The sequence below is a fragment of the Haloarcula hispanica ATCC 33960 genome, from assembly GCF_000223905.1.
GTDB lineage: Archaea > Halobacteriota > Halobacteria > Halobacteriales > Haloarculaceae > Haloarcula > Haloarcula hispanica.
Genome location: NC_015944.1, coordinates 285,675 through 343,345, shown reverse-complemented (window position 1 = coordinate 343,345; position 57,671 = coordinate 285,675). Strand labels below are relative to the sequence as shown.

The window sequence follows — 57,671 nt, the reverse complement described above, 5'->3', positions numbered from 1 at the left end:
TGTCCCGCCGTCCATCCGCTCGGCGGCGTCCAGCACCGCTTCGACGATTTTCTTGTAGCCGGTGCATCGACAGAGATTGTCCGACAGCGCTTCCCGGACCTCCTGCTCTGTCGGGTCCGTGTTCGCCTCTAGCAGCGCCGTCGAGCGCATTATCATCCCCGGAATGCAAAAGCCACACTGCAACGCGGTGTTGTCGACGAAGGCCTGCTGGACCGGATGCAGCTCGTCCTGCTCGCCCAGCCCTTCGATTGTCTCGACAGATGCGTCCTCTACGTTCATCACCGGCTCGACGCAGGATTTCACCGGCTCGCCGTCGACGTGTACCGTACAGAAGCCACACGCGCCGGTGTCACACCCCCGTTTCGCGCCGGTGTATCCGTTCCGCCGAAGGACATCGAGGAGCGAGTCGGACTTCGCTGCGTCGACCGTCCATTCCACATCGTTAATCTCCAGTTCGATTTCCATATGGCTCATCAGCTCGCTGGCTATGTCAGATACGTGACGAACAGAACGATAAATAGCTGTCGCGGGTGAGTGCCGTCACAAACCGCGACAAACCGCGTGTGTCGTTTATTTGCCCCTTCAGCTGACTGGGTCGGTCAGGCTGACTCGCGGTCGGTGTCGCCGGTAATGTACTCGGCACTTTGTCTCGTTACCGTGGCTGTGAACTCCGGGACCACCCGCCCCTGTGGATTCGATACCGCATCGTGTTTGACCGTGGCGAGCACCCAGGGCGAACAGTACGATTCTCTGTCCGGGTTGCCACCGGCTAACCAGTTGTCTCCAATCGCGATGTTATCCTGGAGGTCACTGAGTGTCAGTCCAGCACAGATGTACTCCTCCCCGCTGAATGGCAGTGCGTCTGCAGTAAGGACCAGCCACGGGCGGGGATTGTTGCCCCGGTTGTACGGGTCCGGGGCCCAGAACACGTCGCCGGAACTGTACCGACCGTTACCCATCGATGTCACGCGGGTCAACCGCGTGCTCCTGCCAGTCTTCGTAGGACGGTGTCTCACCGTCGGCCTCGTGTGCGGCGATGGCGGCAGCGGCGTGGGCCGTGGCGGTATCGACGCTTGCCTCGTGATCACTGATGCGCCAGTAGTTCCCACGGTGGTCGACTCGTCCCCGTTCACGCAGTCGGACGAGCGTTGGGCCGACAGAGCCTTTCTTGACACCAGTTTCAGCAGCGATTTCGCTCCGGGTAAACGCCTTCTCGGGGTTGTCACGGAGAAACGCGAGAATCGCTCCCGCGTTCGTCTCCGGCGAGGGCGTGTCGACGTCGTCCGGGATATCTTCGAACCGGTCCGCGCTGATTGGCATACCCAGGTGTTACGTACTGAGTATATTAAATATACTGCTGTACTGGACATACTGATTATACCGACAGCTACTATAGTTCATAGTTTTAAACAAATAAACCAACAGGTAGCTTCGGTAGCCTCAACTGCGGACAGAATAGGACCGAACTGGGGGACTTCCTCAGTCCTTGCGCTCGTCAAGCCTCGCCTTGATTTTCTCGGCGGTAATGGGCATCTCACGGACCCGGACGCCGATGGCGTCCCGGACGGCGTTGGACAGCGCCGGCGGGACCGTATTGGTCGGGACTTCGGCGACCGATTTCGCACCGAAGGGACCGGTCGGCTCGTGTGTCTCGACCAGAATCGACTCGATGGGCGGCGTCTCGGTCGCCGACGGCAGTCCGTACTCGTCGAAGTCAGCCACTTCCGCCCGTCCCTCGTCGTCGAGGGTGATCCCCTCGCTGACGGCCATCTCGTAGCTCATGTGGTTTGCGCCTTCGATCTGGCCCTCGGCCATGCCGGGGTTGATGGCGACGCCGCAGTCGACCGCGACGACCAGTTCGTGCACCTCGAACTCGCCGGTGGTCTCGTCGACGGTCACGTCGGCGAACTGCGCGGCGAAGGGCGGGGGACTCTCTTCGGTGCAGTGCGTCCCCTTCCCCAGGATGTGTTCGCGCTCGTCGTCGCCATAGACAGCCTCGTAGCCGATATCTTCGAGCGTGACGGAATCGCCGCTAGTCTCGCTGTACACCGTCCCGTCGCCGGTTTTCAGGTTCTCGGTCGGCTCGTCGAGCAGTTTCGATCCCCAGTCGAGAATCCGCTCTTTCGCGTCCTCTGCGGCCTTCTTCACGGCCATACCGCTGATGTAGGTTGTCGAGGAGGCGTACGCGCCGTAGTCGAAGGGCGTCACGTCAGTATCGGCGGACTTGACGACTATGTCAGCCTCATCACAGCCCAGCACTTCGGCGGCGATCTGGAGGAACGCCGTGTCAGCGCCGGTACCGATATCGACGCCGCCGACCTGCAGGTGGAAGCTCCCGTCCTCGTTCATCATTATCTGGGCGGCCCCGAGTTCGTCGCCGGCGACGCCGGTCCCCTGCGCGGACAGCGCCATCCCGATGCCGCGGTGCAGATGGTCTGCGGCGGGCTGTTCGAGGTCGTCGTAGCCGATAGCGTCCTTCCCGCGTTCGATGCACTCGTCGAGGCCACACGACCGGATACGGCGCTCCGCGCCTTCGCCGCCCATCATCCCCGCGATCTCGTCAAGGTCGCCGACTTCCATGTGGTGTCGGCGTCGGAACTCGACGGGATCGAGACCGAGGTCGCGGGCGACCTCGTCGAGATGGCCTTCCAGCGCAAGCGTGCCCTGTGGCGCGCCGTACCCCCGCATCGCCCCGGTCTGGGGCGTGTTCGTGTGAACGATATCGGCCTCGAAGTGGACGTTCGGGACCTTCGAGTACAGCGGCAGCGGCTTGCTCCCGACGTTGCCCGCGACGGTCATGCCGTGGCTGCCGTACGCGCCGGTGTTCGAAAGCGCGTAGATGTCGATGGCTTCGATGTCGCCGTCGTCGGTGACGGCCGTCTTCGCTTTGACCTTCATTGGGTGCCGCGAGCGCATCGCGTAGAACTCCTCCTCACGGCTGGCTTCGTACAGGACCGGGCGATCGGTGGCAAGCGACAGCGCGAGTGGAATCGGCTCGACGACCATCGCCTGTTTCCCGCCGAACCCGCCGCCGACCCGCGGCTTCGTCACGCGGATATCACGGATCGGGATGTCGAACAGGTGGGCGAGCTGGCGGCGCGTGTGGTTCGGCACCTGCGTGCTGGTGATGAGGACGTGGCGGTCGTCCTCGTTCGTGTAGGCCAAGGAGGTGTGTTTCTCGACGTTCGCGTGAGACTGTCGGATCGTCTCCCATTCGGTCTCGTGGACGTGGGTCTCGCCGTCGAGCGCCGCGTCCACGTCTCCGAGTTCGCCCTCGATGTGGGCCATCCGGTTGCGGTCGTAGTCGTGGCCGACAATCTCGTTCTCGACCTCGCCGCCCTCGAACAACTGCGGCGCGTCCTCGCCGAAGGCGTCCTCCGGGTCGGTGACGTAGTCGTACTCCTCGTACGACACCTCGATAGCCTCGACGGCGGCGCTCGCGGTTGTCCGGTCGTCGGCTGCGACGGCGGCAATCGGGTCGCCGATGTAGCGGACGTGCTCGTTCAGCACGCGCATGTCCCACGGGCTCGGTTCGGGATAGGACTGCCCGGCGCTGGTGTATTTCGCGTCCGGCACCGCGTCGGATTCCGGTGTCAGGACCGCTTCGACGCCGTCCATCGCCTCGGCCGCGCTCGTGTCGATATCGGTCACGCGGCCGTGTGGGATTTCGCTTCGGACGACCGCTGCGTATGCGAGGTCCGGATACCGCTCCTCGTAGTCGGCGGTGTACTTCGCCTGCCCGGTGACGAGCTTTCGGTCGTCGTACTTCTCCGTCCGGTGGGAGACACTGTCGCGCTCGTCCGGAGCCTTGTCGTTGTTCTCGGGTTCGTCCCATTCGAGAGGGTGCTCCTCGAACCGTTCGTCTTCGACAGTCTCTGACTGTGAGGCCGTGCCGCCGTCGGCCCTGGCTGTCTCGTCGTCGTCACTCATCGCAGCCACCTCCACAGCAGCCGGTCGACTCGGCTCTGCGCGGGGGCCCATCGACCGACCGGCCGCCGTCCGCGGCAACCGACTGCTCCCCCTGCATTCGTTCTGCTGCGTCCAGAACGGCTTCGACCGGCTTCTGATAGCCGGTACAGCGACAGATGTTGTCGTCCAGCGCCTCCCGGACTTCCCGCTCGGTTGGGTCTGGGTTCGAATCCAGCAGTGCCACCGCCTGAATTATCATCCCTGGGATACAGAACCCGCACTGGACGGCGAAGTTGTCGACGAACGCCTGCTGCACCGGGTGCAGGTCGTCCTGTGTTCCGAGCGCTGCGACGGTCTGTATCTCACTCCCGTCGGCGTCCGCCGCGGCCATTCCGCAGGCCATGCGCACCTCGCCGTCGACGAACACCTTCGATGCGCCGCAGGCTCCGCCGTCGCAGCCACATTTCACGCCGATGTAGCCGTGTTGTCTCAAAACCGTCGCCAGGTCCTCCGCCGACCCGGCTTCGACTCTCGTTCGCTCGCCGTTGATTGTGAGTTCAATATCCACAGCGTACCCTCCGGTTTTCGGTATGTGCTACGTACACACGCCTGTCAGTGAACAGGTGTGCAACACTCTCTCATATATGTATGCTTCACAGGTGTCTGAACGCAATGTTGCCAGACGATTTCACGGGCACGGCCCACTACACGACACTAGGTTGACACAGTCGCGGCAGATGCGCTAGTCAATGTGTGACGTGTGGCAAATCTGTGACACGTATTCTCCGAGAACGGAACTAATCACTCGGCGGCCTTCGCCTGCACGGCGTTCAGCAGTACCTCTGTCCCGGTGACGATGTCGTCCCACTCGGTGAACTCGCTCTCGCGGTGGCTGATCCCGTCGACGCTCGGGACGAAAATCATGCTCGTCGGGGTTATCTTGTTGAGGTAGTTCGCGTCGTGGCCCGCGCCGCTAACCAGTCGCATGTACTCACAGCCGACCGTTTCGGCGGCCTCGACGACCGTGTCGATGCAGTCCTGGTCGAACGGGTCCGCGTCGACTCGCATTATCTCCTCGATCTCGTATTCGAGCCCTTCGCGCTCGGCCGCGTGGGCGACTTCCTCCCTGATCTGGTTGACGGCCGCGTCGACCACGGCATCGTCGTACGAGCGGAAATCGAGCGTGAACTCTACGCGTTCGGGGATGACGTTGATGGCGTTCGGCCAGACGTCGACGCTGCCGACCGTGCCGACGAGGTCCGTCCCCTCAGTTGCCGTGATCCGCCGGACTGCGCGGGTTACGTCCGCCGTCGCCACGAACGCGTCGTGGCGCATATCCATCGGTGTCGGCCCGGCGTGGTTCGCTTGGCCCTCGAAAGTGACGTTCAGCCATGAAAAGCCGAACACGCCTTCGACAGCGGCGACTGGGATGTCCTGCTGCTCGAGAAACGGCCCCTGCTCGACGTGCATCTCGAAGTAGCAGTGGATGTCATCCGCTTCACAGGGTGTTTCGCCCTTGTAGCCGATGCGTTCGAGTTCATCGCCGAACCGCCTGCTCTCCTTGTCCTCGCGCTCGTACGCGTAGTCGAGGTCGAAGATATCACAGTAGACACCGCTGCCGAGCATGTCCGGCTGGAAGCGCACGCCCTCCTCGTTGCTCCAGGCAACGACCTCCAGTGGACGTTCGGTCGTCACGCCGGCGTCGTTGAACGCCTCGATGACTTCCAATCCACCGAGGACGCCCACGACGCCGTCGTAGCGCCCACCGTTGTACTGGCTGTCGATGTGTGACCCGATCAGGACCGGCGCGGCGTCGCTGTCAGTTCCCGCCCGCCGGCCGAAGATGTTGCCCATCGTGTCGATACGGACTTCCAGCCCGGCCTCGCGGAACCACTCGACGAGCGTGTCGCGGGCCGCCTTGTTCTCGTCGGACAGGCTCGGTCTGTTCACGCCGCCCCGTTCTGTCGCGCCGATCTTGTTGAACGTATCGAAGCGCCGTCTGAACCGCTCGCTGTCGAGACTGACCGATGGCATTGGGTAGCTGTTCCGTGGTGTCGTCTTGAAGATTGTGTCGGGGTGGCCCCACACAGATCGACAGACACGGTGTGGCACGCGCTCGCCCGCTGTCACACACGGTTGAGACCACCGAAAGAGCCAAACGACCGTTCCGCGAGTCAGCAGACATGACCGAGCTGAGTGCCGCGTCCATCGCGTTCAGAGACGCGCGGGTGCTGGACGGGAGCGGTCGCCCTCCGTTCACTGCGAGCGTGCGTGTCGCCGACGGTCGAATCGACGCTATCAGCGAAGCCCCGCTTGCGGCCGACCGCGTTGTCGACCTCGACGGGTCGTATCTCGCACCGGGGTTCATCGATATGCACGCACATTCGGAGCTGCGGCTTTTCGAGAATCCCGGTGCCAGGGAGAAACTGACGCAGGGTATCACGACGGAAGTCCTCGGACAGGACGGGGTCAGCGTCGCTCCGGTGCCGCCGAACCTCACCGACGAGTGGGCGGAACGGGTCAAATCACTCGACGGGACGCTCGGCGAAACGTGGCCCTGGCACACCGTTTCCGGCTATCTCGAGGCGCTTGAATCTGCCGAGCCCGCTGTCAACTGTGCGTACTACGCCCCACACGGCAACATCAGGTCGATGCTGGCCGGATTCGAGGACCGCCCGCTCGGCGGTGAACACGTTGTCGCCGCCGGGCCAGTCACCGGTCACCGGCTGGACAGACCGAAGTCAGACCACGACACAGCCCCCGGTGAGCTCGATGCGATTCGACAGGAACTCGAAGTGGCGCTGGAACAGGGCGCGTTCGGCATGTCCAAAGGGATGATATACCCCCCGAGTTCGTACGCCCGCGACGACGAACTGGTGGCGCTTGCGGATACCCTCGCCAAGCGTGACTCGTTTATGATCTCTCACGTCTGGAACGAGACGGATCGCGTGGTCGAATCTATCGACCGGTATCTGGATATCTGTCGCCGCGGCGGCTGTCACGCCCACGTCTCGCATCTCAAGGTCGGCGGCCAGCAGAACTGGGGGGATTCCGAGGCCGTGCTCGACCTGTTCGACGATGCCGCCGACCGGGGCCAGCGGGTCACCTTCGACCAGTACCCCTACACGGCCGGATCGACGATGCTCACCGCACTGTTGCCGCCATGGGCACGTCAGGGTGACTCGGAGGCCATCCGTCACCGTCTCAACTCCGTGGCAGTTCGGGACCGCATCGCCGCCGACATCTCCCAACCGGGCGACTGGGAGAACCTCGCGTACGCTGCCGGGTCGTGGGACAACATCCTCGTGACGCGGACGGGAAGCGGTCGCCACCAGGGTGACACCATCGAGGATATCGCTACCGAGATGGGCAGCGAGCCAGTCGACGCGATGTGTGAGCTCCTGGTTTCGGAGGAACTGGACGTGACGATGGCCGACTTCGTGATGGCCGAAGCGGACATCGAGCGGTTCCTCGCGGACGACCGCGGCACGTTCTGTACGGACGGTATCTTCGGCGGGAAGCCTCATCCCCGGGCCATCGGGGCCTTCAGTCGCATCCTCGAACGGTACGTCCGGGAGCGGGACGTGCTCTCGCCGGAACTGATGGCATACAAGGCCGCAGGACATCCGGCAGATATCCTGGGCCTCAGGGACCGCGGGTACGTCCGCGAGGGGTACGTCGCGGACCTCGTGGCCTTCGACCTCGACTCGGTGTCGGCGAACGCGACCTACGAGGACCCGTTTCAGTTCTCCGACGGGATGGAGTACGTCCTCGTCGGCGGCGAAGTCGCTGTCCGGGACGGCGAACTGACCGGCGCTCGGAACGGCGCAGTGCTTCGCTCCTACGAGGAGTGGGGCGGTGCGACCCGTCCGGCACTCGACCGTGCTGCTGATGACTAGATGGCCGTCCTGTCGGCACCCGATTGATTGGCTTGCCTGCTAGCCACCGCTGTGGCAATCCGTGGCTGAAATACGACCGCTGAGGTCGGACTGTCTTACTCCGGCACGTCGGCGTCGACGGCGTCGACGAAACTGTTCATCTCCTGGAACAGGAATTCGTCGCTCTCACCCTCGAACTCGGAGCCGGCCCAGACGTCGAGTTCGCCGTTGACGATTTGCTCTTCCGTTTCCGCGACGGTGTCTTTGACTTCCTGTGGGACCTCCGGTCCCCACTCGTCGAGTGCAGGGAGGTTCGTCTCCATGCCGCCCCAGAAGGCATCGGCTTCCCAGGTTCCGTCCCTGACTGCGGAGATGGTCGGGTCGTACACCTCTTCCCAGTTCCACACCGGGGAGACGAGGTAGTTGTCGCCGCCGAACTCGCCCATCGGCGCGTTGTAGCCGGAGGCCCACACGTCCGCCTCGTTTGCGGCCCTGACCGGAGCAGGGGAGTCCTGCTCTTGCGAGATGACGTCACACCCTTCATCGATAAGCGAGTTGGCCGCCTGCTTTGAGGTCTGGGGGTCGAACCACGCGTTGACCCACCGGATTTTGAATGTCGCGTCCGGGTTCACCGATCGCGCGCCGAGCGCCATCGCGTTGATGGAGCGAATGACTTCGGGGATCGGGAAGGCGGCGACGTAGCCGATAGTGTTGTTCTCGGTCACCATTCCGGCTGCCTGACCGGCCAGATACCGGGGCTGGTAAATCCGGCCCATGTACCGTCCCATGTTCTCCCGGGTGCGATAGCCGGTCGCGTGTTCGAAGTACGTGTCGGGGTACTGTTCCGCAATGTTGAACATCGGGTCCTGGTAGCCAAACGTCGTCCCGAAGACGATGTCGGCGTCACCCTGCGCGTACTGCTCGAAAACGCGCTCCGAGTCTTCAGGCGCGACAGCCTCCGTGTACTCGGTTTCCAGCCAGTCGTATTTCTCGTCGACCGCCTTCCGCCCCTCGTCGTGTGCATGGGACCAGCCGAGGTCGCCGACCTCCGAGATGTACACCCAGGCAGCAGTCACCGAGTCTGACCCGGAGCCTTCGTCGCTACCGGTCGTAGTGCCATCAGTCGAATCACCGTCGTCGCTCCCGCTGTCGCCACCACTACAGCCGGCTAGCGCGGTTACCCCTGACGCCCCGATGGCACCCAGCATCTCCCGCCGCGATATCGTTCGGTTGGTATTCACCATTACTGAACTGAGTAGACGTAGCGAAAACTCCTACTTAAGAGATACCATCTTTGATCTTACAGCGAACAAATATATTTGCGTGAACGTGACCGAAAATCGTCTTCGTGGCTCGATACTACTACGACCGTGGTCACAGCCGTCTGAAAGGCCCCAGCAACTGCAGATGAGTACGTCAGCTGTGTGCCGGTGGCAGAATCAGTTCGGGACCTCCCCCTCGACAGTGTCGACGTAACTGCTCATCTGCTGGAAGAGGAACTCGTCGCTCTCGCCTTCGAACGCCGAGTCGGCCCAGACGTCTCGCTCGCCGTTGAGTATCGCCGACCGCGACTCCGAGACGGTGTCTTTCGCTTCTTGGGGCACGTCCGGTCCCCAGTCGTCCAGGCTACAGATGCCCGAGTCGATACCCTCCCAGTACGCGTCGGACTCCCAGGTGCCGTCCCTGACAGACTCGATAGTCGGGCCGTAGAACTCTTCCCAGTGCCAGATCGGGGACGTGAGGTAGTTTTCGCCGGCGATATCGCCCATGGGAGCGTCGTAGCCGGTCGCCCAGATACCCGCATCGGAGGCCGCACGGAGTGCAGCGGGGGAGTCCTGATGCTGGGCCATCACGTCGACGTCTTCGTCCAGCAGGGCGTTCGCCGCCTCGCTTTCGGTTGGCGGGTCGAACCAGGAGTTCGTCCATCTGACCTTCAGCGTCGCGCTGTCGTTGACTGACGCAGCCCCGAGCGCGTAGGCGTTGATGCCACGGATGACCTCGGGAATCGGGAATGCCGCCACGTATCCCAGCGTATCTGTCTCCGTGACGGTACCGGCGGCCTGTCCGGCGAGATATCGAGGCTGATAGATCCGGCCCATGTACCGGCCCATGTTCTCCATCGTCAGGTAGCCGGTGTTGTGTTCGAAGTACGTGTCGGGGTACTGCTCCGCCACGGCCGCCATCGGGTCCTGGTACTCGAACGTACAGCCGAAGATGATGTCGGCGTCACCCTGTGCGTACTGTTCGAACACCCGCTCGGAATCAGCGGGGGCGACAGCCTCGGTGTACTCCGTCTTCAGCCAGTCGTATTCTTCTGTAACCGCCTCCCGTCCCTCGTTGTGGGCCCAGGACCAGCCGAGGTCCCCGACCTCCGAGTTGTACACCCAGGCCGCCGTGACCGAATCCGTTCCGGACCCGCCGTCACTACCGGTTGTGGTCCCGTCAGCAGCCCCGCCATCGGCGGTGTCGGTGGCTGCTTCGCCATCGCCTCCGTCATCACCACCGCTACAACCGGCGAGTCCGGTGATTCCTGCTGCCCCAAGTGCTGTCAGTAGTTCCCGTCTCGATTTGGTGTGTTTCTTGTCAACCATTCACTATCCGGATTCCCATTGCAGAAACAATCACTTAAATTGTCCCGTTCGTGCAGCTTTTTCTACCCTATTATCAATATATGTGCCACAAAACCAAATCTATCATACGTATATGGTGATTATCTGCAGCATATGTCTATCCTACTGGCTGTCACGACAGACTGGATGGACGTCGACAACGGACGCTAACACATAACAACTGATACTTGGCAAATGTCCGGCATTTCCCGTTCTGGACGGCGAATATGGCTACCTTTGGAAACAATTATGCCACTACATTGTTGATACCCGGCCAAGATCAGAGAGCATGTCCGAACACACCACGCTCAGGATGGAGGGGATTCTGAAGGAGTTCCCTGGGGTCGTCGCCAACGACCACGTCAACCTCTCCGTCGAGCGCGGGGAAATCCACGGCCTCCTCGGTGAAAACGGCGCGGGAAAAAGCACGCTGATGAAGATTCTGTACGGGCTCTACTCTCAGGACCACGGCGATATCTATCTCGACGGCGAGCGGCTCGACCTGGAGTCGCCACAGGACGCTATCGACGCCGGGATCGGGATGGTCCACCAGCACTTCATGCTGATACCACGCCTGACCGTCGCCGAGAACGTCGTGCTCGGTGAACGTGAACCGGCCACAGCGTTTCGCAGCGATGCCGAGGACAGCTGGCTCCCGGCGGCGGTCCGGAACAACAGTCTCGTCCAGTCGCTCGCCGGCCAGTTCTCGCTCGGTCTCGACGTCCCCGAGCAGCGGATTCAGGACCTGGCGGATCAGTACGGGTTCGACATCGACGTGAGCGCAAAGATCTGGGAACTCGATGTCGGCCAGCAACAGCGCGTCGAGATACTCAAGGCGCTGTACCGGGATGTCGACCTCCTGATTCTCGATGAACCCACAGCAGTCCTTACGCCGACCGAGGCCGAGCGGCTCTTCGACTCGCTCGAACGGCTGACTGACGAGGGACTCTCGATAATCTTCATTACGCACAAGCTCACCGAGGTCGACGCCATCGTCGACCGCGTAACGGTTCTCCGGGAGGGAGAAAACGTCGGCACCGCCGAGGTGTCGTCAGTCTCCCGGGCAGACCTCGCGGAGATGATGGTCGGCCGCGAAGTGCTGTTCGAAATCGACAGGGACGCTGTCGACCTCGGTGAGCCGGTTCTGCGCGCACGCGGGGTTGAGGCCACCGATAACCGAGATATCGAAGCTCTCTCCGGTATCGACCTGACGGTTCGGCAGGGCGAAATCGTCGGTATTGCGGGCGTAAGCGGTAACGGCCAGAAGGAACTGGCCGAGGTCCTGGCCGGCATCCGTGACGTGACAGCCGGCGAGTTAGTGGTCAACGGCGAGGACATCACTGGCGCGAAACCGAAGACGTTCGTCGACAGCGGCGTCTCGTTCGTCCCCGAGGACCGACTCCAGTACGGCTGTGCCGAGGACCTCTCGGTGATGCACAACGCCACGATGAAAGACTTCAGGGACGGCCGGTTCGGCGACCGGCCGTTTTTGGACTACGGGGAACTCCGGAAGTACGCCGAGACGCTGGTCGAGGAGTTCGATGTCCGCGGTGTCAGCGACGTCACCGAGACCAACGCCGGCGACCTCTCCGGTGGGAACCTCCAGAAGCTCATCCTGGCCAGGGAAATCTACCGCGACCCCGATCTGCTCATCGCGAACCAACCGACCCGTGGCGTCGACGTCGGGGCAATCGAGTTCATCAGGGAGACACTGCTCGAACAGCGCAAGGCGGGCACGGGTATTATCCTGCTCTCTGAAGACCTGGACGAGATTTTCGACTTGAGCGACAGAATTCTCGTCGTGTACGAGGGCGAGTTCGTCTACGAAACGACACCGGCCGAGGCCGACCGGGAACGGATCGGTCTGGAGATGACCGGCGGAGGTGGGGACGACGCCAGTGAGACGGCTTCGTCGCCGCCTCAGTCCGTGGCCACACAGGAGAGTGAGAGCTGATGAATGTCGCAGTCAACGTCGACGCACGCGAGGAGATTCCCGCCTGGCTTGCCTACGGGACGCCCGTGTTCACCGTACTGGCCGCGCTGGCGGTGAGCGCCGTCGCGCTGGTCGTCCTCGATGTAAATCCCGTCGCGGCGTACGCGACGATGTTCGTCGACACGCTCTTTACCGAGTTCGGCCTCACCGAGACGCTGACGAAAGCGGTGCCGCTGATTCTCACGGGACTGGCGGTGTATCTCCCGCTGAAAGCGGGACTGTTCAACATCGGTGCCGAGGGACAGCTCGTCGCCGGTGCACTCGCCGGGACCTGGATCGGGCTGAACGTCTCGCTTCCGGGGCTCGCACTGGTCCCGCTGATGTTCGTCGCCGCAGCCGTGGCCGGCGGTATCTGGGCGGGCATCCCGGCGTACCTGCGTGCGAAGTGGGACGTCAACGAGATCATCACCTCGCTACTGCTGACGTTCGTCGCCCTCGAAATCCAGAGCTACTTGCTCCGGGGACCGATGCAGGGCGGGACCGGGAACTTCCCGCAGTCCGAGCGGTTCTCCGAGGCCGCGACGATTCCGGAACTGGTCAGCGGGGTCCACGCCGGCTTACTGGTCGCCGTCTGTATGGTCGTGGTGACCTACGTCCTGATGACGCGAACGCGACTCGGGTTCGAAATCACGTTCGTCGGCTCGAACGATGCGGCCGCACAGCAGGCGGGGATGAGCAAGTTCTACGTCTACCTCCTGGTGTTCGTCGTTGGCGGTGCGTTCGCGGCCATGGGCGGCATCAGTGAAATCGCCGGCGCACAGGGGCGATACCGCGCCGGGTTCGAACCCGGATACGGCTTCACCGCCATTCCGATCGCGTTGCTCGGCCGCAACAGCGCGCTCAAAGTGCTGCTCGCGGGGCTCTTCTTCGCCGTGCTGTTCGTCGGCGGGTCGAGCATGGAAGTGGCCTTTGGCGTGCCCGCGGCGCTGGTCGAGATCATCCAGGCGCTGGTAATCCTCTTCCTGATCACTGCGGAGTTCTTCAAGAGCTACCGTGTCGGTATCGACGTAAAACGCGGGCCAGCGGAGACGCCGGCCCAGCCACAGCGGGGTGACGACTGATGGTGAGCTTCATCGCCGGGCTGCTCGATGCCACCGTTCAGGCGGCGACCGTGCTCCTGCTGGCCGGGATGGGGGAACTCCTCAGCGAGCGGGCGGGCGTCCTCAACCTCGGCGTCGAGGGCATGATGCTCGTCGGCGCGCTCGGCGGGTTCATCACTACCGTCGTGACGGGGAGCCACTGGCTCGGATTCGGCGTCGGCATCCTCCTCGGGATGGTGCTTGCGCTGGTCCACGCGTTCCTCTGTATCACGCTGAAGTCGAACCAGGTCATCAGCGGCGTCATGCTGACGCTGCTGGGGGGCGGTCTGACGACGTTCTTCGGCTCTGGCTGGGTCGAGGAATCAATCGACGGCTTCCCACAAATGACGCTCCCGCTCGTCGGACAGTACCTCGTCGATATCCCGGTCATCGGTGAGGCCTTTTTCCGGAGCACGGCGACTGACTACCTCGCACTCGGCCTGCTGGTCGTGGTTTGGTACTTCCTGCACCATTCGAATCTCGGGCTGGAAATGATAGCCGTCGGCGAAGACCCCGAGATGGCGGACACGATGGGCGTGTCCGTGTTCAGACTGCGGTATCTCGCGGTACTCATCGGCGGCGGGTTCGCCGGCGCGGCTGGGGCACACCTCTCGCTGGCGTTCTCACAGCTCTGGGTGCCCGGCATGACCGCGGGCCGGGGCTGGATCGCCGTCGCGCTGGTTATCTTCGCACAGTGGCGGCCCCGCCGGATGCTCGTGGGAGCGTATCTGTTCGGCCTGCTCGACGCGCTCCGCATTCGCTCGCAGTCCATCTCGCTGACGGTGGGTCCTGACGCGCCGCTCGCCGGGGTCATCAACCCCGTCGTCGAGTTCCTCATGAACCCACAGATCATGGGGACGTACCCGTATCTGGCGACGATTCTCGTACTGGCGTACGCCGTCATCCGGACCAAGAGCGACCAGCTCGCGGTTCCCTCGGCGCTGTTGCAGTCCTACAGCCGCGAGACGGATTAACGGATAGTCGGGTACGGGCCGAAACGAGCGGCCACACCTGCCACAGACCGTGTGTGTTGCCAAATCTATTTATCGGCATTCGAAGAATTCAGGATGTCTCATGAGCGCCAATCAGGTCTTCGAGAGAGGCGACCGTGTCGGGATCTACTTGCAGGACAAACACTCGCTGGAAGAGAACGTGGAACTCGTGCAGTACGCGGAGGAACAGGGGATCGACGAGATCTGGCAGGCCGAATCGCGGCTGGCACGCGACGCCGTGTCCCCGCTCGGCGCGTACGCCGCGGTCACCGACGATATCAAACTCGGGACGGGTGTCATCAACAACTGGACGCGCAACGCGGCGCTGATCGCGCAGTCGATGAGCACGCTCGAAGAACTCGCCGGTCCGGACCGGATCATGTGTGGCATCGGGGCGTGGTGGGACCCGCTGGCCGAGAAAGTCGGCATCGACCGCAGCGGCGCACTGCGGGCGATGCGGGAGTGCGTCGAGGTGACACAGGACCTGCTGGACATGGAGAACGTCACCTACGACGGGGAGTTCGTCCAGATGCGGGACGTGGAACTGGACGTGGTCCACGGCGACGACGGGCCGCGGACCGTCCCGGTCTACGTCGGCGGAACCGGGTTCAAAATGCTGGAACTCACCGGCCACTTCGCCGACGGCGCGCTGCTGAACTACCTCGTCAGCCCGGAGTACAACGAGAAGGCCCTCGACGCACTGAAGACCGGGGCGGAACGTGGCGACCGTTCGCTCGACGACATCGACCGGCCCCAGTTAGTCGTCTGTTCGATGGACCATGACCAGGAGAAGGCCCTGGACAACGCCCGCGAACTCATCACGCAGTACCTCGGGCAACAGCCTCATATCATGAAGGCCAGCGGCGTCAGTCAGGACCTCATCGACGAGGTGGGCGAGACAATCGGTGGGTGGCCGGCCGACAAGGACGACATCGAGGAGGGGATGCACCTCATTCCGGACGACGTGGTGCACAAACTCACCGCCAGCGGCACGCCCGAACAGTGCCGAGAAAAAGTCCGGGAGTACGCGGAAACTGGCTGCCAGTGCCCGATTCTCTATCCGCTTGGCGAGGACCGGCGGTTGATGATCGACGAGTTCGCGGACGGCTACCTGTAGGTCGCTGGCCGCCGACTCGATAGGTGACGATATCCCTTTTCGGCCTGCTCAATCGTCGGCCGCGGCTTCCTCGGCCGTGCCGTACAGGCCTTCGACTTCCGCGATGTCGGGGTCGATTCGGTCGACCCCGCCGGTTGCCTTCTCGGCGCTTTTCGTGTCCTTCAGGCCGAAGCCGGTAGATACCACGACGACGGTTTCGTCCTGCTCGATGATCCCACGGTCGAGCGCGGTCTGGACGCCGGCGATAGGTGCCGCGCCAGCCGGTTCGGAGTAGATTCCCTCGGTGCTGCCAAGCAGTTTCTCTGCCGCCAGAATCTCGTCGTCGGAGACCAGCACGCTCGTTCCGCCGCTCTGTTCCAGCGCGCGGCAGGCCTTGAGCGTGTTCCGCGGCCGCCCGACCGCGATTGAGTCGGCCAGCGTTTCGGCGATATCGTCGATATCGTCGTGGTCGTGGAAGGCGTCGTGGATGGCCGACGCACCGTCGGCCTGGACGCCCAGCATCTGGGGGTGGTCGTCGACGTAGCCGAGGTCGTAGAACTCCTTGAACCCCTTCCAGGCCCCGGCGATCGTACAGCCGTCGCCCATCGAGAACACGACCCAGTCCGGGACGTGTCCGCGAGCAATCGACTGGTCGGCGAGTTCGTGACCAACCGTCCGCTTGCCCTCGACCTGGAACGGATTGATGGCCGCGTTGCGGTTGTACCAGCCGTACTTCTCGGTGACTTCGACGCTGAGGTCGTAGGCTTCGTCGTAGCTGCCGTTGACAGCGAGGACGTCCGCACCGTAGACGAGCGGCTGTGCGAGCTTGCCTGTCGGAGCGTCACCGGGGACGAAGATTCGACAGTCCATCCCCCCGCGGGCGGCATAGCCCGACAGCGACGCGGCGGCGTTCCCGGTCGAGGCGCAGGTGATGATGTCTCGACCGGCGTGTTTGGCCTTCGTGACAGCGATAGCGCTGGCGCGGTCCTTGAAACACCCCGTCGGGTTCCGTCCGTCGTCTTTGACAAGCGTTTCGACCCCCAGGGCATCGCTGAGGTTCGGTGCGTCGAAGAGGTCGGTCCCGCCCTCGTTGAGCGTCACGACATCGGCGTCCGCTGCGACTGGCAGAAACGCCTCGTACTTCCACTGGCTCGATATCGGCCCGCCGAGGTCGCCATCGAACGCGTCGTCGATAGCATCGTAGTCGTATGTCACTTCGAGAATTCCCTTTACGCCCTCGTGTTCGGGACAGGTGTAGATGATCTGGTTCGGGTCGTACTCCACCCCGCAGAGTGTACACTCGAGGGTTGTGACTTGCGTCATGCCCATACTACTCCCTGAGTACAACTGGGTATAAAACCGTACTGCGGCTTTAGCTCGATTGTGAGGTGAACCTCCTCTGTCGTGGCTGACACATGTTCACACACGGCCAGCACACGCCACACATCCATTTGTGAACCATATATCAGGTCAATGGAGACCAAAACCGCTACAGCGGGCGGTCCAAGAACTGGCCACGGCCCGCCGTTGACTGGACTTCGTGGTCCTTCGCGACGACCTCACCGCCGGCGACGACCGTATCTACGCGCGCGCTCCACTGCTGTCCCTCGTACGGCGTCCAGCCACCGACGAACGTGAGGCCGTCGGCGGTGACCTCGTACTCCTCGGTCCGGACGAGCATCACGTCCGCGTCCGTTCCGACTTGCAGTGAGCCTTTCTTGGGATAGATGCCAGCGTTCTGGGCCGGTGCCGCACACACGAGTTCACGTAGTCGCGGCCACGAAATCCGATCCTCGTGGACGCCCTCGCTGACGAGGAACTCGACCATCGTCTCGACGCCCGGGAGGCCGGCGTATGGCTCCCAGATGTCATCCCAGCCGACATCCCGAGTTTCGCGGTACGTCGGGAAGTGGTCCGTGCCGATGAGGTCGATCGTCCCGTCCTGAACCGCATCCCAGAGCCGCTCCCGCTCGGCGTCGGATTTGAGGCTAGGGTTGACTTTCAGGAACGGCCCGTGTTCAGCAACGTCTCCCTTCGAGAAGGCGAGATACTGCGGACAGGTTTCGAGCGTGACCGGAACGTTCGCTCGCGATTTGAAGCGGTCGCCCTCCCGCGCGCCGCTCCCGCTGGAGATGTGGACGACGTGCAGTGGACAATCGGCGTACTCCGCGAAGTAGCCCGCCCGAGAAATCGCGTCTAGCTCGGCTTCGAGCGGCCGTGAGTCCATGTACACCTCGGGCTCGTCGCCGTCGATAGCCGACCGCGCGTCGTCGAGCAGTCCCTGCGTCTCACAGTGGACGCGAACTGTTCCCCCGGCATCGCCGACGCGCCGCATGAGCCGGGCGATGGACGCGTCGCTCGCCAGATACGGGTCGGCGGTGAACGTCTTGAAATCCGCCGTTCCGGCGTCCACGATGCCGGCCACGTCGATATCGGGGTCCTGAACATTGCCCGCGACAAGGCCGAAATCGACGTGTGCGAGCGCCGAGCACGCCGCTGCTTTCTCCTGCATTGCTTCGGGAGTCGTGACGGGTGTCTGCGTCGGCAACTCGATGACCGTCGTCACTCCGCCGGCGACCGCACTCGCAGTCTGAGACGCGAAGTCGATTCCATCCGGAAACAGTTCGTCGTCGTGCATGTGGGTGTGCACGTCGATAGCGCCCGGGAGCGCGACCATGCCGTCCGCGTCGATGACGGTATCCGGGTCACTGGGAGTCGGGACCGACGACGCCGGACCAGCGGCGTCTATCGTTCCGTCGGAAATCGCAATCTCACCGTGCTGGATGCCCGACGCCGTCACCACCTGTGCGTCTTTGATGTGAATATCTGTCATGCCAGTACGGGCAAGGGCGAACGACGAAAACAGTTAGTGTGTGAGACGCCACATCCGGCCCACACACGGCTTGTGAGAGAATGGCCGCTAAGGCCGTTCTGGGGCGGAGTAGCTTTTAGTCGGTTGCCGGTATCGCCCAACCTGTGATACTGAACGCAGGGACGCTCATCACGATGGACGGTGGGCGCACGGTCCGGTCGGAGGTACACGTCGTTGTCGAGGACGGTGAGATCGTCGCTATCGAGGACGGCTACGCGTCCGGTGCTGACGTGATCGACGCCACTGACGAGGTCGTCATCCCGGGACTGGTGAACTGCCACACTCACATGTACGCGCTCCCGATTCGCGGTGCGCCGCTCGCTGCCTCACCAGAGAGTTTCTACGAAGCGCTCGTCGATATCTGGTGGAACGTCGACGAGGCGTTTACCGAGCGTGACGCTCGCCTGTCCGCACTGGGGTCCTGTGCCGAGATGCTTCAGAGCGGCGTCACAACCTTCTGTGACAACTACTCCGGGCCGAACACACTGCCGGGCGGCCTCGACGCCGTCGCAGCGGGCGTCGCACAGACGCCGATCCGCGGGATGATCGCCTTCGAGACGACGGCCCGAAACTCCGAGTCCCAGGCCAGAGACGGCATCGCGGAGAATCAGCGATTCATCGACGAAACCGAGGAGCGGTACGACACCGTCTCCGGTCACTACTGCCTCCACACGCTGTTTACCAACACCGAGGACATCGTCGAGGAGTGTGTCGACCGGGCTACCGACCACGACCGCCCGATCCAGATACACCTCGAAGAGGGGCTGGTCGACGTTCACGAATCCATCGCCGACTACGGGAAACGACCGGTGCCAGCGCTCGAAGACATGGGCTTTTTCGACGCCGAAGTCATCGCCGCCCACTGCGTCCATTCCACCGAGTCCGAAATCGAAATCCTCGCCGAAAACGACGTCAACGTCGCACACAACCCATATTCCAACATCAACAACGCCGTCGGTATCGCTGACGTCGAAACGATGCAAGCCAACGAGATGACAATCGGACTCGGTGACGACGGGTGGGACCCGGATATGTTCGAGACCATGCGTTCGGCCGTCGGTATCCACAAACTCAAGCAGCGCAACCCGAGCGGCTTCGACATGGCGACTGCCCTCGAATGGGCGACAATCGGCAGCGCGGCAGTGCTGGGGATGGACGACGCTGTCGGTAGTATCGAGGTCGGCAAGCGTGGTGATTTCGTGACACTTGACCTGGGGCCGAACCCGGTGTTAGACGGGAGTGCACCCTACTACGTCGTCAGCGCTGCAAGCCGTGCGGACGTTACCCGGACGATTATCGATGGGGAGACTGTGTACGACCAGCAATCCGGCGTCACTGGAGTCGATGATTCGGACATGACCGCCGTCGGCGATGCGAGTGCAGAACTCTGGGAACGGTTGTAGGAGTTACCGGCTGTGAATGACACCTGTTCGACTGCCGCAAATATATACACTCTAAGGGTATATATCCACTTCTTCTGCGAATTGCGGAGAGCCACCTTTTCGGGCACGAAAGAATAACACTCTCAGGGTGTAAAAAACGGACGATATCTCGATTTCACCGTAGATGTGCACATTCTGTACACACGGTATTTTGACTGTAGCATCGTTGATGGGCCGAATCTGTCTATTTCGTGTGCCATCGCAATTTTTTCCGGTTCCCGTATGTAATAGTGGGTCTGTGAGCGTGAATGTCACATGGTAGTTAGTGACGCCTTTGAGACTTTCACGCAGGTACTCGAATGCCTAGATTCGTCTGATACTGAGGTCAAATCGGTCTCAGTCAGGGGCCAGACGACAGCGGATAACGACGAAATCAGTGCTGACCTGACACTCGCGACGCCGGTATTCGGTGGTGTTTCGATACACGACGACGTATCTGTCGAGGCTGAGGGCTTCGATTTGACCGATAAGCGGGTTGAGATTGACGTGACGGTTACCGTCCCTGTCGGAACTGACATACCAGTACCATCAGACGATCAAGGGGGCACGTCCAATGAACTGGCAGAGACCCTCTCGCAGTCGGATTCCGTGCCAGCATACAAGGACCCCGAGGCACTTCAGGCGGCTTACGAGGCCTGCGATACGTTCCCGGAGATGACCGAAGCGCTTGACGCCGACGTGACTTCCGAAACTGTGCGCCGATATATGGTGGAGTATGATATCCACGACCCGACCGACACGACGCCACAGGCAGGCGGACTCAGCCTTGCGGACATGCAGACAGATTCGGATACCGACACCGACGCCAGCTCCCCGGTCGAGTCGGACCCTTCTGAGGACAGGGTGGCCGACAACAGCCAACCCGAAGAACCGGACGGACTGGGGGCCAGATCTGTCGCCGACCTGCTCGCTGAGGCGGACTCACAGGACAGCGACGACAATCTCGTCGCGGATGGAATCGGTATCTCTCAGGACGTGACTGTGGCCGACCTCGCACAGACTGTTACCCAGTCCACCTCACTGGACGAGGTGACCCAGCGTCTCGATTTGAGCCAGACACACGCCCGGAGATTATTGTCGGAACTGGACCTCCTCGACCTCGTCACCCATCGGCTGGCAGCTACCCAGATACGTGTCTCGAACGCCGAAATCAAGCGGCGTATCACTGCTGCCAGTCGGTAACTGATCTCTACGTGGTGGTTGTGCGCGAAGATTAACCTTCATTATAAAAGGAAAATGTTTTTGTAGCCCGGTTTGAATGTGTGATAAATGGCAACTATACGCGTACGAGATTGGACGAAAGAACAGATAGAGAAGATACGTGATACGGAGTCTCACTCCTCGCACGATTCGGTTATCAAGTCGCTGCTGAAAGACCGAAAGCTGGCCAAATACGCGGACGATGCCGCAGAGGCCGTTCCGGAGTCGGAGTCCGACTCCCTGACGAACGATCCCGACACCGCGTTTGATGACCTGACTGTGCTCGGCGAGTTGTCCGGTGCAGACAACGGGGTGTTGTTTCTCTGGTGTCCCAGTTGCGGGAACGAACTGGCGCACTTGACTGCGGATAACCCACTCGGCCTGTCCGTGTTCGAGATCGAATGCCAGCGCTGTCTCACCCATCTCGACCGACACGCCATCGTTGCCATCGAAATCGGCTATCCCATCGAGCAGAAGCTGGTCGAGGACTGTCTGCAAGACGATCTCAAGGACTGCGTCGTCGACTACTGGGACCGGACACTCGACTCGGCCGCCGTGGGAGCGCTCGACGACGATCTCGACCCGGCGCACCTCGTCTGGCAGTTCGACCAGTATCTCCGGCAGTTCTCGTGGGAGTGGCCTGTGGATGTCCCTGTTGTCGGTTTTGCCACGGGAGAGACCTATCGTAACACCACCACCGACGAGTACCTCGAAGTTATCGAACCAGTCTCGGAGAACCGGAACGCGATGGACTCGTTCAAGATACGGCGGTACGCCGGCGACCCGGATACCCACGACGGTGAGACGGAAATTCTCGACAGCACTGCTGTCGTCGATCACATCGTTAATCGGCGACTACTGCTCGAAGCACGCACCGACTCGGCGTCACTGCCCGAGTCGACCGAACCGACAACGTGACCAGTTGGCTCAGCCTGTCTGGACCTCTTCTCTCTAATCCTCTATTCTTACTGGACTGAGTAACTCCGGATCTGCCTGTAATAGAGGTGCTGCTGTCAAATCGGATAACGCAGACTTCAGATGGCTTTTTATAGGACACTTTTAATATTGAAAAGTCGAAATACGGATACACAATACCGACATTTTGACCTATTCTGGAAACAGATGCTGTGTATTAGTTTGTCTCGGCCGTCGGACGGGAACACCGTAGACAGACGACACTCTCTGCGACCCAGTTCACATCTGTCGAGCCACAGTGCGGGCAGCGGTGGTGGTCAGTGTCGTACTCTGTCGTCCCGCGAGGGGCGGCAAGGAATCCGTCGGTAATCACTTGCTGGACGAGGCTGGGGAACCGTTGCCGTTTGACGACGGCCCGCTGTGCGAGGAACCTGCCGGGCTCGTCCGGGTCCGTGCCGTGGAGGTCTTCCCAGGGAAGAGCGATTTCGCCGTTGGCAGGGCCACGAGCGACTTGCTGGATGAGGGTCGCAGCGGCCTCGAACAGCGGCGTCGTCCCCCACGCTTGCGGGTTGTCGACAGCACTGCCAGCGTCCTTGTAGGCCGATTCAGCTTCGCGGTACGCCGCCTCGACATCGTCGAGTCCTGCGACTGTTCGGAAGTCTCCGACGAACTCCTTGAGGCAGGCGTGCTGAACGGGGTGTTCGAGCCCGTTGGTCAATTCCTTGACCACGGCGACTCCCTCAACGCCGCGGCGGGTGGCGCGCGTGTCCGCTCCGGCGACGCGGTAGCAGACCGCGCTCGTCGCGAGGTACTGGAGACCGTCACCGACCCATCCCTTCTCGTCGGCACTGAACGGCTCGATGCCTTCCCGCGGGTCCGAAAGAACACGCCACCCGGCCCGCGTGTACTCGTCACCAGCGCGACGGTAATCCCGGTCAGCGATGGCGGCGACTGCTGCCGCTCGGTGTCCCGCGTCCTGTGTGCGCATAGCGTCACTACGGCGTACGGCCTCACAGGCTTTCGCACCCAACAAATCGGTATCACATCGCTGGCTGGCTGACTGGTCCGCTGTTCGTCTGGATGCTTCTCACCAGCGAAGGGCTCGTGGGCGGGCAGTCGATACTGGCAACAGTGGTCGCCGCTGCTGTCCTCTATATCCTGATGGTCGGCTTCTTCGTTTTCGTCGTGCTCCCGCGGTCCCGACTGCCGTCGGCTCGAATAGCGGCTATCCGACGCGACTGGGCGATTTCGGCGGCCGCGTACCTAGTCGTTCTCGTGCCACTCGTCGCACTCGGGTCTCGGCTCGTCTGACCCGACTCGAACTACGACCTCGATCGACTGTACGGTAAACAGGGCTGTTCACCGCTCACCCGATATGCTCACTCGGCGAGCGACAGTTCCCCGTCTGGCCCCACCTCACCGACTTCGCCGGTGTGATACCAGTCGTCCCGGAGCGTCTGTGCGCCAGTCTGGTCGCCGTCGAGGAACCCACCGAGGACAGTCGGGCCACGGACCAGTATCTCCCTGCTTTCCGAGACAGCGATTTCCACGCCCGGCATTGGGTCGCCGATTGACTCCTCAACGAAGGACGCAGCCGGATTCAGCGCGCCGACACCGGTTGTTCCGACGGAGCCGTATAGTTCGCATATCGGAACGCCCAGCCCCCGGAAGAAGTACAGCAGATGATCGTCCAGCCGGCCTGTCCCGGAGAGGGCGTAGGTGAGGTTTGATAACCCTGTCTCTCGTCGCAACGGCTTGTAGACGAGTCGCTTGGCGGCCCTGTACTTCAGCGGTGTTCCCCGCCCCTCGACGATACCCTGCCCGTAGGATGCCACTCGACCGCCGACCTTCCGCTTCATCCAGCCCATGTCGCCGAGACGGTCCTGTATCGTCCCGTAGAGCTGCTGGTACATCTTCGGGACCCCGACGAGCACGTCGGGCTTGACGGCCGCGAGCTGTTCCACGAACTCCTCGGCCTCAAGGTAGGCGACGGCGCTCCCGGTCGCCCAGAGGTAGTACGTCGCGACACGTTGATAGATGTGTGCCAGCGGGAGCGAACACGTCCCGGTCGCGCCGGGGCCGGTGGGAAGCCCCTCCCGGAGACTCTCTGCTGCCGCCAGTAGATTCCGGTGTGTCAGCGCGCAGCCGGCCTTCTCCGCAGGGGCTGCCACGTCGAACGCGACTGTCGCAACCTCGTCACCGTCAGTCTGCAGGCCGGGGAGCACTCTCGCCTCAGCAGTCGGTAGCGCCTCGAAGTCGAGCACGGTTTCGACGGCCATCGAGAGATCCCCGGCCTCGTCTCCCGCTGCCACGAGTCCGGTCGCGCCGGTCCGCTCGATGATCTGGGCTGCTCGGTCGTTGCTCGCAGACGGGTAGAGTGCGACCGGGACGAGTCCGGCGAAATGACAGGCCAGGTCGAGCACGGACCACTCGTACTGGGACTGGGCTCTGATGGCCAGTCGATCCCCGGGACGCAGTTCCGTCGAGAGGAGCCCGCCCGCGACCGCCTTCGCCCGCTCGGCCATCTCCTCGAAACTCCGCTCGACGAACTCGCCGTCATCCCGGACGAGCGCCGCGGTCCGGTCCCCGTGGTCCGAAACGATGTCTTCGAACCAGGCCGCGACCGACCCCTCCGGAACCGAAAGCGAGCCACCGTCGTAGACGTCGCTGTCGAGGCGCACGCCGGCGTCTTCGGGCTGCCGGTCAACTGGCACGGGGTCCTCCGACGCTGTTCGGTCCTGATACAACTGTCCGGGTTCGTACTCGTAGTCGTCGCTGACTTCGCTCTGGAAGTAGTCAGCGTAGTTCTGGTCCTCGTCGCCGGCGGCGATATGCGCATCGAGCCAGTCCCGGGCGACTGTCAGGACCTCCATCGTGACGTACTCCCCGTTCTCGTGTTTCTCGCGGAGCTCTTGTACTTTTCCAGCGAACTCCTCGTGCATTTCGCGGTGATTGTAGAAACAGTCGCTGCAGTCCATGGCGTAGCCACAGTTCTGCATGAACTCCTCTTCGTCACCGAAATGGTACTCCGTGTAGCGTTCGAGTTCCCGGAGGATGTCACCGACTTCCTCCTCGGAGTGGCCCTCGTTCATCGCCGTATGGAGGTCGTTCAGCAGCCCGAACAGGCGCTTGTGCTGCTCATCGAACCGTTCGATATTTGTGCTGTACCGTTCTTCGTCCCACTCGGCAAACTCCCCCGTCGAGTCTGTGCCCATACCTGTTCTGTTACCCATTATTTGAAAAGTAACTCTCACGTTCCCATCGAGTGAAAATGCGGTCTGCATCCCAAGTAGTTTCCAGTTAACATCGCAGTCGGGATGCGAGAATTACGTGACGAAACGGTTGTCGACGTCCTCACTGACAACGGAATCGGCGTGCTGGCACTGTCCAGCCCGATGGAGGCGGCTCCGTATCCGGTCCCGGTCGCCTTCGGGTACGACCCGGCGACCGATAGCCTGGCGTTTCACCTTTCAGAGAGCGACGAGAGCCAGAAACACCGCTATCTGACGGCTGACGCCACCGTCGGGTTCACCGTGTACGAAGAGACAGAACCCAAATCCGTGTGGCGAAGCGTCGTGGTTACGGGTGAGCTGGTAGAGGCGACATATGACGAGGTAGAGCCAGCCCTCGCCTCGCTGGCCAGCAACACACAGTTCGCCCCGAATCCAGTCAGCTGGGACGACACATCGACGACGACGCCGTACGAACTCCGAATCGACGACTGGTACGGACGAGAATTCCGAGTCGGGTGAAACTGGTGTCGCGACCCACGGACACCACCGGTTACAGACCTCCCTCTCAGCGCTGTATTCACTGCTGTTCGGCCCGCTTCGTGTTCTCAGCCTGTGGGAACTAACGCACGTAATTATGGCTTGAACCCCGTAGATACAAACAGAGGTGTACCAGATGCTACCGCCAACAACTGCGCTACTCCAGCACGGACCGATGGGACCCCACGGTGGGGCGACGGGCATGGGCATGGCCTCAGGCGGCTGGTGGCTGCTGCTCGCAGCGTTCATCATCGCTGTTGTGGCGATCGGTGTCCTGCTGTACGTGCAGTTACAGCGCGAGGCGACCGCTGAACCGGATTCACTCGAGACCCTCAAACAGCAGTACGCGTCGGGCGAGATCGACGAGGCGGAGCTTGAAACACGGGCCGACCGGTTGCTCCAGCACGAGTCATAGGCCACGACACTGGCAGTTTCATCATCTGTCCGTCTGGTGGGACACTCATCCGTGACTTATGACTCCCTGACTGCGTCCGCGGCCCGCCTGACACACTTCGTGGTACATTTATTCCGCAACGGTGTACGGTGGGTATGGACCCGGACGACGTTCGCGACGACTGGGCCTCCCGCTCCGGGAAGTTCTCGCCGGCGTACTACGCTGAACTCGGACCGAACGAAGTGAGTGAGACGCTGGTCAACGTGCTCGACCACTACGTCCACGATGACGCCCGGATCATCGAACTGGGGTGTGGCTCGGGCCGCCATCTGGCACACCTCCAGACCAACGGGTACGGGAACCTCACTGGTATCGACATCAACGACGAATCCTTCGACGTGATGGCCGAACACTACCCTCGGCTCGCGGATTCGGGGACATTCCACACCGGAGCGCTTGAGGACATCGTTACCGAGTTCGAGGATGACGCCTTCGATGTCGTCTACTCGGTCGAGACGCTCCAGCACATTCACCCCGACGACGCGTGGGTGTTCGAGGAGATCGCTCGCATCGCAGGGGACCTCCTCGTAATCGCCGAAAACGAGGGCAACAGTCCCCAACGTGGACGCGAAGACACTGACGTGAGCTACGTCGACGACGACTTCCCGCTGTATCACCGCAACTGGAAGCAAGTATTTTCAGAACTAGGGTTCGCACAACTCATTCGGGAACCGACGTCTCGGGACACCATTCGCGTGTTCCGTGCGCCGTAGCCCGCACCGCTATGTATCACTTTTCGCCGGTTCTGTCGTCGGATCGCCACCCACCGGTAACTTCAGGATCGATAACCGGGCAGCAACTATTTGTGTCACGGTATCATGCGTCAAGTTGGATCGCTATGCAACTGTGCCAAAACTGTCAGGCGGCTATCGACGAGTACCTCTTGGACAAACAACTCGAACCCCTGCGAGACCTCACAGTCGACGACTTCAATCTCTGTGCGGACTGCGTGACCGTCGTTGCGGACGCCTGTGTGGAGTGTGACGGCGCGGTGTACGTCCCCCGGTCCGAAACCGCTGTCCCCGACTGCTGTCCGGCGTGCCGGTCCGAGCACATCGACGAAACCGGGACTGACCCGGGCTGGCACTTCGACACGATGTCGACCTGACCTGGGTCATCAGCCGGGCTGCCGATGTGGGCATCAGCCTTTTTTGACACACCTGACCGCGAACTGAGGACACGGTCGCACCTGAATACGACTTCTGTGTTCCGTACCCGAGTAGAACAATACGTCTCGGTACAAGTGACCGCAATTGTACTGTGGACACGCACTATCTGCCATAATTTCTGAACGTCGGATTCGCCGACAGAAGCCGTGTGTGTGCGTCACAGTGGCGATAGAAGCTTCATACTCCTCCAGCACATACGGTAGGTCTCTACTGGAATGACACGCTCGACACGACATATTGGCTTGCTGTTTGCTGCGCTCGCACTCATCTGGGGACTTTCCTTTGTGGCGATCAAGACTGGTCTCGAAGGCGTTCCGCCGGTGCTGCTGGCAGCTGTCCGACACGACATCGCTGCAGTTGTACTGCTCGGTTATGCTCTCTGGCGCGGCCGGTCACTGCGCCCACAGACCCGCGATGACTGGTCACTGATTCTCATCGGCGGCACCGTCCTCATCGGCGCACACTTCGCGCTCCTGTTTCTCGGACAGCAGTACGTCCCGAGTTCCTTCGGCGCGATCCTGCTTAGTCTCACGCCGGTTGTGACGCCAGCGTTCGCATCGACGCTGATACCGAGCTACAGGGCCCGTCCGCACGAACTCATCGGTACCGTCTGTGGATTCATCGGCGTGGTTATCATCGCAAATCCCACGCCGGGAGCGGTCGGCGGCCGACTGCTTGGCGTCGCCCTGCTCATCAGTTCGGCTGTGGCCTTCGCCGTCGGGGCAGTCCTGACCGAACGCTACACCAGTTCGCTCCCGCTTGTGAGTCTGCAGGCCTGGATGACCCTGCTCGGGGCGGGCATCCTGCACGCCGTCAGCGCGGGGCTGCCCTCGGAACGGCTCGGAACAGTCACAGTCGGGCTCGAACAGCTAGCGGCAATCGCGTACCTCGGCATCGTCGCCAGCGCGATTGGGTTCCTCCTTTACTTCCGGCTGATCAGCACAGTCGGGGCCGCTGAAACCAGCCTGGTCTCCTACGTGGTTCCGGCAGTGACGGCCATCAGCGGCTGGCTCCTGCTCGGTGAAACACTCGGCCCGGTTACCGTCACCGGCTTCGCCGTCATCGTGGTCGGCTTCGCGTGGGTGAAAGCCGACGTGCTTCGGTCGTTACGCCGCCGTCACACTGGTTCGCCGCCCCATCGAACACAGGCTCCACGGGACGACTGCGTCGTCGTCAGCGGAAACGCGTACTCGACGCAGGACTGATACGGATTGTTGGGGCGATGTTCCGGTATGCGCCGACCCCGAGATCAGCGCTACCCGGACATAATCTACAACAATCCGTATGTACTCCAGTCAGGGGCATCAGGACTTAGCCGCTGCCACCCGTTGCAACGGTATGGCTCCCCATCCCGGGTTCCACTCGCTACACGACGAAACAACGGCATCGATCCCCGTGACCGGTGGCCTCCCGGACTGGCTCCGTGGCAGTCTCATCCGGAACGGCCCCGGCGCGTTTTCCTTCCCAAATGGAAGCAGTGTCGACCACTGGTTCGACGGGTTCGCGATGCTGTACCGGTTCACCTTCGACCCGGATGGTGACGCCGTTCACTATCGGAACCGCTTCCTCCGAACGGATGCGTACGAAGCGGCGACGAGTGGCGAGTTCGAGGGCGGCTTCGCGACCGGCGAGACGACGCTTCGCTCGCGGCTGGCGACGTTTCTGACAGACCCCTACGACAACACGAACATCATCGCTGAGCGGTTCGGCCGCGAGTACGTCGCACTGACTGAATCGCCCCGGAAGGTGCGTTTCGACCCGAACACGCTCGAAACGACGGGTCACATCGAACACGACGACGGCGTCCCGACCGGCCAGCTCTCCTGTGCCCACGTCAAACGCGACCCGACGAGCGGCGTCCTCGTCAACGTCGACACGGCGTTCGGACGGACCAGCCAGTACCACGTCACTGCCATGACGCCGGACGGGACCCGGCGACACGTCGGGAGCGTCGACACCGACCAGCCGTCGTACATGCACAGCTTCGCGCTCACGCCCCGGTACGTCGTATTGACGGAGTTCCCGCTCCGACTCGACCCGCGACGGTTTCTCAAGCCCGGCCGGCAGGCACCGTTTATCGAGCAGTTCGAGTGGGAACCAGACCGCGGAACCCGAATCATCGTCATGGACCGGACTACGGGAACCGTCGTCGCTGAGCCGGTCATCGACGCCGTGTTCGGCTTTCACCACGTCAACGCGTTCGAGCGAGATGGGGGCAGAGAACTGGTGTTCGACCTCGAAACAGTACCCGACGCGACGACCATCGACTCGCTATATCTGGACAACCTTCGTGCAGGCGAGATGGGCGCTATCGTCGGCCGCATCGAGCGGTTCACTGTGGACCTCGGTACCGGAAGCGGTGCCCCTCGCTACGGCGACGTCGACGCGGCGGTGTCACGCGAGATGTTGTACCCGGACGGCAGTGCGCTGCCGACCGTCTCACCGGCTCGCTGGTGTCGTCCGCACCGGTACGTGTACGCGATGGGGATGGATACTCCCGTCACCGAGTGGGCCCGTCGCGTCCTGAAACTCGACACGGACACGGGCGCTGTCGAGACGTTCGACGATGGCGGGGACTACTTCGGTGAGCCGGTGTTCGTCTCTGCACCGAACGGCGACGCCGAGGATGACGGCGTGGTGTTAGTCGTTGCGCTGGACGCGGACGCCGACCGGTCCCGGCTACTCGTCCTCGACGGTCAGACGTTTACGGAGCGCGCCCGGGCAACGCTCCCCCACGCCGCCCCGTTCGATTTCCACGGTCGATACTTCCCCGAGCTCAGGGTGGCGGCCGACGACTGATACGGACGGTTGGAGATTATGTCCGGATAGCTTCGACCACTGGGTAGGAACGCACCGGTACATCGCTCCACCAATCCGTGTCAGGCTGCATCCATCTTATCCCGGCAACGAATACGAACTGTTGACATGATGTTCGGCTTGCCTAAAATTCGAAAACGCTTTATCCATTTAGGCTGGCCTAAATAGTATGCTGAACGAATCGATTGACACCCCCGAACCGTCACACCGGCTGTCGGTGTCACGGACACTGGACGGAGCGTCGTGAACATGGTGGCAGTGGGGAACCGGACGGGGACGACGTTCGACCGCGATGTCATCATCGTCGGGGGCGGTCCAGCCGGCTGTTCGGCGGGCGTGTTCACGGCCAGAGCGGACCTCGATACGGCCGTCTACGACCGCGGCCGCTCGTCGCTCAAGCGCTGTGCCTACCTCGAAAACTACCTCGGTTTCCCGGCCGGTATCGACGTCGAGACGCTGTACGACCGCATTCAGGACCATGCCGAAACTGCCGGTTGTACCGTCGTCTCCCAGCTAGTCGAATCGCTCGACAGAACTGACGACGGGGAGGGCTTCGTCGTCGAAACGCAGGACGGGGAAACCGCCACGACTCGCCGTGTCATCGCGGCGACTCGCTACGACGGCGAGTATATGCGCGGTCTTGACGACGACGCGGCGATGTTCGAGACGTACGAACATGACGGCGAGGAACACGAAGCCTTCGACAACACGTACGCCGACGCCGACGGCACGACACCGGTTCCGGGTCTCTACGTTGCCTCACCGTCCGAGGCGGCGGACATGCAGGCGATCATTGCGGCCGGCCGGGGCGCACGGGTCGCACGTCGGGTGATCGCGGATACGAGAATCGACGACGGCTGGTGGGAGTCTGTCGCTGATGGAGTGGACTGGGTCCGACGGAGGGCTGAACTCGACGACGAATGGACCGAACGATCGACCTGGGTCGAATATTTCGACGACCGGTACGCCGAGGACGCCCCCGTCGAACCGGGGTCGGACCGCTTCCAGCGGGTCCGTAAGGCGGCTCTTGATGAACGGCGCTCGTCGTATATAACATCCGACGAGATAGCTGATCGAACGGAAACAGGGCAAGAAGCACTGGCAGGCTATCTGGACCCCACGGCGGTCGTTTCGTGGCTCGACCAGACCGCCGTTCTCGATGCAATAGATGACGAAACGATCCGGGACTACCTCGGCGCGAGCGACGGACTCGCGGAGGTGGGCGAGTAATGGTCAGCGAGACACGGGGGGCCACCGACGTGTTGTCACGGGCCAGGACCTGGCTCGACACTCTCGATGGGTCCCTGTTCGGGCTATGTGTCGCGAGCGTTGCCGTCGCCTTCGGGGCCGGTCTCCTTCAGGTGAGCTTCGGGGCGTATTCGATGACCATCCTCGAGGCGTGGCAGGCCGTGTTCGACCCGAAGGTGTGGTTCAGTGTTCAGGCGTGGCAGTCGTTTTTCTTCGGGGCCGAGCTTCCCGAACTGCCGAAACGGACGCTCATCGTGTGGAACATTCGGATGCCGCGGGTAATCGTCGCCGTGCTTGCGGGGATGTGTCTCGCCGTTTCCGGGGCGATATTCCAGGCCGTCACGAGAAACGAACTGGCGAGCCCGTTCATACTGGGCGTGAGTTCCGGGGCGGGGCTCACCGTACTGCTGACCCTCGTTCTGTTCAGCAGTCTCGCTCCGTTCCTCCCGCTGTTTGCCGCGGTCGGTGGCTCCATCGCGTTCCTGCTCGTGTACATGATCGCGTGGCAGGGCGGAACGAGCCCGGTCAGACTGGTCCTTGCTGGTGTCATCGTCAACATGGTGTTTACCTCCCTCCAGCGGGGGCTGTTCTTCTTCGCCGACGACCTGGGCGTTGTCCAGTCGGCGCTGGCCTGGATTACCGGGTCGCTAACGGGCGTCGGCTGGGAGGAGTTTCGCATCGCTGTCATCCCGACGCTGGCCGCGACGCTCCTCGCGCTGGCGGGCGCACGACAGCTGAACCTCCTCCTGCTCGGAGAAGAGACCGCGAGTTCGCTCGGGATGAGTGTCGAGCGGGTCCGGTTCATGCTGTCCGCGGTTGCCATTCTGGCGGCCAGTACGGCAATCTCCGTTGCGGGGATCATCGGGTTCTTCGGCCTCGTGGTCCCCCACATCGTCAGACTCATCGTCGGGAGCGACTACCGCCGGCTCCTCATCGGCTGCGTGTTCGTCGGGCCGGCGTTGATGGTCGTTGCGGACGTTGGTGCACGGCTGGCCCTGAGCCCCGCACAGGTTCCAGTCGGCGTCGTCACTGGCGTCGTCGGCGGGCCGTACTTCCTCTACCTGATGCGGCGACAGGAACAGATGGGTGAGATCTAATGTCACAGGACAACTCCAACTCGGACGGTATCGCTACGGTCAATGACACCGCTGCTGGGTCCCAGTCCAGTCACCGGGACCGGCCGCTGGTCGGCGACGATGTGGTGCTTTCGTACTCCGGGACGGATGAACCGGTCATCGACGGTGAATCGATCACCGCCGAACCCGGGGCCGTGACTGCGCTCGTCGGCCCGAACGGGTCGGGCAAGAGCACGCTGCTGAAAGGCCTCGCCAACCAGCTCGAACCGGAAGCCGGATCGGTACTGCTGGACGGGCAAGACATCCAGACACTGGAGACCAAAGCGATCGCTCGGAAGCTCGGCCTGCTCTCTCAGGAGAGTACGTCGCCAAACAGCATCTCGGTCGAGGATCTGGTGTACCACGGTCGGTACCCACACCGGGGGTTCTTCGACAGTGTCACCGAGGAAGACGAGGCCGCCGTCGAGCGGGCGATTGACCTGGCCGGCTGCGGCCATCTCTGTGAACGTGAAGTCGGTAGCCTCAGTGGTGGCCAGAAACAGCTCGCCTGGATCGCGATGGTCCTCGCACAGGACACCGACGTGCTGTTGCTCGATGAACCGACGACGTTCCTCGATCTCCACCACCAGCTTGAGGTGATGGAGATCATCGAAACACTCCGGGACGAGAGCGACATTACCATCGTGGTCGTCCTGCACGACATCGAGCAGGCGGCCCGTCTCGCCGACCGGATGGTCGCACTCAAAGACGGCGAGATACAGGCCCGGGGACGACCCGAGGCTGTCGTCACGGAACAACTCCTCGCGGACGTTTTCGAAATCGAGGCAGAGGTCTCGGCTACGCCACACGGGCCGCGCGTGAATCCAATCCGTGCCCGCCACGACGGCGACGAACGCACTGCTGGTGACGATAGTGCCGAACCGGATCGCGCCGAGGAGGTCGTGGCCGAATAGGGCCAGTAAGACCACCACGAAATCGCACTCTGGCCCACGGATTTTTCTCACGGACGTCGGGCTCTGCGCTTGATACTGGACTCTTCCCACGGACGCCGGACTCGGCGCTTGATACTGGATTGTTCCGGGTTGGTGAACCGGAACATCTATATATTTTTTAGGCTAGCCTAAAACAATGGCTGACGACACCACTGACATCGAGTCACCGACGCGAAGAGAGTACGTCAAGTATGGGGGCACGGTTCTCAGTGCCGGGCTGCTTGCGGGATGCACCGGTGATGCCGAGCGGGGAACCGGCTCCGCGCCGACGGAGGCCGTGACGGAGACGGACACGACAACTGCAGACGGGTCGTACTCCGTGTCGATGTCCCCGATGGGAGCGGTGACCTTCGACTCGCCACCGGAGACCGTCTTCACGCGGCTCACGCACCACGCAGACATGGCGCTCGCCCTGGGTCGCGGGGACACTGTCACGGCAATGCACGCGCCGGACTATTACAGTGGGCTGTGGAACCAGTTCGTCGAACGATTGCCGGGCGTGTCGCTGGACTGGACCGGGCTGTACTCTTCGTGGAAACCGAGCAAAGAGAAACTGTACGAACTGGACAGCGATATCCACCTGGCAGACCCGGCCTGGATCGCCAAACAGGACAACTGGGACCGTGAGGACTTCGAAGAGATCGCCACCAACGTCTCGCCGTGGTTCGGCAACTCGCTGAGTGACCGACACGCCGAACCCCCGTCCGGATGGGGGGACTACGAGTACTACACTCTCTGGGAGCAGTTCGAACTCGTGGCTGAGGCGTTCCAAGAACAGGCCCGATACGAGGCGCTTGCGGCGGTTCACGACGAGATGCGCTCGACCATCGACGCGAACCTGCCGCCCGAGTCGGAGCGCCCGTCGGCGGTACTGCTCGCCGCGGCTGATCTCGACGAGATCTACGCCTATACCCTTGACAACCCCGGATTCCTGACCGCACACACCCGCCCGTTCGGAGCGCGGGATGCCTTCGAGGGCTCGGTCGAGACGAACTCCGTGGTCGACTTCGAGACGCTGCTTGCGGCGGACCCGGACGTCATCCTGCACCTCGGCGGGTTCGAGCCGAACACGAGCCTTCCGGAGCGACGGGAGGCGTTTAAATCCGACCCGGTCGGATCGGAAATCACGGCCGTACAGAACGACCGGATCTACCCCCAGGGAGCGAGATATCAGGGTCCGATACTGCATCTCTTCCAACTGGAGATGACCGCAAAGCAACTGTATCCCGAGCAGTTCGGCGAATGGCCGACGTACACTGAGGGGCCGTATCCCGAAATCCCGGCCGAGGAACAGTTATTCGACCGCAAGCGGGTCGCGGATATCATCAACGGTGGGTTCGAGGCCTGAGCGACAACGATACGGCAGCCGACGCACGGACACTCGGAGCATACTATCGAATAGGCCCATTGTGACAGAGACATCCCAGATATGGATGAATAGTCTACTATCGTAGTAACTATTGGCAGTATATATTGAATATAAGGGTATAGTGGCCTGTTTGTCCAGAAAGAATTTATACCTCCCTGTCATCACCTCACATATGTTAGTTCACGAAGGAAACACGCACTCTTACACCACCGGCTCCGACCGATACTGCCGTCACTGCAACGACGTTGCGTTAGCCTACGACCCGTCGGCTGACCGCCCTCGCTGTCGGTCGTGCGGAAAGCTAGTGTAGCAGCGTCTCTAGCCTTTAGCTGAACCGCCGCTGACCGCCAGTATCGGCCGATCCGAAGCCTGGTCCGTGGGAATTCTCCGAAACTAGTCGCGGAACGCGTAACGAGCTACCGGGTGGGTTGCCTGGCTGACTGCCAGTGCAGACCGACTACAGCTTGACGAGAACTTTGATCGCTTCGCGCTCGTCCATCGCCCGATACCCCTCGGGAACGCCGTCGAGGTCGACGGTTTTCGTGAAGATCGGTGACGGGTCGAGTGTGCCCTGCAGCACATCGGCCAGCAGTTCGTCGGCGTAGGCACGAACCGGTGCCACGCCGCCGTTGAGCGCGATGTTGTCGCCGAACAGTGAGAACACGTCCAGTCCGGAGTCGTCGACCCCATGCGGGACACCGACGTAGCCGACGGTCCCGCCCGGCCGACAGACGTCGATGGCGGTCTCCATCGCTGAGGCCGCACCGACACATTCCAGGACGTGGTTCGCACCGCCGTTGGTCAGATCGTCTGCCGCGTCCACGGCGTCCTGACCACGGGCGGCGATGGTCTCGGTCGCGCCGAACGACTCCGCGAGTTCGAGCCGGTCCTCGTGGTGGCCCATCGCGATAATCCGCTCCGCTCCGAGACGGCGGGCCGCGAGTACGCCACACAGTCCGACAGCGCCGTCGCCGACCACGATACAGGAGTCTCCCTCGCTGACGCCGGCGCTGACTGCCGCGTGGTGACCGGTCCCCATCACGTCTGTCAGCGGGAGAATCGCTTCCAGCGTGTCCTCGTCGTCGGCGTGGCGGTCGGGAACGCGGACGAGCGTCCCGTCGGCTTCCGTCGCTCTGACGTACTCGCCCTGGCCGCCGCCGTTGTCGCCGCCCCAGGAGTCGCCGTTGACACAGGACGTGTGCAGTCCCTTCCGGCAGAACTCACACCGCCCACAGCTGATGACGAACGGGGCGAACACCCGGTCGCCGGGCTCGACTGAGCGCACGTCGTCGCCGACTTCCTCGACGATACCCATCGGTTCGTGGCCGACGCGAGACCCTTCCTCTCGGTCGCTCTGACCGCGATAGAACCACAGGTCGGAACCACAGACAGCGGTGTGGGTCACACGGACAATCGCGTCGGTGGGCGATTCGATCTCCGGCCGCGGGACCTCTTCGACGGCAATCTCACCGGGGCCACGGTAGATGGCTGCGCGCATGTGATCGCTTCGGGGTGGCTGTGGAAAACCGTTCTCATGCCACTTCGGTACGTCACCTTCGCTGCTCGTATTGGATGACAACAATTACCAGTGGTGAGACAGAACTAGGCGGCATGACGGACGTTCTCGTCGTCGGCGGCGGCCCCGCCGGCCTGAGTGCGGCACTGTTCACACAGAAAAACGGCCTAGAAACGACAGTCTTCGACACTGACGGGACCTGGATGCACAAAGCACACCTGTTCAACTATCTCGGAGTAGGCTCTCAGGACGGGTCCGCGTTCATGGAGACTGCTCGTACACAAGTCGACAGCTTCGGCGTCGACCGAAAGCAGGGAACAGAGGTGACCGATGTGGGCCAAACCGACGCCGGATTCGAGGTCGCAACCGAGGATGACACGTACGAAGCATCCTATCTCATCCTCGCGACCGGGGCTAACCGCGACCTCGCTGAGACGCTGGGCTGTGACATGACTGCTGAAGACGTCGTCGACGTGGACGTGACGATGGAGACGAGTGTCGACGACGCCTACGCGACAGGTGGTATGGTCCGAGTCGAGGAGTGGCAGGCAGTCATCTCCGCCGGCGACGGCGCGGCGGCGGCCCTGAATATTCTCACGAAGGAGAAAGGGGAACACTTCCACGACTTCGATACGCCCGCCGACGCGGACGCGCTGTTTGGTCCCGAGGAGTAGATTCCGAAACGGCTCCGGACGTGTCTATCTCATTGCTAACCGCTGAATACCGTGTTACTGATCACTGGCCAGCGAGTACGGACTGCATTCGGCGGTAAGCAAACTCGGACTGGATGAGGCTAAGCAAGTGCGTAATTTGTGGCACTGCCGCCTTTACTACGTCACTGCAGTCGGTTTGGGGTTCTGAAACCGACCGACAGCATTATCGACTGATTCACTATGGCATCACAGAGCCATGTGTTCTCTGTGAAGGAGTTCGAGTTCAACATCAGGTTCACTGCCGGTGCCGACCCGGTAATGGACCTGTTTCACGAGTACCCGACGCTACGACTCCGGAACGCCACATGTACCGTGACCGAAAACGCCATGTGGCGTATCGACCACGTAGACGGTCCCGCTGACGCCATCTCCACGTTCGATGAGGTGTTTCTCGACGACGACGGCTGTAACGAGTGTCTCGACGAGCACCGCTGTTCCGGGACGCGGGAGTACCAGGTTCTCGACCGCCGACCGACTGCCAGAACGGTATATACGTACCACGCAGACACTGACCGGTGTCGTGCAGTACCCACTATCGTCACCGACCACATCGGGGATGGTGTCGTCTTCGAATCGGAACGCACTGGCAGTACGTATCGGTGGCGGGTGTTGTCGCCGGTCGAGACGTCGCTCGATCCGCTGTTTGATCATCTCGAATCAACACTCCGAACTGGGGTACAGCTCGATGTCGACCACCTAGGAGGCGCTGAACCATGGCGAGACAAGACACAGCCCGTGTTCCCACAGTGACTGTACAAGGTCCACGGCTGTGCGTATTCGTTGTAATAGGGTGTAAACACGACTCGATTGAATACGACGCCACTAAACCTGACGCCGAAATCAGTGGACCGACCGCTCGTCGCTTTCGTCGATGGCTTCAATCGGATCGGCGTTGCCAAACGATGGCTCCGGACCGTCCCCGGCCGCGGCCCACTCGCAAGCATTGGCGAGGACTTGTTGGATCGCTTCGTTGTGGTAAATCGGATAGGTCTCGTGGCCCGGCCGGAAATAGAAGATTCGGCCCGCCCCGCGGCGGTAGCAACACCCTGAACGGAACACCTCACCGCCCTCGAACCAGGAGTTGAACACGAGCGTATCCGGTGCCGGAATGTCGAACCGTTCCCCGTACATCTCGGTCTCCGGGAGTTCGATGTACTCGTCGACGCCGTCGGCGATGGGATGGCCCGGCTCGACGACCCACAATCGCTCGGTTTCGGCGGCTTCGCGCCATTTCAGACTGCAGGTCGTCCCCATCAGTTCGCGGAAGATCTTCGAGTAATGGCCCGAGTGGAGGACGATGAGCCCCATGCCGTCGAGGACCCGCTCTTTCACTCGGGAAACCACCTCGTCGTCGACCTGGTCGTGCGCGGCGTGGCCCCACCAGGTCAGAACGTCCGTTTCTGCCAGTACGTCCTCGGTAAGCCCGTGTTCGGGCTCCTGCAGCGTCGCGGTCTCCGTGTCGAATCCGCGCTCTTCCAGTGCCGAGGCGATAGTGCCGTGAATCCCGTCGGGGTACAGGTCCGCGACCGCTTCGTGTTCCTGCTCGTGGACGTATTCGTTCCAGACTGTAACGCGTGTCATACTCGTGGTTTCCACCTCCGCCGTAACGGCGTTGGCCAAGCGGCAATCCGTACGACAGGCGGACGCGATACGTTTTCGTCTCCGCTGGGTATTCGCCGGGAGACCCTCCAACACATCCATCTGCCTCAGAGACCGTCTTGTGTCGCTCAGCGCCGAGTGTCCGGTTCACGTTCTATCGCGCGCCAGCGCCGTTCCAGCGAGGGGACGACAGCCTCGATCTTGAACCCCGGTACGGCCCGTTTTCCAACTGCGTCCACAGGACTGTGAATAACGCCCTGAAACCACCAGATACAGACGACTGTAAGGGGCTCGCGTGAGAGTACAGTCGAGTGAAATCGGGGCGTAAAGCACTGTTATACCGGATACACACGACTGTACTGCACTCCGGACGTTCGTACAGAATACGGCCTGTTTTTTCGGCTATCAGCGCTTCTCGCTTCTGTTCCGGCGCTATTCTGGGTAGACGATAATGTAAACAGTAGATAGGTATAAATACTCCCTGCCAGACGACGTGACTGATGCACCCTACCAGAAACCGCTGTATCGGAAGGTTTCGAGCGATAGAGGCCCGTACCGAGGTGGTTCAGAAATGAGAGCGCGATACTGTTTCCCAGGGCACGTAGCTGGTGACAGTGGCGGCACGTCTCCGGACGAACGGATTCCGGTGGTGAGAACCCATGTCTGAGCACACGCTGGTGCTCCTGGCACTGCTGCCGCTGGCGACGATTGCGGTGTTGATGGTCGGGCTGTACCAGCCTGCGACACGGACAATGCCCATCGCATGGGCGGTTGCGGCTATCGCTGCCTTTGTCGGCTGGCAGATGTCGCCCACGCTGATCGCTGCCGCGTCGATACGCGGCGCGCTGACAGCGACCAGAATCTTGGTCATTGTCTTCGGGGCCATACTCCTGCTGTACACGCTGAAACAGTCCGGCGCGTTCGAAGTCATCAACGCGGGGTTCTCCTCGATCAGCGACGACCGGCGCGTGCAGGTCATCCTGCTCGTTTTCCTCATGGGCTCGTTCATCGAGGGCGCGGCCGGCTTCGGGACGCCCGCGGCCATCGTCGGCCCGCTGCTGGTCGGCCTGGGCTTCCCGCCGCTGGCTGCGGTGGTCGTTGCGCTCACGGGGAACATCCTCGCGATCACGTTCGGTGCAGTCGGAACGCCGCTGATAATCGGACTGCGTGACGTGGTGTTCGCAGAGGGTACGGGCGCATCACAGCAGGTGCTCCAGCAGGGCGGCTTCGAGAGCGTCGGCGCGTACGTCGCTCAGATCGGTGTATGGGCAGCGGTCATCCACGCTATCGTCGGCATCGCTATCCCGTTCATCGGCGTGGCGATGATGACGCGTTTCTTCGGAGAAGAGCGGTCGATCAAACCGGCGCTCGAAGTCCTGCCGCTGTGCCTCTTCGCGTGGGCTTCCTTTGCAATACCCTACGTCGCGACCGCGTACTTCCTCGGTCCGACGTTCCCGGCCCTGCTCGGTGCGATGGTTGGCCTGCTCGTGGTCACGACCACGCTACGGGCCGGCTACTTCCTCCCAGACGACGAATGGGACTTCGGCCCGCAGGAGCAGTGGCCGGACCACTGGATCGGCAGTATCGAGCCCGGCGAGGGCGTCGGCACCACGACGGGTGACAGCCGAGAGGGAACCGTCGCGGCCGACGGCGGCACGGCAACGTTTGAAGAATCCCACTCGCAGGACATGTCGCTGGGCATGGCCTGGCTGCCGTACCTCCTCGTCGCCGCACTGCTGGTCGTGACCCGCGTCGTCAGTCCGATTCAGGAGTTCCTGTCGACGAACGGCGTTCTCCTGTGGAGTAACATCCTCGGTACGCCGTTCTCGGAGGGCGTCGAGCTGTTCTACCTCCCCGGGAGCCTCTTCGTCCTCGTCGCCGTGATCACGTACGCGCTCCACGGAATGGACACTGATGGAATCAAGGCCTCGTGGAGCGAGGCGCTTCGGAACATCGCTCCGGCCGTCGTCGCACTGTGGTTCGCGGTCGCCACGGTCATGATCATGCAGCGGACCGGCAGCGCCGTCGTGCTGGAGGCCGCGCCGATCAACTCCGGAATGCTCGGCCTGCTGTCGGAAATCACGGCGAACGGGACCGGCCAGATGTTCCCGTTCTTCTCGGGCTTCATCGGTGCGTTCGGCGCGTTCATCGCCGGTTCGAACACGGTCAGCGACATCCTGTTCGGACTGTTCCAGTTCCAGGCCGCACAGCAGATCGGTGCGCCGACCCAGATCGTGGTCGCCGCGCAGGCGGTCGGCGGCGCAATCGGCAACCTCATCGCGATTCACAACGTGGTCGCCGCCCTCACCGTGGTCGGCCTCATCGGCGAGGAGGGACGTGTCATCCGCCTCGAACTGATACCGGTGCTGTACTACGGCGTGTTCACGGGCATATTGACGCTCATCCTGGCATACGTCGTGGCACCGGCCGCGTTCTAACTCCTCCCACTCTCTCACTTCCTACTTATGGCATACGACTCCCGACCCCCCGAGGAGCGTGACCCGGCGACAGACCCGAGTGCGAACTACGATTACCAAGGCGAGAGCGTCCATCGACCGGACCTCGTAGCGGTCCTGGAGCGCCGCGTGGATGGCGACGTACGCTTCGATACGTACACCCGTGAGCTATTTGCGACTGATGCGAGCGCGTACGAACAGCGCCCAATCGGCGTTGTCTCACCGGTTTCGACCGACGATGTGGTTACGGTGATGGAGTACTGCGCCGAGCAGGGGATTCCGGTACTCCCACGGGGTGGCGGGACCAGTCTCGCCGGGCAGGCCGTCAACGAGGCCGTCGTCCTCGATTTCAAACGGCACATGGACGAGACGCTGTCGGTCGACCCGGAGGCCGGGCGGGCCCGGGCACAGGCCGGCATCACAATCGCCCGCCTCAACGACCGGCTCGAACCCCACGGCCTGAAGTTCGCGCCGGACCCCGCCTGGGGCGACAAGAGCGTCCTCGGCGGTGCAATCGGGAACAACACGACCGGTGCACACTCGCTGAAATACGGCAAGACAGACGCCTACATCGAGGAGTGTGAGGTCGTCCTCGCTGACGGCACCCAGACGACGTTTGGCTGGGTCGGCGTCGATGATCTCAAAGCGCGAGCAGCCGAGGCCGGCCCGGACGCCGACCTCGAAACGCGAATCTACGCCGAAGTCGCGAAGATTCTTGCAGAAGACGCGGCGGAAATTGATGATAAATATCCGGACCTCAAGCGCAACGTCTCCGGGTACAACCTGGACGAACTGGTCGACAGCGCCAGGGAGCGCGGCGAAGTCAACCTCGCCCGACTGCTCGCCGGGAGCGAGGGGACGCTCGCCGTCGTGACCGAAGCGACGGTTTCGCTCGAGCCCGTCCCCCAGGCAACGGCCGTCGCCATGCTGACCTACGACGATATCCTGTCGGCGATGCGGGACGTCGCCCCGATTCTCGATCACGACCCCTCGGCCGTCGAGGTGATGGACGACGTGCTCCTCGACCTCGCCGCGGAGACGCCGGAGTTCGCTGACGTTGTCGGTATGCTCCCCGAGGAGACGGATTCGACGCTGCTCGTCGAGTTCTACGCCGACTCGGCAGACGACGGCGCACAGAAGGTCGCCGACCTGCTCGCCGACCGACTGCCTGACTACGACGCCCGGGAATCGCCGAGTGAGGGAGCGGCCGCGGTCACTGACGCCCCCGTCAACGCTGTCGATGCACTGGAGGCATACGACGCGGACCGGCAGGCGAAGTTCTGGAAGATGCGCAAGGCCGGCCTCCCGATTCTCCTGTCGCGGACGGGCGACGACAAACACTGGCCGTTCGTCGAGGACACGGCGGTCCCGGCCGAGAACCTCCCGGAGTACGTCGCCGATATCCGGGAGCTGTTCGACGAACACGACACGTTCGCCTCCTACTACGCCCACGCCGGCCCCGGCGTGTTGCACATCCGGCCGCTGTTGAACCTGAAATCCGGGGACGGCATCGAGACGATGGAGGCCATCTCCGACGCTATCACGGACCTCGTCGTCCAGTACGACGGGTCGGTGTCGGGTGAACACGGCGACGGCCGCGCCCGGACCCAGTGGAACCGCAAACTGTACGGCGACGACCTCTGGGAGACGTTTCGGGACCTGAAGACGGCCTTCGACCCGGACTGGCGGCTGAATCCGGGCAACATCTGCGGCGACCACGACCCGGCCGAGAACCTCCGGTACGACCCGGACTACGAGTTCGACGCGGGCTTCGAACCCACGCTCGACTGGGACAACGAGAACGGGTTTCAGGGGATGGTCGAACTCTGTCACGGCTGTGCGGGCTGTACCGTCCATCAGGAAACCACCGGCGGCGTCATGTGTCCGACCTACCGCGCCGCCGAGGAGGAAATCACCAGCACTCGTGGTCGGGCCAACATGCTCCGGTCGGCGATGGACGGTGACCTCCCCGAGGACCCCACCGACGAGGAGTTCGTCACGGAAGTCCTCGACCTCTGTATCGGCTGTAAAGGCTGCAAAAAGGACTGCCCGAGCGGCGTCGACATGGCGAAGCTCAAAGCCGAGGTGGTCCACGAACACCACCAGCGTGAAGGTATCTCGCTGCGGGACCGGCTGTTCGCCAACGTCGAGACGGTGCTCTCGCTTGGGAGCGCGTTCGCCCCGATGTCGAACTGGCTGCTGGATTTGCCGGGCTCGGGACTCCTCATGGAGAAAACGGTCGGTATCACCGAGGAACGGACGCTGCCCGCCTTCCACCGGACTACGTTCCGGGACTGGTGGGCTGACCGCGGCGGGGCACTGATTGCTGCGAACAAAGCCGAGCGGAAGGCGCTCGTGATCGCCGACCCGTACACGAACTACAGCCATCCCGATGTCGGGAAAGCGGCCGTAGAAGTGTTGGAGGCGGCGGGCGTCCACGTAGTTGTGCCTGACGGTGTGACCGATAGCGGCCGTCCCGCATTCTCCAAGAGTATGCTGGATCACGCTCGCGAGACGGCACGAGCGAACGTCGACGTGCTCGCACCGCGAATCCGCGACGGCTGGGACGTGGTCACCATCGAACCGTCCGACGCGGTGATGTATCAGGTCGACTACCGGGACCTCCTCTCGGGCGACGACGTCGACACCGTCGCGGCGAACACGTACGGCGTCTGCGAGTATCTCGACACGTACCGGCTGGGAGAGGCTATCTCCTTCGACGAACCGGGCGGCTCGCTGGCGTACCACGGCCACTGCCACCAGAAGGCGACGAAGAAAGACCACCACGCCGTCGGCGTTCTGCGCCGGGCCGGATATGCTGTCGACCCGCTTGATTCGGGCTGTTGCGGGATGGCAGGGAGCTTCGGCTACGAGGCCGAACACTACTCGATGAGCGAGGGCATCGCGGACCTCCTCCTGGGCCAGATTGACGATTCGCCTGCCGAGCGAGTCGTCGCGCCCGGCGCGTCCTGCCGGTCCCAGATCGACGACTTCGGCGACGGTGACGCGGAGCCGCCACATCCCATCGAGATGGTCGCGGCCGCGCTCCAGTAGCACGGCCCGCATCGCTGGCTCCACGAGCTACGAGGTCAGAACCCGATACCGTCTCGCTGTCGGACTGTCACGTCGTGTCCGTCGACTGTCGACCGAAGCGCCTGCGTGAAGGGCTCAGCGTCGAACTGACCGTGGACTCTGACTGTTGTGGCGGAGCCAGCGTGGGAGTGGGCTGTGATTTTCGGCCGACCAACACGGCCGCCAGAGTGGACCTCGATTTTGTCGAGTGTGTCGTACGACTGTGTCTCGACCGTTTCGGCGGTTTCGAGAGCCGCGTGGACGCCCTCTTCGACCACCCGTGATGCGAACGCCGCGGCCCGCTGGTCCGGCGACCCGAACAGCAGGTCGACGGGTGTCAAATAGTCGTACTCGACGAAGTAGGCCCGCTCCGTACAGAACAACACGTCGACCATCCGGAGCGGGTACGACCCCCGCATCGTGTAATGCAAGTGGACGCGGAGTTCGTCGGTCACGAGAACCACCCTTGCGCGGTGGCGGCGTCAGTGACTGTCCCGTTTGCCGTGACTTTCGCGCGTCCCACTCGATACATCGTATACGCCTGGACGAGCAGGCAGATCGCCCAGAGGGCGTACCCTCCCAGTGCGCTGCCGAGCACCGTCGTCTGGACGGCAAACGCCTGCAACCCCAGCTGTGTCGCTAGCCCGGTCCCGATCAGGAGGACGCTGAAGTAGCCGAAAAACGCCGCGGCGACCCACATTGCGACAATGCGACCCCAGCCCGGCATCGTGTGCTCCGGCAGCCGGACCGTGTTGACGAGCTGGACGATGACGATGTACGGCCACATCAACAGCCCGGACATCGCCGCGCCGACGACCAGGAGCCCGAAGGGATCAGATATCGATATCGGGAGGGTGAGGATGAAGATGCCCCAGCCACAGAAGACGGTCAGCAGTCCCCAGAACAGCCGGGGCAGGCTCCAGCCCGCGTCCCGACCGTACAGCTCGTAGATGATGTCGGAGCTGTTCCGGACGAACGACTCGATGATCGCGTATTCGGTCGTGAACAGGGCGAGAAACAGCGTGACGTAGATGACGCTCGTCGTGAACCCGCCGACCGACGGCGCGATCTCGATGAGCCACATATCGACCGCGTCGCTCGTCGCTCCCGGTGCCTGTGACACCGCGATGACGACCAGCATCGTCGTGACGAGGAGGAGGCCCAGCAGGAAGGTCAACAGGTGTTCGAGCTGTGTCACGCGCCACCAGCCGCGCCACCGTTTGAGGTTTTGCGTGTCCGGGGTGAACGTGAACCCGTCCTCGTGGACCGTCTCGGGGTCGTCGCCGGCGAAGGGGTTCTTGATCCGGCCCTGATACCGCCCCATCCCGTAGCCCTTCTCGCGTATCCAGAGGCTCTGTGAGAGGTTGAGGTAGCCGCCCGCGCCAGCGTAGGCCAGCGCCCCGACCAGCACGGCGATGGTCCCGACCGGCGAGTAGTCGCCGACCTCCGTCAGGCTCCCCGGAACGCCGACCAGCACGTCCACTGACCCGATGAGAACGAACAGCAGCAGGGTGAACGCAATAGACAGCGCCACCAGAACAAGCTGGAGGCTCTCGACGACGTTGTACATCAGCGGCGTCACCTGGTAGGTAATCCAGATGAACACCATGAGCGCGATGCCGAACAGTCGCCAGCCGACGATGTCGACGCCGGCGACGTCGTACGTGCCGAGTCCAAGGCCCTGTGCGCCGATCTGCGCGGCGCTCGCGGCCCACCCCGGCCAGCCGAGACTGATGAACCCGCCGACCAGCATGGCCAGCGGGAGAACCGGATGGACCCGTTCGAACGCCCGAAACACGCTCTCACCGGTCGCCAGTGTCCACCGCTGTATCTCCGTATTGATGACAAAGTGGAGACAGACCGCCACGAGGAACAGCCAGTACAGTCCCCAGCCGTAACTGGCGACCAGATGCGGCCAGAACAGCGTCTCGCCGCTGCCGAGCGACGCCCCCAGCATGATCGCGCTGGGACCGACGACGTGGCGGAGCTTCGGCACTTTCGGCAAGGAGAGTTCTCTGAACCGCCCACCCGTCCCCGTGTCCGGATGGGCATCGCTCTCCGGTGCCACCTCGAGGTTGTCGTACGCGACCGGCGTGTACGATGAGATGGGATACCGCTGCTCTTTGCGAGAGGCGTACACTTCCGATGTCTCTGACTCCGCGTCTTCCGTTACGTCCGACTGTTCCGTCGGCTTTTCCTCTGGCATCGGTGAACTCACCCACCGACGTAGTGCCAGACGTGCTCGTGGTCGGCGGCCAGGTCGACCTGTGGGAGGTCTTCGAGCGCGGGTCCGATAGCGTCCCACCACTCGTCAGCGGTCTTGTAGCCCGCCGGATGCTCCTGAAACACCTCGGTAATGAGCTTCCCGGCATCCGTGTTGGGGTTTTCACGGAGGTAGTCGTACGCGGCCCTCAGCGCTGCACGCCGGTCGTCGAGTACGTCCCCCGTCCCCGGCAGGTCCGCGTCGGCGATACTGTGTTCGACCGGCGGCTCTCGTTGCTGCTGTTGCGCGTCCGAGCCGACGAGCTGGGAGAACGGGATCCACCAGACCCGGCTCCGTGCGCCGACCTTCCGCGTTTCCAGCTCACCCCGCTCGACGAGTACTTCGAGCTTGTTGTGTGCCGTTTTCCGGGAACAACCGAGTGCGTCCATCACATCGGTTGCCGTCAACGGCTTCGCCTGGTCCGTTCGGTCTCGAAACACCGAGAGCACTCGCTCCGGTGTGAACTCTGCCGTGGACGGTGGCGACCCGTCAGCCCGACCATCGTCCGCGGTATTGCTCATACGTAGCCATTACAGTCGTATGTAATAGACTTTTCTGCAGAGAACTCCGATCCGGGAGCAAACGACCTCCTTCCGTCTGACGCTCGATGGGTCTCAATTTCACACGAAGGTAGGAAATCACTTCCCGGTCGACGCACCGACAACGGCTGTTGCAGATATCCCAAATCCGGTCCACTTCCGACAGCAACCACGTTGCCGTCGGACCGGTCCACCCCTTACTCGGCCGGTTCCCGCGGCGGCACCGACTGCTCGGTTTCCACGACCGCACGGTCGGGGAGTTCGGGGTTGGGTGTCCGACCGACCGTCAGCAGGCGTTCGGTGAGTGTCAGCTCCTCCGGACTGGGGCTCGGTTTCTGGACTTCCTCGTAGTCGACGACCACCTGCCCGTCTTCGGCCGTAATGCGCACCGCACAGAGCTGGTAGGAGGGGTAAAACACCGGCGGAAGGAGCCCGATGATGCCGTCCCGACGGTGGAGGCGTTTGAGCCAGGTCCCGCTGTTGACGACCAGCCCGTCGTCTACCGACTGCACGCTCGGCCGGTGCGTGTGACCGTAACAGAAGACGACCACGTCTTCCTTTTCGTCGAACACTTCCCGGGCGGCTTCCTTGTACGGTGTCTGGGTATCGACCGTGAGGTCGGTCTCAAAGACTCCGAACCGGTTGATGGTCTTCTTGATGTCCTGTCGCAGAAGGTACAACGGGATGCCCACGAGCAACAGCAGCCCGGCCAGCGACGCGTTCACGACAAGCAGCATCCAGATGGCGGTGCCGACCGTGCCGAACTGGCCAAGAAACGACGTCGTCGTTTCGACCGGCGCGGACCAGACGCCCAGCAGGTTCAGCGCCGCCAGAATCGCCAGGATGGCGCTGATGTTGAACAGTAACAGGAACGGGACCAGCGCGTACCGCAGCAGCGGGTTCATCTCCCGGTAGAAGTACTTCGAGAGCATCCACACCGGGACCCGCTCGGTCGGCGTTACGGCCTGGACGTCCTTGAGCCAGTTGTACCGACCCCGGTCCGACAGCTGGCCGGCCCGACTTGTCACGAGCGTGTTGTAGTAGTAGCCAAGCGGCGTCACGTTGGTGTCCCCCCAGTCTTCGATGCGGTTGTTGGGGTCCTGCTGATTGCCGTGTTCGAGGTGGATGGCTTGGTCCCCCACCGGACGGGTAATCGACTTCGACTGGACAAGGTCTACGTTGTACGCCGCGAACCGCTCCACGTACTCGTCGTAGGCCGCGAGTTCGTGGTCGTGGTTGCCCGGTATCAGCGTGATCTGGATGTTCTCGCCGGTCTTTCGCAACTGCTCGAACAGCGACGGATAGGTCTCTTCGAGGGCGTCGAACTTCTCCAGTCCCGACATGCCGGTGAACTCCCACAGCCCGAACGCGTCGCCGTTGATGAGTAGTTCGGCGTGCTCGTCGGTGGTCTCTAACCGCCCCAGAAAATCGAGTAGTTCGTCGAGAAATTCCACGTCCTCTAGCTGCTCGTCGCCGCCGATGTGGAGGTCGCTGATGACGTAGTAGACGCGGTCGTCGGCGGTGCAGTCCATTGAATACGGGTTCTTGATCCACAGACAAAGGCGTTGCTCTCCGGGAAATCACGACGGGAAATTGTGGTCTCAGCCGGGACTGTGGCGTATAGACGCGCTTCAACCGATATCGAGACCTGCTCGATTACAGTTCCAGCACGGCCCGGAACCGCGCTTCGTTGTCGATCATCCGCCCGTATGCTTCGTTGACGTCTTCGAGCGGGTAGGTCTCTATCTCCGGCGCGATGTCACGGAGCGAACTGAACTCCAGCGTGTCCTGTGAGTCGCGTGCGTGTCCGGAGGCCCAGCCTTCGACACCGCCCCGGCTCTGGACGAGCTGCTGTGCGCTCACTTCCACTGGCTCGCCGGGAACGCCGACGACTACGACTGAGCCATCGACGCCGATTCCGCTGACGATAGAACTGATGGCGTCACTCGACGGTGCCGTCGCCAGCACGACGTCGGCCCCACCGAGTTCCTGTAGCCGCTGGCCGGCATCCACGTCCGCCGCGTTGATGAAGTGGTCGGCTCCCAGCTCTTTCGCCAGCGATTCCTTCTCCGGCGTTCGGGAAATGGCGGCCGTCTCGAAGCCGGCCGCGTGAGCATACTGGACCCCGAGGTGACCGAGCCCGCCGACGCCCTGCACCGCGACCAGATCTCCGACGTTCGCATCGCTGTTCCGCAGCGCGTTGAACGTCGTCACGCCCGCACAGAGTAACGGCGCTGCGGCCGTCGCGTCCAGCGCCTCCGGAATCTTGGCGAGCGCTTCCGACGGTGCGGTCATGTACTCGGCGTAGCCACCATCGTAGCTCAGCCCAGTGATTTCGCCGTTCTCACACTGGAGGAAGTTCCCCTGTCGACACTGCTCACACGTCGAACAGTGGCCGCCGTGCCAGCCGACGCCGACCCTGTCGCCCACGTCCCAGGCGTCGACAGCGTCGCCGACGGCATCGACGTGTCCAGCCACCTCGTGGCCGGGAACCCGCGGATAGGAGACGACCGGGTTGGTCCCCTCTTTCGTGAACACGTCGCTGTGACAGATGCCACAGGCGTCGACCGAGACCCGTACCTCGCCCGGGTCGGGTTCGGGCACGTCCCGTTCGACGACCTCGAAGTCTGCCCCTGCCTCAGGCACGACCGCCGCTCGCATTGTGTCTGACATAGCGATACTTCCGGCTCGACGCGGATAAGCGGCCAGTTACCAGAGAGTTGTACGAGAGCGTCGGCTGCGATACAGCCGTGCCAATCGGTTCAGTCCGCCTCCCGATTCATACTGCCGGCTGTACGTCTGTGAAGAATCTCGCCACCTCGGGGTGGCAAATACCTTGAAATAGTTACAGCCGGCAGTATCAGGACCGGAGCCGCTGAATGCGCTTCTCAGTCGGGGGATGGGTCGAGAACAGTTTCTCGAACAGCCCCTTGTCGGCGTTGAAGATACAGAGGGCGTTCATGCTGTCCTCGACTTTCGATTCGCGTCCTTCAGCACCGCGTGAGATTTTTTCGAGCGCACGGGCCAGCGGCTCGCCGGTGCCGATGGCGCGGCGCGCGTCCGCGTCGGCGACGTACTCCCGATACCGTGAGATAGCCAGCACGAACACCATGACCAGCGCGTTCGCGAGCGAGGAGGCGATCATCGCCATGATCCAGGAGCCAACGTTTCGCTCGCCGCCGAACAGTACCGCGAAGTAGGCGACGTAGCCGACGAGCATCCCGATAGACTGGCCGACGACCATCGTGATGACGTCCCGGTTCTTGATGTGGGCCAGTTCGTGTGCGATCACGCCCTCCAGTTCGTCGTCGTCGAGGAGTTGCATCAGTTCGCTCGACACGACGACGACACCCGCACCTTTCCGTCCGACCGCGAAGGCGTTGGGCACGCCCATGTCCATCACCATCAGCCGGGGCTCCTCGATATTCATATCTCTGCAGAGCCGCCGGACCATCTGGTGGACGTAGCCGAACCGCTGGTCGTCCGGCATATCCTCCGCGCCACGGAGTGCCAGCCACTTCCCGAGTTTGTACTGGATCGCCGGCACCACGAGGATTCCGACGAGGAGCACCGGGACGAGCGGCAGGCCCAACAGCACCGACAGTGCCGTGCCGGCGAAAACGTAGAACGCGAACAGAATCGCACCGACGACGAGCATCCGCACCTGTAATCCGAAGTCTGCCATACAGGGTCAAGTCCGTCCGGCCGTATAAACCGTCTGGCCGACGATGCCGCTCGTGTCACTGGGTTTTAGCCACAGGTACGGTGACGATTCCGGGGAAATTCGTCGATTCAGTCCACACAGCGGTCGGTCATTATGCTTTGCGGAGTGCGTAACTCCGACGGCCGTGCGTTTCGAGCGTGAGAGACGCCAGCCGCCAGTCGGTCTCCGCACAGAACTGGTGGACGGCAGGGATGACGCCGTTCACGATTTTGTAGTCGTCGCCCGCGATTAGCCGTCCGCTGTGACGGCCCGCTGGCTCTCTGAGTTCGGCCAGCGTCGCCTCATACTCGTGGGAGCTGTTGATATACACCCAGTCGAGCGAGTCGGTGTCGGCATCACGGAGCACGGAGATGGGCCCAGCGTCCCGCAGACGGACAGCACCCCCGTGCTCGCTACAGCGCCGCTCGACAGCCTGGCGCTCCTCGTCGCTTTCCCACTCATCGATCAGAGAGAGCGTCTCCGGCCGCGTGACCCGGACGATTGATTCGGCGAACCGTCTCCGGTCCCGAACTCGGCGGCGGTCGCGCTGGTCGGCATGTATTCGAGGAGGTCCGTACGGTGGGGGAGGAGTTGCACGTTTTCAAGCTCTGCCGCCGGGAGCGACTCCGGGACAGCTTCCTCTCGGTTCAGGATGGTCGCTGCTGCGGCTCCCTCGGACGTGTCGGGTGGGAACACGGTCTGGCAAAGTCCGGCGCCCAGCGGGTAGCGGCGGTCCGGACAGGACTCAGTGATAGCGCGGTTCACCCGCGATAGTGACGTTCTGGTGTCACGATACCGCAACGGAGCGTAAAAGCATGCTGACTCCGACTCTCACTGGAGAGCCGAAAACCTATGCGCTTGGGTTCGAAACGACCCTGGCATGTCTCTCTCCCGTTTTGTCGGGCGGTTCCGGCCTTACTCCGTCCCGCTCTGTCTGTTTGCCCTGGTGGCTATCGCTGTGCTGTTCGTCCCGCCTCTGGTTCTCGGGGGCGCGACCGGCCGCACGTACGCCCTGACCATGGCAGTTCTCATCGTCGCGATCTCGTCGGTCCTTCCGTATGCCGTCGCCGTCGGTGTGCTGACCGTCCCGTTCCTCTACACTGGAATCGGTAGTTACGCGGCCCCAGAGGTGTTGCCGACCGATGCAGAGCCGTTCGGGCTGGCTGCAGCACTCCGGCACGTCATCGCTGGCATCTCGTACGTCGTCGCGGCCACCGCCGTCGGCGCTGTCGGCATCGGCCTCGATTTCGCGGCCTCCAGTGGTTCGGACCCGTTTCCGGCGGTCGGTTTCCCACCGTTTCCGGCACTCGGGTTTCCGCCGTTTTTGATGCTCGGTGGGGTGGTCATCGCCGGTGTCTACGTTGCGCTCCAACTGTGGCGGTACGAGAGGTCGGTGCGGGGCCTGGGGTGGGAGACGGTTCTCGGGACGGTCGTTCTTGGCACGTTCCTCGCCGCATCGCCCGTCGTCGCGCTCTGGATTTTCGGGTCCTATGGCTTCTGAACGACCGTACACTACCTGTAGTAGCCAGTCAATCTGCTGTCCGTCCGATAGTCGGCGCTACCCGCCGGCTTCCAAACGGCTTAAAGTCGCAAGCTCCGGTATCCGATAATGACTCAGCAACAGTCCTCGACAGACGGCGGTCCACGAGCGAGCGGCATGCCGATGCTCGGTCTCGGAACGTGGCAGAACGACGACGCAGAACAGTGTGCGGAAAGCGTCCGGACGGCGCTTGAGGCCGGCTACCGCCATATCGACACCGCACAGGCCTACGACAACGAAAGCGCCGTCGGCGACGGTCTCGCTGCGGCTGACGTGGACCGCGACGATATCTTCCTGGCGACGAAGGTCTGGATCTCGAACCTCTCGCACGACGACGTGATCGAGACGACCGAGGAGAGCCTCGACAAACTCGGCGTCGATTCGGTGGATCTGCTGTACGTCCACTGGGCGGCGGGCGAGTACGAACCCGAGGAGACGCTTCCGGCGTTCGACGAACTCGTCGACCGCGGCTTGATCGACAACGTCGGCGTCTCGAACTTCGAACCGCACCACGTCGAGACGGCGATGGACGTGCTCGATGCTCCGGTGTTTGCAAACCAGGTCGAGACGCACCCGTTCCTCCAGCAGTCGGAACTCCGCGAGCACGCGGCGGAACAGGACTACGAACTGGTGGCGTACTCCCCGCTGGCACGCGGTGAAGTGTTCGGTCACGACGTCATCGAAGCCATCGCCGACGACCACGACGCGAGCGAAGCGCAGGTCAGCCTCGCGTGGCTCCGCGAGAAGGGCGTGACGGCGATCCCGAAAGCCACGAGCGAAGCCCACATCACCGATAACCTGGCGAGCCTCGACCTGTCGCTCTCCGACGCCGAAATCGACCGTATCGACAGCATTGACACGGTCGACCGACGCGTCGATCCGGACTGGTCGCCCGCCGCCTGGGACTGAGCCGGATTCGGGCTTTCCCAGTCGTTTTTGCCGATACGACTGTCGGCCCGTGACACCACGTCTCCCACAGCCCTCTTCACATCTCGGCCCCTTGTACGCACAATGAGACATCTTCGCTTTAGGGGGTGGTCCGACTGACCTGGCCCATGCTGCGGTCCACGTCTACGGATCGCCCGTCGATCCCGGCCCGCTACCGTGACACCGCGCTGTTCGTCCTGCTCGCGGTATTGTTCGGTGGCTCGTTCGTCGCGATCAAAACCGGGCTCCGTGAGCTGCCACCGGTGCTGTTTGCCGGTCTCCGGTTCGACCTGGCAGCGGTGACGCTGCTTGGCTACATCGTCCTTACCCGGCCCCGGTCGACGTGGCTGCCACGGACGCGCGCGGACTTCGTTGGAATCGGGATGGCGGCGCTGTTCCTGATCGCACTCAACAACGGGCTGTTGTTCCTCGGTCAGGGCGCGACCACGCCCGCAGCGGCGTCCGTGATGTACGGCCTGAACCCGATACTCGCCCCCGTGTTCGCCTGGTGGCTGCTGGGTGACCGACTATCGTGGCTCGGTGCGCTCGGTATCGGTATCGCGCTGAGCGGCGTTATCCTCATCGTGCAGCCGTCGCCGTCGACGTTCACCGATGCGAGCGCCATCGGGCAACTTCTGGTCCTCGGCGCGGCAGCGGCCGTTGCACTCGGTAGCGTGTTCCTCCAGCGTGTCGGCCCCCAGATGGACAGTACACCGCTGACTGCGTGGGCGATGGCTGTCGGCGCGGTGTTGCTCCACATCGCGAGCCTGCTGGCCGGGGAGCCACCTACGGCCGTCATCGGCATCGGCCCCGAAACGATTGCGAGCATCGTGGCCGTGGGCATCCCCTCGACGGCAGTCGCGTACGCCATCTACTTCGGCCTCATCAAGCGTATCGGCCCGGTCCGTGCGAATCTGGTCGCGTACGTCGTGCCGATTTTCGCCGCGCTCATGGGCTGGGTACTGCTGGGCTCGTCGGTGTCACTGTGGACGTTCGTCGGCTTCCTGGTCGTCGTTGCGGGCTTCGCTCTCATCGAGCGTGTGACCATCCGCATGGAACTGCGCCGGCTCTATCACCGCTTCGAGGAGACATCCTCGTCCCAGCAGACACCGCCGTGTGACGACTGACGTCTGCGGTTGCAGTAGAGCGATCACGATCTGGATTTGACGAAACAGGCCCAGCCAATCATGTACCGGCAGCCCCAAGCCACGATATGGACCCTTCTGACGTGGAGACGGTGTTTGTCGCCGGAGCCAGCGGCGGGACCGGGCGCGCGACGCTCCGACTGCTCAGTTCGCGCGTGCCGACGGTCCGAGCACTGACCAGCACACCGTCGAAAACAGACGACCTGCAGGCGGCCGGCGCTGACGAGGTCGTCGTCGACGACTTGCTGAACCCGACTGCGTTGGCCGAGGCGCTGTCGGACGTTGATGTCGTCCTGAGCGCCGTCGGCTCGAACATCACGGACGTCTGGTCCCGGGACGAGTACGTCGACGGTGCGGGAACCATCAATCTCCTTGATACGGCCGTCGACGCTGGCGTCGAGGCGTTCGTCATGGAATCCGCTATCGGCGTGGGTGACGAGCCGGCCAGTCCGCTCGCGACGGCCTTCGACGTCGTCATCCAGCCGATACAACGTGCGAAAGCGGAGGCCGAGGCCGCGATTCGCGACGCCCCGGTCCGACACACGATCCTCCGCCCGGGCGTGCTCACGAACGGGCCGCGAACTGACACCGTCTCCGTCGCCGAGCCCGGAGCGAAGCTCTGGGGCAGCGTTTCGCGGGCTGACGTGGCCCGACTGATGATCGCATCGCCCGTCACACCGGCAGCCGAAGACCGGACGCTGGAAGTCGTTGCCAAGCCGTCGTTCCCGGACCGTGCGCTAGATGTCGAGTGGCAACTCCCCCGGAGTGGGGCGTCGGAGACCGTGGCAGTTGATACGCCGGACGACGACCCGTAGTGGGCAATCCACCCGTGTGCAAATACGCCTCCAGCGTGAAAGGCGGCTGATGACTGACGTGGACCACGCGAACGCTGGCTATCGGCGGCTGTTCGGGGGGGACGGCCTCTCGTTCGGCCTCGGGTTCCCGCTCACGGGCGAAACGGAGTCGACGCCGGATATCGACGCGGAACTCCGGCTCGCAAGCCACGCCGAAACAGTCGGCTTCGACGCGCTCTGGGCGCGAGACGTGCCGACGTACTGGCCGCGTTTCGGGGACGCCGGCGGGGCCTTCGACCCGTGGTCCCTGCTGTCCCACGTCGCCGCCCACACCGAGTCGGTGGCGCTTGGCACCGCGAGTATCGTTCTCCCGCTGCGCCATCCCCTCCACATGGCGAAATCGGCTGCGACCGTCGACCGGCTTTCCGACGGCCGTCTCGTGCTGGGCGTCGCCTCGGGCGACCGCGACCCGGAGTATCCGGCGTTCGGCGTCGACCCCGAGAACCGGGGCCAACTCGTCCGCGAAAGCGTCGAGGCGCTTCGCGTGCTCTGGCGCGAGGAATACCCGACGCTCGATGGCTCCTGGGGCTACCTCGACGGAGAACTCGATGTCCTCCCGAAACCGACAACGGACACGCTCCCGCTCTTCCCGACCGGCAACGCCAGACAGTCCACGGAGTGGATCGCCGAGAACGGCGACGGCTGGATATTTTACCACCTTCCCGAGTCGACCCTGGAGTCGTATCTCGACACATGGCGGAGCCACGCGTCAGAGAAGCCGTTCACGATTGCCGTTCAGGTCGAGTTCGCTGCTGATCCGACGGCGGAGCCCGAACCGCTCCACCTGGGCTATCGTGCCGGCGTCGAGTGGTTCAGAGAGTACTTCCGACGGCTCGAAGAGCACGGCCTCGACCACGTTATCGTCGGGCTTCGAGCGGCGGAGCCAGAGGCGGCGATGACGACCTTCGCAAGCGAAATCATCGACGAACTGTGACTCCAGCTGTCGATACCGTTCCTGCGAAACTCGCGGCGGATGACGCTTCCGTCGATCCAATCGACTGCCTGCCGTATTCCGGTTTGGACTTCCCAGCAACAGCCCTCTGAGCTGGGCTTACGGATCGAACTCGTTCTGCTTGAGCCCTTTCCGGACCGGTTCGTGTTCGGCGTCGGTCGGCGGCGGTGCCGTCACCAGTAACGCCTCCAGCCGACCATCCTCGTCCGCTTTGACACCGCGGTCGGTGTCGGCCTCGACGACAACTACGTCGCCCGGCTCGACCGCCCGCTCCGTGTCTCCATCACGGACGATACCGCTCCCGGACTGGACGTGTATCGCGACGTCGCTCGCGGGCGCGTGCACCGGAATAAACTGGCCGGGTTCGAAGTAGCCACAGACGACTTTCATCCGGTCGCTGCGGAACACTTCGACAGCCGAGAACTGGTCGTCGTCGTATTCCCGGACGGCGTCGAAATCGGTCGCTGTCATCGCGCGTCCTCCTCGTCACTGCGGTCTCGAAGAACTACAGGGCCGAAGTCGCGGCTGGTCGATGCGGACTGGCTCGAACGCCGGCCAGTGCGCACACTCGCTCGCTGTCGGTTTCGGTGCTGTGGGTGCATCGCGAGGAGTTCCGACCGCACGACGGAAAACCTCGGTCCCGAACCGCTTCGTCTGTAGACGCGCCGCTTCGTACTCTGGATGCATATAAACTGTCTCCGAACATCTTCCCGATAAGAACCACGGGCAGTCCGTATAAAGACCCTCCAAATGGTGTCTGTAGGCGCATTGGCGACGACAGTACTGATGGCGATACTGCTCGTCGGTATCGCTGGGATACTCGCACGGATCGAAGACTGGCGGTCGTATACGATTGCGATCGGTGGCGGCCACGGGGCGCACGAACGCACCCACGCGGAGAAGCCGAGCGGGATTCTCCGGTGGCTGACGACGGTCGACCACAAGGATATCGGGATTCTCTACGGCGTGTTCGCCGTCGTCGCGTTCGCGTGGGGCGGTATCGCCGTGGTTCTGATGCGGTTCGAACTGATGTACCCCGCTGAGGACTTCCTCAGTGCCAGTGCCTACAACGGCCTCCTGACGACCCACGGCATCACGATGCTGTTCCTGTTTGGGACGCCAATGCTGGCGGCGTTCTCGAACTACCTGATCCCGCTGCTCATCGGGGCCGACGACATGGCGTTTCCGCGAATCAACGCCATCGCGTTCTGGTTGTTGCCGCCGGCGGCGCTGCTCATCTGGGGTGGCGTCCTCGGCGGGCCGTTCCTCGAAAACATCGAACCGGCACAGACCGCCTGGACGATGTACACGCCGCTGTCGATCGAACAGCAGAACCCCGGCGTGGACCTGATGCTGCTCGGCCTCCACCTCTCGGGCGTCGCGGCGACGATGGGGGCGATCAACTTCATCGCGACTATCTTCACCGAGCGGAGCGAGGACGTGACATGGGCCACCCTCGATATCTTCTCCTGGACTGTCCTGGTGCAGTCCGCACAGATCCTGTTTGCCTTC

General features: G+C 62.7%; 52 protein-coding genes (2 of these 52 cut by a window edge). 29 read left to right on the top strand and 23 right to left on the bottom strand.

The window, feature by feature from the left end:
- The 6 genes from HAH_RS18815 to HAH_RS18790 form a co-directional block, all read right to left on the bottom strand.
- A protein-coding gene (locus tag HAH_RS18815; RefSeq protein WP_014031291.1) for a (2Fe-2S)-binding protein crosses the window boundary here: on the bottom strand, positions 1 to 465 show its 5' portion. It extends 105 nt beyond the left edge of the window; the window shows 465 of its 570 coding nt (coding positions 1-465); its start codon is at positions 463 to 465; the stop codon falls past the left edge of the window.
- Positions 466 to 599: 134 nt separating this feature from the next.
- Entirely contained in the window at positions 600 to 959 is a 360-nt protein-coding gene (locus HAH_RS18810; RefSeq protein ID WP_014031290.1) for a hypothetical protein, read from the bottom strand.
- Entirely contained in the window at positions 952 to 1,320 is a 369-nt protein-coding gene (locus HAH_RS18805) for a helix-turn-helix domain-containing protein (protein ID WP_014031289.1), read from the bottom strand. Before HAH_RS18805 ends, HAH_RS18810 begins: the two co-directional genes overlap by 8 nt.
- A 159-nt stretch (positions 1,321 to 1,479) precedes the next feature.
- Complete coding sequence (locus tag HAH_RS18800; RefSeq protein ID WP_014031288.1) at positions 1,480 to 3,930, bottom strand: xanthine dehydrogenase family protein molybdopterin-binding subunit; 2,451 nt, start codon at positions 3,928 to 3,930, stop codon at positions 1,480 to 1,482.
- Positions 3,923 to 4,477, bottom strand: coding sequence for a (2Fe-2S)-binding protein (locus HAH_RS18795; protein WP_014031287.1), 555 nt, complete (start codon positions 4,475 to 4,477; stop codon positions 3,923 to 3,925). Before HAH_RS18795 ends, HAH_RS18800 begins: the two co-directional genes overlap by 8 nt.
- A 233-nt stretch (positions 4,478 to 4,710) precedes the next feature.
- The gene (locus HAH_RS18790) at positions 4,711 to 5,943 is read right to left on the bottom strand and encodes a Zn-dependent hydrolase (RefSeq protein WP_014031286.1); all 1,233 of its coding nucleotides are present in this window, start codon (positions 5,941 to 5,943) and stop codon (positions 4,711 to 4,713) included.
- A gap of 149 nt (positions 5,944 to 6,092) precedes the next feature.
- Here HAH_RS18790 and HAH_RS18785 point away from each other — a divergent pair, with 149 nt between their 5' ends.
- Positions 6,093 to 7,808: an N-acyl-D-amino-acid deacylase family protein gene (locus tag HAH_RS18785; RefSeq protein WP_044952846.1), complete on the top strand. Its 1,716-nt coding sequence runs from the start codon at positions 6,093 to 6,095 to the stop codon at positions 7,806 to 7,808.
- A gap of 95 nt (positions 7,809 to 7,903) precedes the next feature.
- Here the strand turns inward: HAH_RS18785 and HAH_RS18780 are convergent, their stop codons facing one another.
- Positions 7,904 to 9,031, bottom strand: a complete 1,128-nt coding sequence (locus HAH_RS18780; protein WP_014031284.1) for a BMP family ABC transporter substrate-binding protein — start codon at positions 9,029 to 9,031, stop codon at positions 7,904 to 7,906.
- Positions 9,032 to 9,226: 195 nt separating this feature from the next.
- A complete protein-coding gene (locus tag HAH_RS18775) occupies positions 9,227 to 10,378 on the bottom strand; it encodes a BMP family ABC transporter substrate-binding protein (RefSeq protein ID WP_014031283.1) in 1,152 nt (383 codons plus the stop codon).
- 307 nt (positions 10,379 to 10,685) lie between these two features.
- On the opposite strand from HAH_RS18775, the gene HAH_RS18770 reads away from it, so the two are divergent.
- From HAH_RS18770 to HAH_RS18755, 4 genes are all read left to right on the top strand, one after another.
- Positions 10,686 to 12,350 carry an ABC transporter ATP-binding protein gene (locus HAH_RS18770; protein ID WP_014031282.1) on the top strand — a complete coding sequence of 555 codons (1,665 nt, stop codon included), beginning with the start codon at positions 10,686 to 10,688 and terminating at the stop codon, positions 12,348 to 12,350.
- Positions 12,350 to 13,450, top strand: coding sequence for an ABC transporter permease (locus HAH_RS18765; RefSeq protein ID WP_014031281.1), 1,101 nt, complete (start codon positions 12,350 to 12,352; stop codon positions 13,448 to 13,450). Before HAH_RS18770 ends, HAH_RS18765 begins: the two co-directional genes overlap by 1 nt.
- Complete coding sequence (locus HAH_RS18760) at positions 13,450 to 14,442, top strand: ABC transporter permease (protein WP_014031280.1); 993 nt, start codon at positions 13,450 to 13,452, stop codon at positions 14,440 to 14,442. Before HAH_RS18765 ends, HAH_RS18760 begins: the two co-directional genes overlap by 1 nt.
- Before the next feature lie 100 nt (positions 14,443 to 14,542).
- Positions 14,543 to 15,577, top strand: coding sequence for an LLM class flavin-dependent oxidoreductase (locus HAH_RS18755; RefSeq protein WP_014031279.1), 1,035 nt, complete (start codon positions 14,543 to 14,545; stop codon positions 15,575 to 15,577).
- A gap of 48 nt (positions 15,578 to 15,625) precedes the next feature.
- On the opposite strand, the gene thrC is transcribed toward HAH_RS18755, so the two are convergent.
- Both thrC and HAH_RS18745 read right to left on the bottom strand, forming a co-directional pair.
- Positions 15,626 to 16,885, bottom strand: a complete 1,260-nt coding sequence (thrC, locus tag HAH_RS18750) for a threonine synthase (RefSeq protein ID WP_023843016.1) — start codon at positions 16,883 to 16,885, stop codon at positions 15,626 to 15,628.
- 160 nt (positions 16,886 to 17,045) lie between these two features.
- Positions 17,046 to 18,389, bottom strand: a complete 1,344-nt coding sequence (locus tag HAH_RS18745; protein WP_014031277.1) for a dihydroorotase — start codon at positions 18,387 to 18,389, stop codon at positions 17,046 to 17,048.
- 143 nt (positions 18,390 to 18,532) lie between these two features.
- Here HAH_RS18745 and HAH_RS18740 point away from each other — a divergent pair, with 143 nt between their 5' ends.
- From HAH_RS18740 to HAH_RS18730, 3 genes are all read left to right on the top strand, one after another.
- The gene (locus HAH_RS18740) at positions 18,533 to 19,831 is read left to right on the top strand and encodes an amidohydrolase family protein (protein WP_014031276.1); all 1,299 of its coding nucleotides are present in this window, start codon (positions 18,533 to 18,535) and stop codon (positions 19,829 to 19,831) included.
- 294 nt (positions 19,832 to 20,125) lie between these two features.
- Positions 20,126 to 21,052, top strand: a complete 927-nt coding sequence (locus HAH_RS18735) for a hypothetical protein (RefSeq protein WP_014031275.1) — start codon at positions 20,126 to 20,128, stop codon at positions 21,050 to 21,052.
- A gap of 87 nt (positions 21,053 to 21,139) precedes the next feature.
- Positions 21,140 to 21,988, top strand: coding sequence for a hypothetical protein (locus HAH_RS18730; RefSeq protein WP_014031274.1), 849 nt, complete (start codon positions 21,140 to 21,142; stop codon positions 21,986 to 21,988).
- A gap of 214 nt (positions 21,989 to 22,202) precedes the next feature.
- On the opposite strand, the gene HAH_RS18725 is transcribed toward HAH_RS18730, so the two are convergent.
- On the bottom strand, positions 22,203 to 22,973 hold the full coding sequence (locus HAH_RS18725; RefSeq protein ID WP_014031273.1) for a hypothetical protein: 771 nt from the start codon (positions 22,971 to 22,973) through the stop codon (positions 22,203 to 22,205).
- 92 nt (positions 22,974 to 23,065) lie between these two features.
- Here HAH_RS18725 and HAH_RS18720 point away from each other — a divergent pair, with 92 nt between their 5' ends.
- On the top strand, positions 23,066 to 23,296 hold the full coding sequence (locus tag HAH_RS18720) for a hypothetical protein (protein ID WP_014031272.1): 231 nt from the start codon (positions 23,066 to 23,068) through the stop codon (positions 23,294 to 23,296).
- 68 nt (positions 23,297 to 23,364) lie between these two features.
- Here HAH_RS18720 and HAH_RS18715 read toward each other — a convergent pair whose 3' ends face one another.
- A complete protein-coding gene (locus tag HAH_RS18715; protein ID WP_014031271.1) occupies positions 23,365 to 25,200 on the bottom strand; it encodes a bacteriohemerythrin in 1,836 nt (611 codons plus the stop codon).
- Between the two features lie 102 nt (positions 25,201 to 25,302).
- Between HAH_RS18715 and HAH_RS18710 the strand changes: the two genes are divergently transcribed.
- The 10 genes from HAH_RS18710 to HAH_RS18665 all read left to right on the top strand — a co-directional run bounded on the left by HAH_RS18710 (position 25,303) and on the right by HAH_RS18665 (position 34,859).
- Positions 25,303 to 25,737 (top strand): pyridoxamine 5'-phosphate oxidase family protein, encoded by a 435-nt coding sequence (locus HAH_RS18710; RefSeq protein ID WP_014031270.1) that lies wholly within the window; start codon positions 25,303 to 25,305, stop codon positions 25,735 to 25,737.
- Between the two features lie 154 nt (positions 25,738 to 25,891).
- Positions 25,892 to 26,170: an SHOCT domain-containing protein gene (locus HAH_RS18705; protein WP_023843015.1), complete on the top strand. Its 279-nt coding sequence runs from the start codon at positions 25,892 to 25,894 to the stop codon at positions 26,168 to 26,170.
- A gap of 134 nt (positions 26,171 to 26,304) precedes the next feature.
- Positions 26,305 to 26,922: a class I SAM-dependent methyltransferase gene (locus HAH_RS18700; protein WP_014031268.1), complete on the top strand. Its 618-nt coding sequence runs from the start codon at positions 26,305 to 26,307 to the stop codon at positions 26,920 to 26,922.
- Positions 26,923 to 27,047: 125 nt separating this feature from the next.
- Positions 27,048 to 27,317, top strand: coding sequence for a DUF7571 family protein (locus tag HAH_RS18695; RefSeq protein ID WP_005532887.1), 270 nt, complete (start codon positions 27,048 to 27,050; stop codon positions 27,315 to 27,317).
- Positions 27,318 to 27,593: 276 nt separating this feature from the next.
- Positions 27,594 to 28,583 (top strand): DMT family transporter, encoded by a 990-nt coding sequence (locus HAH_RS18690; protein WP_014031267.1) that lies wholly within the window; start codon positions 27,594 to 27,596, stop codon positions 28,581 to 28,583.
- Between the two features lie 133 nt (positions 28,584 to 28,716).
- A complete protein-coding gene (locus HAH_RS18685; RefSeq protein WP_044952840.1) occupies positions 28,717 to 30,177 on the top strand; it encodes a carotenoid oxygenase family protein in 1,461 nt (486 codons plus the stop codon).
- A 267-nt stretch (positions 30,178 to 30,444) separates the two neighbouring features.
- Positions 30,445 to 31,425 (top strand): NAD(P)/FAD-dependent oxidoreductase, encoded by a 981-nt coding sequence (locus HAH_RS18680; RefSeq protein WP_023843014.1) that lies wholly within the window; start codon positions 30,445 to 30,447, stop codon positions 31,423 to 31,425.
- Positions 31,425 to 32,540, top strand: a complete 1,116-nt coding sequence (locus tag HAH_RS18675; protein WP_014031264.1) for a FecCD family ABC transporter permease — start codon at positions 31,425 to 31,427, stop codon at positions 32,538 to 32,540. The genes HAH_RS18680 and HAH_RS18675 overlap by 1 nt, the downstream gene beginning before the upstream one ends.
- Positions 32,540 to 33,472: an ABC transporter ATP-binding protein gene (locus HAH_RS18670; RefSeq protein ID WP_014031263.1), complete on the top strand. Its 933-nt coding sequence runs from the start codon at positions 32,540 to 32,542 to the stop codon at positions 33,470 to 33,472. The genes HAH_RS18675 and HAH_RS18670 overlap by 1 nt, the downstream gene beginning before the upstream one ends.
- Positions 33,473 to 33,647: 175 nt before the next feature.
- Positions 33,648 to 34,859 carry an ABC transporter substrate-binding protein gene (locus HAH_RS18665; protein ID WP_014031262.1) on the top strand — a complete coding sequence of 404 codons (1,212 nt, stop codon included), beginning with the start codon at positions 33,648 to 33,650 and terminating at the stop codon, positions 34,857 to 34,859.
- 478 nt (positions 34,860 to 35,337) lie between these two features.
- Here the strand turns inward: HAH_RS18665 and HAH_RS18660 are convergent, their stop codons facing one another.
- The gene (locus HAH_RS18660) at positions 35,338 to 36,378 is read right to left on the bottom strand and encodes a zinc-dependent alcohol dehydrogenase family protein (protein WP_014031261.1); all 1,041 of its coding nucleotides are present in this window, start codon (positions 36,376 to 36,378) and stop codon (positions 35,338 to 35,340) included.
- Between the two features lie 113 nt (positions 36,379 to 36,491).
- Between HAH_RS18660 and HAH_RS18655 the strand changes: the two genes are divergently transcribed.
- Positions 36,492 to 37,070, top strand: a complete 579-nt coding sequence (locus HAH_RS18655) for an FAD-dependent oxidoreductase (RefSeq protein WP_044952838.1) — start codon at positions 36,492 to 36,494, stop codon at positions 37,068 to 37,070.
- Positions 37,071 to 37,289: 219 nt separating this feature from the next.
- Entirely contained in the window at positions 37,290 to 37,859 is a 570-nt protein-coding gene (locus tag HAH_RS18650) for a hypothetical protein (RefSeq protein WP_014031259.1), read from the top strand.
- Positions 37,860 to 37,949: 90 nt separating this feature from the next.
- On the opposite strand, the gene HAH_RS18645 is transcribed toward HAH_RS18650, so the two are convergent.
- Complete coding sequence (locus HAH_RS18645) at positions 37,950 to 38,690, bottom strand: ThuA domain-containing protein (protein WP_044952836.1); 741 nt, start codon at positions 38,688 to 38,690, stop codon at positions 37,950 to 37,952.
- A gap of 677 nt (positions 38,691 to 39,367) precedes the next feature.
- Here HAH_RS18645 and HAH_RS18640 point away from each other — a divergent pair.
- Positions 39,368 to 41,146, top strand: a complete 1,779-nt coding sequence (locus tag HAH_RS18640; protein WP_014031257.1) for an L-lactate permease — start codon at positions 39,368 to 39,370, stop codon at positions 41,144 to 41,146.
- Positions 41,147 to 41,173: 27 nt separating this feature from the next.
- Positions 41,174 to 44,218 carry an FAD-binding and (Fe-S)-binding domain-containing protein gene (locus HAH_RS18635; protein ID WP_014031256.1) on the top strand — a complete coding sequence of 1,015 codons (3,045 nt, stop codon included), beginning with the start codon at positions 41,174 to 41,176 and terminating at the stop codon, positions 44,216 to 44,218.
- A 35-nt stretch (positions 44,219 to 44,253) separates the two neighbouring features.
- Here HAH_RS18635 and HAH_RS18630 read toward each other — a convergent pair whose 3' ends face one another.
- The 8 genes from HAH_RS18630 to HAH_RS20235 form a co-directional block, all read right to left on the bottom strand.
- Positions 44,254 to 44,700: a hypothetical protein gene (locus HAH_RS18630; protein ID WP_023843013.1), complete on the bottom strand. Its 447-nt coding sequence runs from the start codon at positions 44,698 to 44,700 to the stop codon at positions 44,254 to 44,256.
- Positions 44,688 to 46,442: an Nramp family divalent metal transporter gene (locus tag HAH_RS18625; RefSeq protein ID WP_014031254.1), complete on the bottom strand. Its 1,755-nt coding sequence runs from the start codon at positions 46,440 to 46,442 to the stop codon at positions 44,688 to 44,690. The genes HAH_RS18630 and HAH_RS18625 overlap by 13 nt, the downstream gene beginning before the upstream one ends.
- Positions 46,443 to 46,450: 8 nt before the next feature.
- Positions 46,451 to 47,020: a helix-turn-helix transcriptional regulator gene (locus HAH_RS18620; RefSeq protein WP_014031253.1), complete on the bottom strand. Its 570-nt coding sequence runs from the start codon at positions 47,018 to 47,020 to the stop codon at positions 46,451 to 46,453.
- Positions 47,021 to 47,235: 215 nt separating this feature from the next.
- The gene (locus HAH_RS18615; RefSeq protein WP_014031252.1) at positions 47,236 to 48,570 is read right to left on the bottom strand and encodes a metallophosphoesterase; all 1,335 of its coding nucleotides are present in this window, start codon (positions 48,568 to 48,570) and stop codon (positions 47,236 to 47,238) included.
- A 124-nt stretch (positions 48,571 to 48,694) separates the two neighbouring features.
- Entirely contained in the window at positions 48,695 to 49,699 is a 1,005-nt protein-coding gene (locus HAH_RS18610) for an alcohol dehydrogenase (RefSeq protein WP_044952883.1), read from the bottom strand.
- A 199-nt stretch (positions 49,700 to 49,898) separates the two neighbouring features.
- Positions 49,899 to 50,723, bottom strand: coding sequence for a M48 family metallopeptidase (locus HAH_RS18605; protein ID WP_008312162.1), 825 nt, complete (start codon positions 50,721 to 50,723; stop codon positions 49,899 to 49,901).
- A gap of 130 nt (positions 50,724 to 50,853) precedes the next feature.
- A complete protein-coding gene (locus HAH_RS20240; RefSeq protein WP_014031250.1) occupies positions 50,854 to 51,108 on the bottom strand; it encodes a hypothetical protein in 255 nt (84 codons plus the stop codon).
- A gap of 98 nt (positions 51,109 to 51,206) precedes the next feature.
- Positions 51,207 to 51,437: a hypothetical protein gene (locus HAH_RS20235; RefSeq protein WP_014031249.1), complete on the bottom strand. Its 231-nt coding sequence runs from the start codon at positions 51,435 to 51,437 to the stop codon at positions 51,207 to 51,209.
- Positions 51,438 to 51,621: 184 nt separating this feature from the next.
- Between HAH_RS20235 and HAH_RS18595 the strand changes: the two genes are divergently transcribed.
- The 5 genes from HAH_RS18595 (at position 51,622) to HAH_RS18575 (ending at position 56,141) form a co-directional block, all read left to right on the top strand.
- Positions 51,622 to 52,242 (top strand): hypothetical protein, encoded by a 621-nt coding sequence (locus HAH_RS18595; RefSeq protein WP_023843011.1) that lies wholly within the window; start codon positions 51,622 to 51,624, stop codon positions 52,240 to 52,242.
- A gap of 156 nt (positions 52,243 to 52,398) precedes the next feature.
- A complete protein-coding gene (locus tag HAH_RS18590) occupies positions 52,399 to 53,190 on the top strand; it encodes an aldo/keto reductase (RefSeq protein ID WP_079891654.1) in 792 nt (263 codons plus the stop codon).
- Between the two features lie 146 nt (positions 53,191 to 53,336).
- The gene (locus HAH_RS18585) at positions 53,337 to 54,335 is read left to right on the top strand and encodes a DMT family transporter (protein WP_014031246.1); all 999 of its coding nucleotides are present in this window, start codon (positions 53,337 to 53,339) and stop codon (positions 54,333 to 54,335) included.
- 86 nt (positions 54,336 to 54,421) lie between these two features.
- Positions 54,422 to 55,168 carry an NAD(P)-binding oxidoreductase gene (locus HAH_RS18580; protein WP_014031245.1) on the top strand — a complete coding sequence of 249 codons (747 nt, stop codon included), beginning with the start codon at positions 54,422 to 54,424 and terminating at the stop codon, positions 55,166 to 55,168.
- Positions 55,169 to 55,217: 49 nt separating this feature from the next.
- Complete coding sequence (locus tag HAH_RS18575) at positions 55,218 to 56,141, top strand: LLM class oxidoreductase (RefSeq protein ID WP_014031244.1); 924 nt, start codon at positions 55,218 to 55,220, stop codon at positions 56,139 to 56,141.
- 117 nt (positions 56,142 to 56,258) lie between these two features.
- Here HAH_RS18575 and HAH_RS18570 read toward each other — a convergent pair whose 3' ends face one another.
- Complete coding sequence (locus HAH_RS18570; protein ID WP_014031243.1) at positions 56,259 to 56,630, bottom strand: cupin domain-containing protein; 372 nt, start codon at positions 56,628 to 56,630, stop codon at positions 56,259 to 56,261.
- 315 nt (positions 56,631 to 56,945) lie between these two features.
- Between HAH_RS18570 and HAH_RS18565 the strand changes: the two genes are divergently transcribed.
- Positions 56,946 to 57,671, top strand: partial view of a cbb3-type cytochrome c oxidase subunit I gene (locus HAH_RS18565; protein WP_174878676.1) — the 5' portion only. Its footprint extends 981 nt past the window's final position; the window shows 726 of its 1,707 coding nt (coding positions 1-726); it begins with the start codon at positions 56,946 to 56,948; its stop codon lies beyond the right edge, outside the window.

What these genes read in the sequence shown, in the direction of transcription:
- HAH_RS18810 (WP_014031290.1), bottom strand. Translation starts at nt 959, where the DNA reads ATGGGTAACGGTCGGTACAGTTCCGGCGACGTGTTCTGGGCCCCGGAC.
- HAH_RS18805 (WP_014031289.1), bottom strand. Translation starts at nt 1,320, where the DNA reads ATGCCAATCAGCGCGGACCGGTTCGAAGATATCCCGGACGACGTCGAC.
- HAH_RS18800 (WP_014031288.1), bottom strand. Translation starts at nt 3,930, where the DNA reads ATGAGTGACGACGACGAGACAGCCAGGGCCGACGGCGGCACGGCCTCA.
- HAH_RS18790 (WP_014031286.1), bottom strand. Translation starts at nt 5,943, where the DNA reads ATGCCATCGGTCAGTCTCGACAGCGAGCGGTTCAGACGGCGCTTCGAT.
- HAH_RS18785 (WP_044952846.1), top strand. Translation starts at nt 6,093, where the DNA reads ATGACCGAGCTGAGTGCCGCGTCCATCGCGTTCAGAGACGCGCGGGTG.
- HAH_RS18780 (WP_014031284.1), bottom strand. Translation starts at nt 9,031, where the DNA reads ATGGTGAATACCAACCGAACGATATCGCGGCGGGAGATGCTGGGTGCC.
- HAH_RS18775 (WP_014031283.1), bottom strand. Translation starts at nt 10,378, where the DNA reads ATGGTTGACAAGAAACACACCAAATCGAGACGGGAACTACTGACAGCA.
- HAH_RS18770 (WP_014031282.1), top strand. Translation starts at nt 10,686, where the DNA reads ATGTCCGAACACACCACGCTCAGGATGGAGGGGATTCTGAAGGAGTTC.
- HAH_RS18765 (WP_014031281.1), top strand. Translation starts at nt 12,350, where the DNA reads ATGAATGTCGCAGTCAACGTCGACGCACGCGAGGAGATTCCCGCCTGG.
- HAH_RS18760 (WP_014031280.1), top strand. Translation starts at nt 13,450, where the DNA reads ATGGTGAGCTTCATCGCCGGGCTGCTCGATGCCACCGTTCAGGCGGCG.
- HAH_RS18755 (WP_014031279.1), top strand. Translation starts at nt 14,543, where the DNA reads ATGAGCGCCAATCAGGTCTTCGAGAGAGGCGACCGTGTCGGGATCTAC.
- thrC (WP_023843016.1), bottom strand. Translation starts at nt 16,885, where the DNA reads ATGGGCATGACGCAAGTCACAACCCTCGAGTGTACACTCTGCGGGGTG.
- HAH_RS18745 (WP_014031277.1), bottom strand. Translation starts at nt 18,389, where the DNA reads ATGACAGATATTCACATCAAAGACGCACAGGTGGTGACGGCGTCGGGC.
- HAH_RS18735 (WP_014031275.1), top strand. Translation starts at nt 20,126, where the DNA reads ATGGTAGTTAGTGACGCCTTTGAGACTTTCACGCAGGTACTCGAATGC.
- HAH_RS18730 (WP_014031274.1), top strand. Translation starts at nt 21,140, where the DNA reads ATGGCAACTATACGCGTACGAGATTGGACGAAAGAACAGATAGAGAAG.
- HAH_RS18725 (WP_014031273.1), bottom strand. Translation starts at nt 22,973, where the DNA reads ATGCGCACACAGGACGCGGGACACCGAGCGGCAGCAGTCGCCGCCATC.
- HAH_RS18720 (WP_014031272.1), top strand. Translation starts at nt 23,066, where the DNA reads ATGCTTCTCACCAGCGAAGGGCTCGTGGGCGGGCAGTCGATACTGGCA.
- HAH_RS18715 (WP_014031271.1), bottom strand. Translation starts at nt 25,200, where the DNA reads ATGGGCACAGACTCGACGGGGGAGTTTGCCGAGTGGGACGAAGAACGG.
- HAH_RS18710 (WP_014031270.1), top strand. Translation starts at nt 25,303, where the DNA reads ATGCGAGAATTACGTGACGAAACGGTTGTCGACGTCCTCACTGACAAC.
- HAH_RS18705 (WP_023843015.1), top strand. Translation starts at nt 25,892, where the DNA reads ATGCTACCGCCAACAACTGCGCTACTCCAGCACGGACCGATGGGACCC.
- HAH_RS18700 (WP_014031268.1), top strand. Translation starts at nt 26,305, where the DNA reads ATGGACCCGGACGACGTTCGCGACGACTGGGCCTCCCGCTCCGGGAAG.
- HAH_RS18695 (WP_005532887.1), top strand. Translation starts at nt 27,048, where the DNA reads ATGCAACTGTGCCAAAACTGTCAGGCGGCTATCGACGAGTACCTCTTG.
- HAH_RS18690 (WP_014031267.1), top strand. Translation starts at nt 27,594, where the DNA reads ATGACACGCTCGACACGACATATTGGCTTGCTGTTTGCTGCGCTCGCA.
- HAH_RS18685 (WP_044952840.1), top strand. Translation starts at nt 28,717, where the DNA reads ATGGCTCCCCATCCCGGGTTCCACTCGCTACACGACGAAACAACGGCA.
- HAH_RS18680 (WP_023843014.1), top strand. Translation starts at nt 30,445, where the DNA reads ATGGTGGCAGTGGGGAACCGGACGGGGACGACGTTCGACCGCGATGTC.
- HAH_RS18675 (WP_014031264.1), top strand. Translation starts at nt 31,425, where the DNA reads ATGGTCAGCGAGACACGGGGGGCCACCGACGTGTTGTCACGGGCCAGG.
- HAH_RS18670 (WP_014031263.1), top strand. Translation starts at nt 32,540, where the DNA reads ATGTCACAGGACAACTCCAACTCGGACGGTATCGCTACGGTCAATGAC.
- HAH_RS18665 (WP_014031262.1), top strand. Translation starts at nt 33,648, where the DNA reads ATGGCTGACGACACCACTGACATCGAGTCACCGACGCGAAGAGAGTAC.
- HAH_RS18660 (WP_014031261.1), bottom strand. Translation starts at nt 36,378, where the DNA reads ATGCGCGCAGCCATCTACCGTGGCCCCGGTGAGATTGCCGTCGAAGAG.
- HAH_RS18655 (WP_044952838.1), top strand. Translation starts at nt 36,492, where the DNA reads ATGACGGACGTTCTCGTCGTCGGCGGCGGCCCCGCCGGCCTGAGTGCG.
- HAH_RS18650 (WP_014031259.1), top strand. Translation starts at nt 37,290, where the DNA reads ATGGCATCACAGAGCCATGTGTTCTCTGTGAAGGAGTTCGAGTTCAAC.
- HAH_RS18645 (WP_044952836.1), bottom strand. Translation starts at nt 38,690, where the DNA reads ATGACACGCGTTACAGTCTGGAACGAATACGTCCACGAGCAGGAACAC.
- HAH_RS18640 (WP_014031257.1), top strand. Translation starts at nt 39,368, where the DNA reads ATGTCTGAGCACACGCTGGTGCTCCTGGCACTGCTGCCGCTGGCGACG.
- HAH_RS18635 (WP_014031256.1), top strand. Translation starts at nt 41,174, where the DNA reads ATGGCATACGACTCCCGACCCCCCGAGGAGCGTGACCCGGCGACAGAC.
- HAH_RS18625 (WP_014031254.1), bottom strand. Translation starts at nt 46,442, where the DNA reads ATGCCAGAGGAAAAGCCGACGGAACAGTCGGACGTAACGGAAGACGCG.
- HAH_RS18620 (WP_014031253.1), bottom strand. Translation starts at nt 47,020, where the DNA reads ATGAGCAATACCGCGGACGATGGTCGGGCTGACGGGTCGCCACCGTCC.
- HAH_RS18615 (WP_014031252.1), bottom strand. Translation starts at nt 48,570, where the DNA reads ATGGACTGCACCGCCGACGACCGCGTCTACTACGTCATCAGCGACCTC.
- HAH_RS18610 (WP_044952883.1), bottom strand. Translation starts at nt 49,699, where the DNA reads ATGCGAGCGGCGGTCGTGCCTGAGGCAGGGGCAGACTTCGAGGTCGTC.
- HAH_RS18605 (WP_008312162.1), bottom strand. Translation starts at nt 50,723, where the DNA reads ATGGCAGACTTCGGATTACAGGTGCGGATGCTCGTCGTCGGTGCGATT.
- HAH_RS18595 (WP_023843011.1), top strand. Translation starts at nt 51,622, where the DNA reads ATGTCTCTCTCCCGTTTTGTCGGGCGGTTCCGGCCTTACTCCGTCCCG.
- HAH_RS18590 (WP_079891654.1), top strand. Translation starts at nt 52,399, where the DNA reads ATGCCGATGCTCGGTCTCGGAACGTGGCAGAACGACGACGCAGAACAG.
- HAH_RS18585 (WP_014031246.1), top strand. Translation starts at nt 53,337, where the DNA reads ATGCTGCGGTCCACGTCTACGGATCGCCCGTCGATCCCGGCCCGCTAC.
- HAH_RS18580 (WP_014031245.1), top strand. Translation starts at nt 54,422, where the DNA reads ATGGACCCTTCTGACGTGGAGACGGTGTTTGTCGCCGGAGCCAGCGGC.
- HAH_RS18575 (WP_014031244.1), top strand. Translation starts at nt 55,218, where the DNA reads ATGACTGACGTGGACCACGCGAACGCTGGCTATCGGCGGCTGTTCGGG.
- HAH_RS18570 (WP_014031243.1), bottom strand. Translation starts at nt 56,630, where the DNA reads ATGACAGCGACCGATTTCGACGCCGTCCGGGAATACGACGACGACCAG.